The sequence below is a fragment of the Rhodopila globiformis genome, assembly GCF_002937115.1.
Classification (GTDB): domain Bacteria; phylum Pseudomonadota; class Alphaproteobacteria; order Acetobacterales; family Acetobacteraceae; genus Rhodopila; species Rhodopila globiformis.
The window spans coordinates 1-56,497 of the sequence record NZ_NHRY01000072.1; the positions used below are offsets into that span (position 1 = coordinate 1).

Annotated in this window: 52 protein-coding genes and 2 pseudogenes; 17 read left to right on the forward strand and 37 right to left on the reverse strand. The window is 65.7% G+C overall.

Annotated elements, in window-relative coordinates:
- Positions 1-155: 155 nt before the first annotated feature.
- The 4 genes from CCS01_RS07330 (at position 156) to CCS01_RS07345 (ending at position 4,892) form a co-directional block, all read left to right on the forward strand.
- A complete protein-coding gene (locus tag CCS01_RS07330; protein ID WP_275112897.1) occupies positions 156-2,426 on the forward strand; it encodes an ImcF-related family protein in 2,271 nt (756 codons plus the stop codon).
- Positions 2,411-3,013, forward strand: coding sequence for a type VI secretion system-associated protein TagF (gene tagF, locus CCS01_RS07335; protein WP_104518178.1), 603 nt, complete (start codon positions 2,411-2,413; stop codon positions 3,011-3,013). The genes CCS01_RS07330 and tagF overlap by 16 nt, the downstream gene beginning before the upstream one ends.
- A 46-nt stretch (positions 3,014-3,059) precedes the next feature.
- On the forward strand, positions 3,060-3,806 hold the full coding sequence (locus CCS01_RS07340) for a PP2C family protein-serine/threonine phosphatase (RefSeq protein WP_104518179.1): 747 nt from the start codon (positions 3,060-3,062) through the stop codon (positions 3,804-3,806).
- 639 nt (positions 3,807-4,445) lie between these two features.
- Complete coding sequence (locus tag CCS01_RS07345; protein ID WP_104518180.1) at positions 4,446-4,892, forward strand: hypothetical protein; 447 nt, start codon at positions 4,446-4,448, stop codon at positions 4,890-4,892.
- 827 nt (positions 4,893-5,719) lie between these two features.
- On the opposite strand, the gene CCS01_RS07350 is transcribed toward CCS01_RS07345, so the two are convergent.
- Together CCS01_RS07350 and tssH are read right to left on the reverse strand one after the other, a co-directional pair.
- Positions 5,720-6,196, reverse strand: coding sequence for an Hcp family type VI secretion system effector (locus CCS01_RS07350; RefSeq protein WP_104518181.1), 477 nt, complete (start codon positions 6,194-6,196; stop codon positions 5,720-5,722).
- Positions 6,197-6,243: 47 nt separating this feature from the next.
- Positions 6,244-8,879, reverse strand: a pseudogene (gene tssH / locus CCS01_RS07355) (type VI secretion system ATPase TssH).
- A gap of 210 nt (positions 8,880-9,089) precedes the next feature.
- On the opposite strand from tssH, the gene tssC reads away from it, so the two are divergent.
- From tssC to tssF, 6 genes and pseudogenes are all read left to right on the forward strand, one after another.
- Entirely contained in the window at positions 9,090-9,854 is a 765-nt protein-coding gene (gene tssC / locus CCS01_RS07360) for a type VI secretion system contractile sheath large subunit (RefSeq protein WP_275112894.1), read from the forward strand.
- A gap of 502 nt (positions 9,855-10,356) precedes the next feature.
- Positions 10,357-10,929 (forward strand): annotated as a pseudogene (locus tag CCS01_RS35990) (type VI secretion system contractile sheath domain-containing protein); the annotation flags it as partial.
- Positions 10,930-11,026: 97 nt separating this feature from the next.
- Positions 11,027-11,224, forward strand: a complete 198-nt coding sequence (locus CCS01_RS35995; protein WP_408887477.1) for a hypothetical protein — start codon at positions 11,027-11,029, stop codon at positions 11,222-11,224.
- 19 nt (positions 11,225-11,243) lie between these two features.
- A complete protein-coding gene (locus CCS01_RS07370) occupies positions 11,244-12,038 on the forward strand; it encodes a type VI secretion system accessory protein TagJ (RefSeq protein ID WP_104518183.1) in 795 nt (264 codons plus the stop codon).
- The gene (gene tssE, locus CCS01_RS07375) at positions 12,035-12,487 is read left to right on the forward strand and encodes a type VI secretion system baseplate subunit TssE (protein ID WP_104518184.1); all 453 of its coding nucleotides are present in this window, start codon (positions 12,035-12,037) and stop codon (positions 12,485-12,487) included. Before CCS01_RS07370 ends, tssE begins: the two co-directional genes overlap by 4 nt.
- A gap of 517 nt (positions 12,488-13,004) precedes the next feature.
- Positions 13,005-14,861, forward strand: a complete 1,857-nt coding sequence (gene tssF / locus CCS01_RS07380; RefSeq protein ID WP_104518185.1) for a type VI secretion system baseplate subunit TssF — start codon at positions 13,005-13,007, stop codon at positions 14,859-14,861.
- 312 nt (positions 14,862-15,173) lie between these two features.
- On the opposite strand, the gene CCS01_RS07385 is transcribed toward tssF, so the two are convergent.
- Positions 15,174-16,031, reverse strand: a complete 858-nt coding sequence (locus tag CCS01_RS07385; RefSeq protein WP_104518186.1) for an SDR family oxidoreductase — start codon at positions 16,029-16,031, stop codon at positions 15,174-15,176.
- Between the two features lie 57 nt (positions 16,032-16,088).
- Positions 16,089-17,540, reverse strand: a complete 1,452-nt coding sequence (locus CCS01_RS07390) for an aldehyde dehydrogenase family protein (RefSeq protein WP_104518187.1) — start codon at positions 17,538-17,540, stop codon at positions 16,089-16,091.
- A gap of 24 nt (positions 17,541-17,564) precedes the next feature.
- Between CCS01_RS07390 and CCS01_RS07395 the strand changes: the two genes are divergently transcribed.
- Together CCS01_RS07395 and CCS01_RS07400 are read left to right on the forward strand one after the other, a co-directional pair.
- A complete protein-coding gene (locus CCS01_RS07395; RefSeq protein ID WP_146101601.1) occupies positions 17,565-18,401 on the forward strand; it encodes a lysophospholipid acyltransferase family protein in 837 nt (278 codons plus the stop codon).
- A complete protein-coding gene (locus CCS01_RS07400) occupies positions 18,402-19,487 on the forward strand; it encodes a glycosyltransferase (RefSeq protein WP_104518189.1) in 1,086 nt (361 codons plus the stop codon).
- Between the two features lie 3 nt (positions 19,488-19,490).
- Here the strand turns inward: CCS01_RS07400 and CCS01_RS07405 are convergent, their stop codons facing one another.
- The 3 genes from CCS01_RS07405 to crtI are packed head-to-tail and all read right to left on the reverse strand — an operon-like array spanning position 19,491 to position 23,634.
- Positions 19,491-19,898, reverse strand: a complete 408-nt coding sequence (locus tag CCS01_RS07405; RefSeq protein WP_104518190.1) for a DUF2141 domain-containing protein — start codon at positions 19,896-19,898, stop codon at positions 19,491-19,493.
- Positions 19,899-19,918: 20 nt separating this feature from the next.
- The gene (locus CCS01_RS07410; RefSeq protein ID WP_104518191.1) at positions 19,919-21,490 is read right to left on the reverse strand and encodes a phytoene desaturase family protein; all 1,572 of its coding nucleotides are present in this window, start codon (positions 21,488-21,490) and stop codon (positions 19,919-19,921) included.
- Positions 21,487-23,634, reverse strand: coding sequence for a phytoene desaturase family protein (gene crtI / locus CCS01_RS07415; protein WP_338049970.1), 2,148 nt, complete (start codon positions 23,632-23,634; stop codon positions 21,487-21,489). Before crtI ends, CCS01_RS07410 begins: the two co-directional genes overlap by 4 nt.
- Before the next feature lie 249 nt (positions 23,635-23,883).
- Here crtI and CCS01_RS07425 point away from each other — a divergent pair, with 249 nt between their 5' ends.
- The gene (locus CCS01_RS07425; protein ID WP_146101602.1) at positions 23,884-24,135 is read left to right on the forward strand and encodes a hypothetical protein; all 252 of its coding nucleotides are present in this window, start codon (positions 23,884-23,886) and stop codon (positions 24,133-24,135) included.
- On the opposite strand, the gene modD is transcribed toward CCS01_RS07425, so the two are convergent.
- The 26 genes from modD to nifA all read right to left on the reverse strand — a co-directional run bounded on the left by modD (position 24,121) and on the right by nifA (position 47,300).
- Entirely contained in the window at positions 24,121-24,972 is an 852-nt protein-coding gene (gene modD, locus CCS01_RS07430; protein WP_104518195.1) for a ModD protein, read from the reverse strand. The genes CCS01_RS07425 and modD overlap by 15 nt on opposite strands.
- Positions 24,973-24,975: 3 nt before the next feature.
- Complete coding sequence (locus CCS01_RS07435) at positions 24,976-25,260, reverse strand: ferredoxin family protein (protein WP_104518196.1); 285 nt, start codon at positions 25,258-25,260, stop codon at positions 24,976-24,978.
- 12 nt (positions 25,261-25,272) lie between these two features.
- A complete protein-coding gene (locus tag CCS01_RS07440) occupies positions 25,273-26,583 on the reverse strand; it encodes an FAD-dependent monooxygenase (RefSeq protein WP_104518197.1) in 1,311 nt (436 codons plus the stop codon).
- Between the two features lie 5 nt (positions 26,584-26,588).
- Entirely contained in the window at positions 26,589-27,683 is a 1,095-nt protein-coding gene (locus CCS01_RS07445) for an electron transfer flavoprotein subunit alpha/FixB family protein (protein ID WP_104518198.1), read from the reverse strand.
- An 18-nt stretch (positions 27,684-27,701) separates the two neighbouring features.
- A complete protein-coding gene (locus CCS01_RS07450) occupies positions 27,702-28,556 on the reverse strand; it encodes an electron transfer flavoprotein subunit beta/FixA family protein (RefSeq protein ID WP_104518199.1) in 855 nt (284 codons plus the stop codon).
- Between the two features lie 115 nt (positions 28,557-28,671).
- The gene (gene nifW, locus CCS01_RS07455; RefSeq protein ID WP_104518200.1) at positions 28,672-29,007 is read right to left on the reverse strand and encodes a nitrogenase stabilizing/protective protein NifW; all 336 of its coding nucleotides are present in this window, start codon (positions 29,005-29,007) and stop codon (positions 28,672-28,674) included.
- Positions 29,008-29,155: 148 nt separating this feature from the next.
- Positions 29,156-30,352: a cysteine desulfurase NifS gene (gene nifS / locus CCS01_RS07460; RefSeq protein WP_104518201.1), complete on the reverse strand. Its 1,197-nt coding sequence runs from the start codon at positions 30,350-30,352 to the stop codon at positions 29,156-29,158.
- 11 nt (positions 30,353-30,363) lie between these two features.
- On the reverse strand, positions 30,364-31,287 hold the full coding sequence (gene nifU / locus CCS01_RS07465; protein WP_104518202.1) for a Fe-S cluster assembly protein NifU: 924 nt from the start codon (positions 31,285-31,287) through the stop codon (positions 30,364-30,366).
- Between the two features lie 12 nt (positions 31,288-31,299).
- Complete coding sequence (locus CCS01_RS07470; protein ID WP_104518203.1) at positions 31,300-31,623, reverse strand: HesB/IscA family protein; 324 nt, start codon at positions 31,621-31,623, stop codon at positions 31,300-31,302.
- 150 nt (positions 31,624-31,773) lie between these two features.
- Positions 31,774-32,391, reverse strand: coding sequence for a nitrogen fixation protein NifQ (locus CCS01_RS07475; RefSeq protein WP_104518204.1), 618 nt, complete (start codon positions 32,389-32,391; stop codon positions 31,774-31,776).
- A gap of 13 nt (positions 32,392-32,404) precedes the next feature.
- Positions 32,405-32,695 (reverse strand): ferredoxin III, nif-specific, encoded by a 291-nt coding sequence (gene fdxB, locus CCS01_RS07480; protein ID WP_104518205.1) that lies wholly within the window; start codon positions 32,693-32,695, stop codon positions 32,405-32,407.
- The gene (locus CCS01_RS07485) at positions 32,695-32,892 is read right to left on the reverse strand and encodes a CCE_0567 family metalloprotein (RefSeq protein WP_104518206.1); all 198 of its coding nucleotides are present in this window, start codon (positions 32,890-32,892) and stop codon (positions 32,695-32,697) included. The genes fdxB and CCS01_RS07485 overlap by 1 nt, the downstream gene beginning before the upstream one ends.
- A 4-nt stretch (positions 32,893-32,896) precedes the next feature.
- The gene (locus CCS01_RS07490; protein ID WP_275112895.1) at positions 32,897-33,352 is read right to left on the reverse strand and encodes a NifX-associated nitrogen fixation protein; all 456 of its coding nucleotides are present in this window, start codon (positions 33,350-33,352) and stop codon (positions 32,897-32,899) included.
- A gap of 4 nt (positions 33,353-33,356) precedes the next feature.
- Complete coding sequence (nifX, locus tag CCS01_RS07495) at positions 33,357-33,830, reverse strand: nitrogen fixation protein NifX (RefSeq protein ID WP_104518208.1); 474 nt, start codon at positions 33,828-33,830, stop codon at positions 33,357-33,359.
- Positions 33,802-35,190, reverse strand: coding sequence for a nitrogenase iron-molybdenum cofactor biosynthesis protein NifN (gene nifN / locus CCS01_RS07500; RefSeq protein WP_104518209.1), 1,389 nt, complete (start codon positions 35,188-35,190; stop codon positions 33,802-33,804). The genes nifX and nifN overlap by 29 nt, the downstream gene beginning before the upstream one ends.
- Before the next feature lie 7 nt (positions 35,191-35,197).
- A complete protein-coding gene (nifE, locus tag CCS01_RS07505) occupies positions 35,198-36,631 on the reverse strand; it encodes a nitrogenase iron-molybdenum cofactor biosynthesis protein NifE (RefSeq protein WP_104518210.1) in 1,434 nt (477 codons plus the stop codon).
- Positions 36,632-36,691: 60 nt separating this feature from the next.
- The gene (nifK, locus tag CCS01_RS07510; RefSeq protein WP_104518211.1) at positions 36,692-38,224 is read right to left on the reverse strand and encodes a nitrogenase molybdenum-iron protein subunit beta; all 1,533 of its coding nucleotides are present in this window, start codon (positions 38,222-38,224) and stop codon (positions 36,692-36,694) included.
- A gap of 22 nt (positions 38,225-38,246) precedes the next feature.
- Positions 38,247-39,737: a nitrogenase molybdenum-iron protein alpha chain gene (gene nifD / locus CCS01_RS07515; protein ID WP_104518212.1), complete on the reverse strand. Its 1,491-nt coding sequence runs from the start codon at positions 39,735-39,737 to the stop codon at positions 38,247-38,249.
- 63 nt (positions 39,738-39,800) lie between these two features.
- Positions 39,801-40,694, reverse strand: coding sequence for a nitrogenase iron protein (gene nifH / locus CCS01_RS07520; RefSeq protein ID WP_104518213.1), 894 nt, complete (start codon positions 40,692-40,694; stop codon positions 39,801-39,803).
- Between the two features lie 312 nt (positions 40,695-41,006).
- Positions 41,007-41,834, reverse strand: coding sequence for an SIR2 family NAD-dependent protein deacylase (locus CCS01_RS07525; RefSeq protein WP_239992039.1), 828 nt, complete (start codon positions 41,832-41,834; stop codon positions 41,007-41,009).
- A 1-nt stretch (position 41,835) separates the two neighbouring features.
- Positions 41,836-42,048, reverse strand: a complete 213-nt coding sequence (gene nifT / locus CCS01_RS07530) for a putative nitrogen fixation protein NifT (RefSeq protein ID WP_104518215.1) — start codon at positions 42,046-42,048, stop codon at positions 41,836-41,838.
- Positions 42,045-42,329, reverse strand: coding sequence for a nitrogen fixation protein NifZ (locus tag CCS01_RS07535; protein WP_104518216.1), 285 nt, complete (start codon positions 42,327-42,329; stop codon positions 42,045-42,047). Before CCS01_RS07535 ends, nifT begins: the two co-directional genes overlap by 4 nt.
- Positions 42,313-43,080, reverse strand: coding sequence for a 4Fe4S-binding leucine-rich repeat protein (locus CCS01_RS07540; protein WP_104518217.1), 768 nt, complete (start codon positions 43,078-43,080; stop codon positions 42,313-42,315). The genes CCS01_RS07535 and CCS01_RS07540 overlap by 17 nt, the downstream gene beginning before the upstream one ends.
- Positions 43,081-43,086: 6 nt before the next feature.
- Positions 43,087-43,281 carry a 4Fe-4S binding protein gene (locus tag CCS01_RS07545; protein ID WP_104518218.1) on the reverse strand — a complete coding sequence of 65 codons (195 nt, stop codon included), beginning with the start codon at positions 43,279-43,281 and terminating at the stop codon, positions 43,087-43,089.
- A gap of 19 nt (positions 43,282-43,300) precedes the next feature.
- The gene (nifB, locus tag CCS01_RS07550) at positions 43,301-44,773 is read right to left on the reverse strand and encodes a nitrogenase cofactor biosynthesis protein NifB (RefSeq protein ID WP_104518219.1); all 1,473 of its coding nucleotides are present in this window, start codon (positions 44,771-44,773) and stop codon (positions 43,301-43,303) included.
- 823 nt (positions 44,774-45,596) lie between these two features.
- Complete coding sequence (nifA, locus tag CCS01_RS07555; protein ID WP_204848170.1) at positions 45,597-47,300, reverse strand: nif-specific transcriptional activator NifA; 1,704 nt, start codon at positions 47,298-47,300, stop codon at positions 45,597-45,599.
- 336 nt (positions 47,301-47,636) lie between these two features.
- On the opposite strand from nifA, the gene CCS01_RS07560 reads away from it, so the two are divergent.
- From CCS01_RS07560 to CCS01_RS07575, 4 genes are all read left to right on the forward strand, one after another.
- Entirely contained in the window at positions 47,637-48,494 is an 858-nt protein-coding gene (locus CCS01_RS07560; RefSeq protein ID WP_104518220.1) for a hypothetical protein, read from the forward strand.
- The gene (locus CCS01_RS07565) at positions 48,482-48,928 is read left to right on the forward strand and encodes an ArsC/Spx/MgsR family protein (protein WP_104518221.1); all 447 of its coding nucleotides are present in this window, start codon (positions 48,482-48,484) and stop codon (positions 48,926-48,928) included. Before CCS01_RS07560 ends, CCS01_RS07565 begins: the two co-directional genes overlap by 13 nt.
- On the forward strand, positions 48,921-49,817 hold the full coding sequence (locus tag CCS01_RS07570; RefSeq protein ID WP_104518222.1) for a 2Fe-2S iron-sulfur cluster-binding protein: 897 nt from the start codon (positions 48,921-48,923) through the stop codon (positions 49,815-49,817). Before CCS01_RS07565 ends, CCS01_RS07570 begins: the two co-directional genes overlap by 8 nt.
- Before the next feature lie 1,138 nt (positions 49,818-50,955).
- Positions 50,956-51,252, forward strand: a complete 297-nt coding sequence (locus tag CCS01_RS07575) for a beta/gamma crystallin-related protein (protein ID WP_158258271.1) — start codon at positions 50,956-50,958, stop codon at positions 51,250-51,252.
- A 450-nt stretch (positions 51,253-51,702) separates the two neighbouring features.
- On the opposite strand, the gene cutA is transcribed toward CCS01_RS07575, so the two are convergent.
- The 4 genes from cutA to CCS01_RS07595 form a co-directional block, all read right to left on the reverse strand.
- Positions 51,703-52,008, reverse strand: coding sequence for a divalent-cation tolerance protein CutA (cutA, locus tag CCS01_RS07580; protein ID WP_158258272.1), 306 nt, complete (start codon positions 52,006-52,008; stop codon positions 51,703-51,705).
- A 159-nt stretch (positions 52,009-52,167) separates the two neighbouring features.
- The gene (locus CCS01_RS07585; protein ID WP_104518225.1) at positions 52,168-53,265 is read right to left on the reverse strand and encodes an acyltransferase family protein; all 1,098 of its coding nucleotides are present in this window, start codon (positions 53,263-53,265) and stop codon (positions 52,168-52,170) included.
- A 176-nt stretch (positions 53,266-53,441) separates the two neighbouring features.
- A complete protein-coding gene (locus tag CCS01_RS07590; protein WP_104518226.1) occupies positions 53,442-54,983 on the reverse strand; it encodes a methyl-accepting chemotaxis protein in 1,542 nt (513 codons plus the stop codon).
- Between the two features lie 264 nt (positions 54,984-55,247).
- The gene (locus CCS01_RS07595; RefSeq protein ID WP_158258274.1) at positions 55,248-55,724 is read right to left on the reverse strand and encodes a cache domain-containing protein; all 477 of its coding nucleotides are present in this window, start codon (positions 55,722-55,724) and stop codon (positions 55,248-55,250) included.
- Positions 55,725-56,497: the final 773 nt, after the last annotated feature.

Genomic DNA, 56,497 nt, shown 5'->3' on the forward strand with positions numbered 1-56,497 from the left:
CAGGTCCTTGAAATGACTCAAGAACATGACCGTCTCGTCGAATGCCGTACACTCCCTCGCCGCGCCGTCCATCGCCGTTCCCCGTCTAACGAATCGAGGATCGGCATAGATTCAGCGATTTAGCCGTTTGTCACGTACTCATTCACCCGATTGCCCTGGCGTTCGGCGCCTCCCGCCTGGACGCGGCGCCGCTGCTGCGGGGCGTGTATTTCACCTCCGGCACGCAGGAGGGCACGCCGGTCGAACGCCTGACCGCGACAATGGCGCGCAGCTTCGGCATCGACCAGGTGCAGGCGGCGTCGCTCGTGCCGGAGAAGGGGCGCAGCTACTTCCTGACCCGGCTGCTGAAGGACGTGATCTTCGGCGAGGCGACGCTGGTGTCCCGCGATCCCGCGGCGGTGCGGCGCTCGCTGGTGCTGCGCATCGGCGCGGTGGCGGTGGCGGCGCTGGTGGCGCTGCTGGGCACCGGCGCGCTGCTGCAGACCCGCAGCGTCAACAGCGGCGCCGTCGCCCAGGCGAATGCGGCGCTGGCGGCCTATACCGCGGCGGCCAACGCGCAGGCGCTGGACCCGGTGCGCGATGACGACCTGCTGCGCATCCTGCCGCTGCTCGACCAGGCGCGGGCGCTGCCCTACGGCGCCGGTGCGGAGCCCATCGGCGGCGGGTGGTTCCCGGGGCTGTCGCAGGCCGGCAAGCTGGCGGCGGGATCGAGCGTCGTCTATCGTCACGCGCTGGAGAACATCCTGCTGCCGCGGCTGATCACGCGGCTGGAACACCAGATGCGGCAGAACTTCAACCGGCCGGCGTTCCTGTACGAGGCGACGCGGGTCTATCTGGAGCTTGGCTCGCAGGGGCCGCTCGACCCCGACCTGATCAAGGCGTGGATGCACGCCGACTGGCAGGCGGCCTGGCGCGGGCTTGGCGCGGATGACGCGCGGGAACGGCTGGAGCGCCACCTGGCGGCGCTGCTGGACGCGCCGCTGCCGAAGGTGCCGCTGGACGGTGCGCTGGTCGAGGACGCGCAGCGCACCTTCAGCCGCGTGTCGCTGGCCGAGCGGGTGTACGGCACGATCGAGCGCTCGCCGCAGGCGGTGGCGCTGGCGCCGTGGCGGCCGGGCGATGCCGCCGGCGCGTCGGGCGTGCGGGTGTTCCACCGCCGCTCCGGCCGATCGATGAGCGACGGCGTGCCCGGCTTCTTCACCGTGGACGGGTTCTACAAGGTGCTGATGCCGCAACTGCCGGCGGCGACGCGGCGGGCGGCGAGCGAAAGCTGGGTGCTGGGCAAGCAGGTCGAGATCGACCCGAACAGCCCGCAGATGCTGTCGCTGCTGAACGACGTGGTGAAGCTGTACTACGCCGACACCATCCGCACCTGGGACGCGCTGATCGACGATATCGACGTCGCGCCGCTGGGCTCGCTGCAGCAGGCGGTGCAGAGCCTGTATATCCTGTCCTCGCCGGACTCGCCGATGCGCGACCTGCTGGCGGGGATCGTGAAGCAGGTGTCGCTGACGGTGCCGCCGCCGGCGGACAAGGCCAACGGGGCGATGGCGGCGGCGCAGGGCGCGGCGCCGGTCATTGGCGGCGCGGACCCGGCGCAACTGCTGATGGCAGAGGCGTCGCGGGCGCCCGACCCGATCCAGCGCTGGGCGCAGGTGGTGGCCGGCGGCGGCAACACGCTGCGCAGCGGCGGGGCGAAGAAGGGCGCGGCCGAGGCGTTCAACGCGCCCGGCGGGCCGGCTTCGCTGTGCCGGCAGGCGGTGTCGGGGCGGTATCCGTTCAGCCCGGGCTCGGCGAACGACATCCCGCTGGATGATTTCGGCCGGCTGTTCGCGCCGAACGGGCTGCTGGACCAGTTCTTCAGCACGCAGTTGCGGCCGTTCGTCGACACCTCGGGCGCGGTGTGGAAGGCGCAAGCGGTGGCGGGGGTGGCGCCGCCGGTGTCGCCCAGGGACCTGGCGCAGTTCCAGCGGGCGGCGGCGATCCGCGACCTGTTCTTCGGCGCGGGCGGCGACCAGCCGACGGTGCGGTTCGACATCGCGCCGGTGTCGCTGGACAACGGCGCGAAGCAGGTGACGCTGGATTTCGACGGCACGACGCTGGTGGACGGCACGACGCTGGTGTATGCGCATGGCCCGCTGCGGGGGATCTCCGTCACCTGGCCGGGGCCGAACCGGATGAACAGCGCGCGGCTGGTGTTCGATCCGCCGCCCGCCAGCGGCCCGCCGGTGCTGCAGGCGAACGGGCCGTGGGCGCTGTTCCGGCTGTTCGGGCAGGGGCGGCTGCAGCAGGCCGGTTCGTCCGACCGCTACACCCTGACCTTCACCCTGGCCGATCGGCAGGCGGTGTTCGAGATCAGGGCGGGGTCGGTGCTGAATCCGGTCGCGCCGGGCGTGCTGCGGGACTTCCGGTGCCCGGGGCTGTAGCCAGCGGCTTCTACGGCAAGCTGCCGGCGCGCGGCGACTTCGTGCGCGCCGGCCTGCCGCGCGACTTCACCGACCCCTGGGATTTATGGCTGTCCGGCGTGATGGCCGCGAGCCGGGAGGCGGCCGGCGACGCCTGGCTGCCGGCGTTCCTGGAGGCGCCGGTGTGGCGGTTTGTGTTGCCCGCCGGCCTGTGCGGGACGCGCGCCGCGGTCGGGCTGATGCTGCCGAGCGTGGACCGGGTTGGCCGCTATTTCCCGCTGACGTTCGCGGCTTTATTCCAAGGCGGGGCCCCCGCGGGGTTCGAAGGCGGGTCCCCCGCGGGGCTGGAAGGCGGGTCCCTCGCGGGAACCGGCGCGTGGCTGGATCGTTACGAGGATGCGGGGCGGGCGGCGCTGGAGCGGGACCTGGAACCGGACGAGGTCATGGCGATGCTGGACACGCCGGCGCCCGATGGCGCGGGCGTGTCCGTTGGTGTATCGGAATGGTGGACCGAGGGTTCGCCGCGGCTGCAGCCGACGCGCATGGCGTTGCGCTCGCTGCCGGACGCGGCGGCGTATGCCGGAATGCTGGGACTTGCGGTTGCGTAGCAGGTGAAACAAGGAAAGCAGGCGCTCGAGCCGAAGGATTGCCACGATGAGCACACAGCCGTTCCAGTCCTGGGCGATGACGCATCCGGGGGCCAGGCGCCAGTATAACCAGGACACGTTCGTCAATCGCCCGGACCTGGGGCTGTGGGCGGTGGCCGACGGCGCCGGCGGCCACCAGGGTGGCGAGATCGCCGCCGGCCTGCTGCGCGAGGCGCTGGACGAGATCCCGCCGCTGCTGTCAGCCTCGGAGATGCTGGCGCAGGTGCGGCTGAAAGTCGGCGGCACGCATGACGCGCTGCGGGACCTGGCGAACAAGGACCACCAGCCGATTTCGGGGGCCTCGACGATCGTGGTGCTGATCGTGCGCAACGGTCATTTCGCCTGTCTGTGGGCGGGGGATTCGCGGGCCTACCTGCTGCGTGACGGGGTGCTGCGGCAGGTTTCGCACGACCACAGCCTGGTGCAGGAACTGGTCGATGCCGGCGCGCTGCGGCCGGAGGATGCCGAGAGCCACCCGCGCGCCAATGTCATTACCCGGGCGGTCGGCGCGGAGGTGGACGAGCTTTTGCTGGACAAGGTCAGCGATCGGCTTCAGCCGGGGGACCGGTTCCTGCTGTGCAGCGACGGGCTGCACAAGACACTGCGGGAGAGCGACCTGGCCGCCATGCTGGCGGAGTCGACCGGGGTGCCGCCGACGCAGGCGATGATTGCGGCGGCGGTGGCGATGGGTGCGTCGGATAATGTTACGGCGGTGGTGGTGGAGATTGGTGGGGCGGGGCTGTCGGTGTCATAAAAGGGATTCGTGCACAATGTCGAGCAAATCATGCTTGCATACCATGGCAGCAAACCTTCTCGAAATCGGCTTGAGGACTTTTTACAATAATCGCCGAGAGTGACATAAAATTCTTGCAGCCAGAGTCAGATACGCCAACATGATAATTAATTGTTCGGAATGATTTTTCGTTTGCCTTCGTCAAGTCCTGCCCGGAAAGCAGACTTGTCGATTCCAGCGGCAGTTTTGAGGTGGCGTCGCGAAGATATTTCCAAGATACCGGAGCTTACGGCGGTTCAGCCATTGCCAAGGACGATTCTACAGCAGACCCCATGTAAGTTGGGACATCCGCTCATATACGGGAGCGGAGGAATCGATACCGGTATTTATTCGATAAACTTATGAAACTGCGTGCTGCCGCGAATTTTTGCGACAAGCTTTCACACGGTCCGCTGCGCCGGCCATCCACGCCTCAAGGCGCTGATGCAGAGGAAGGCGTGGACGCAGGGCCTTCCCGGTATGACGATAGTGCAATGGCCGCTCGACCCAACATATCTGCGGCCTCTCGTAACGTAACTCCAATGTAGTTGCAAGATCGTCATGGAACTGCTATGTTGCGCTCCGATTCCAACGGAGTTGGATAAATAAGGAAATAGTAAAATGAGCGTATGGCTTTACTTTCCGTTCGGCAACTTTAAAGAAGACGATGTACTGAAGGACGATGTCAAGGACTTCAGAGACGCCGGTGTAAAGTTCCATCGGACTGGCAACAAGCCAAGCTGCCTTGAGCGCGTGGGTGACGGCGATCTTCTCATGATCGGCGGCCACGGTGATGAGGATGATTTCAGCATCTCGATGACGGCGCCGAAAGGAGAACGTTCACTCACAGCGAACGATTCAGCCCAGAAGCTGAAGAAATATGGGCTGAAGCGGACACACCAAAGCATTTTGCTGCTGACCTGCTTTGGTGGCGGGAGTACCAAAAAACACACTCACGCGCCGCGAATAGTCGGTGTCGCCAAGTCTGAGTTAGTTTCAGTGCATAAGAAGGCGGCGGGCAAATGCTTGGCCTCAGTATTGGCAAAGGTATTGGGAAAGGAAGGGTAATACAGCATCCTGGTCGGCGGCTGGCCGGGGTCGTTCATTTCAAATGACCCTGAAACCGGCACTCCGTCCTTCGAATCAAATCCAGACCGAAAGGGCCGCCGTAACACTTACGTAGCTCAGTTGGATCATATTCAGTGGTATGATGCCTCGGGCGCCAACACCATCTGATGGCGTCTTCGGCCAGCATATTGTTGCGCTCAGCGCTGCGCCAGAGGTGGCTGTCGAGCAGGAGTCCGCTGATGGCCGACAATGACACCGGATCAAACGGCCGATGGCCTGCCTAGTGCCACGGCGACGCGCTGCAATTCTGTCAAGGACTCCTCTCGCCAGTCCGGCCGTATCTGGCGGTGACACCTGTTGATTGATCCCGATACTTAAGTAGGTAACCAGAAGCCCTGCGACAAGGTTCTGAGCAAGCAATTGACGCAATGCCCAATTTTAAAGGCTTTTTCGGCATCCCCGGTGCGCACATGTCGCAAGACTTTTGGCTTCCTGGTTAGGACTTGGTAATGAGCAGACGAACCCTGTTTCGAGGTGTTCGTCCGCAGTGAGACTACCGAGCGTTTGCATGGAACAGGTCGCAGGCGAAAACCCAGTATCTCATTGAACTCGTTTACGTGTTGCCGCTCTCGCAACCTTCTGATTACGCTAATCTGCGACCTGCTCCAACGTGCTGCGCGGGCGGCCCAACCCGCCGGTCGGCACCGGCTCGCAAATTGAAATGAGATAGAAATTGCATCTTTCGCAGAAACCCTCGCCACCGTCAGCCGGCGAGGGCTCCAGAGCGCTGCGTAATCCAGTGCGCGGACGGCGCGCAAGCGTGCCGATCAGCTCTTCGCCATCTGCGTCAGATCGTATCCAACAACATCCTGCGACCCGCTGACCCTGGAATCCATGCCCGTGTAGCTGATCTGGATCTTGGTGAAGTTAAGCGACAACGACTCCGACGGCGCATCGCCACCCGAGGACGCGCTGTAGCCGCTCAAACCGACATCCGTCAGGTCATACGCCAGGAAGGTCGCTACACCGTCCTTGGTCGTGGTGGTGAACTTGACCGTCACCTTCGAGCTGAAGTCGCCGCCAAGCGCATCCTGGAACAGCTTGTTCGAGGACATATCCATGACCTTGGTCACGACGATTTCGCTGATGCTCGGCTCGGAGCTTTCACGGGCCGTCGAGCCTCGCGCCGCCGTCCCGACAGCGCGGCCAACGCCGAACTGGAAGGATTGCAACTCGATCCACTTTTCGAAGACCTTGGTCGTCACGGCGCCATCAATGGAGCCGAACTTCATGTAGATAGCCATGCTGCTGCTGCTACTTCCTTCTACGCCGAGCCGAACTCGGACACCGCCTAATCAATATTGTGTTGGAACAAGCCTTCGCTGTCCACCGACATCGTCACGCCGCCGATGGTTTCACCCGCCGCCAGCTTCGCCAGCACCCGCGACGACAGTTCGGGCAGCACCGTCCGCGACAGGATCTTCTCCACGTTGCGCGCGCCAGACGACGTCTCGGTGCAGCGCGAGGCGATTGTATCGACAACCTCGTCGCCCCACTGGAACGCTGCCTGATAGGACTCGTGCACCCGTTTCTTCACCCGTCCAAGTTGCAGCACGACGATCTTGCGAATGATGTCGGGCGACAGCGGGAAATACGGCACCAGCGTCACGCGGCCCAGGAACGCCGGCTTGAAGTACTTCATCAGCTCCGGCATCAGCGCCTCGGCCAGGCCCGCCGCATCCGGCGCCGTCTCGGGATCGGCGAACAGCCGGTTGATCAGTTCCGTCCCGGCGTTCGACGTCATGATCACGACGGTGTTCTTGAAGTCGATGTCGCGGCCTTCGCCGTCCTTCATGTTCCCCATGTCGAACACCTGGAAGAAGATGTCCTGCACCCCGGGATGCGCCTTCTCCATCCATCCAGCAGGATCACCGAATACGGCCGCCGCCGCACCGCCTCGGTCAGGATGCCGCCCTCGCCGTAGCCGACATAGCCGGGCGGGTTGCCCATCAGCAGGCTGACCTTATGTTCTTCCTTGAACTCGGTCATGTTCAGCGTCGTCAGGTTCTGCTCACCGCCATACAGCAGATCGGCCAGAGTCAGCGTCGTCTCGGTCTTGCGGGTGCCGGAGGTGCCGACCATCAGGAAAACGCCGATGGGCTTGCGCGGATCGGTCAGGCCGGCGCGGCTGGTGCGGATCGCCTGCGCCACCGCCTCCAGCGCGTGCGACTGGCCGACGATGCGTTGCTCCATCGTTTCCTTCAGCGCCAGCACGGTGCGGATTTCGTTCGACTGCATGCGCCCGGTGGGGATGCCGGTCCAGCCGGCGACCACCTCGGCCACCGCCTGGCCATCGACCATCGGATGGATCAGCGGCTCCTCGCCGTGCAGCGCCCGCAGCTTCGTATTGGCCTCGGTCAGCTTCGCCCGCAGCGCCTCGGCGGCGGCGGGATCCGTTGCGGCGTCGATCTGCGCGCGGGTTTCGGTCAGGTCCGCCGTCAGGGCCTTTTCCTGCTCCCACCGGTCGCGCAGAACGTTCACCTGGTCGGAGACCGAGTCGCGTTCCGCCTTCAGCGAGTCGCGTCGCGATTCGTGCTTCTCGCCGCCGGCGATCTCGCGCTCCAGGATGCTCAGTTCGGTGTCTATCAGAGCAATCCGCCGTTCCCGGTCCTCGATCGGCGCCGGGATCGCCGCCTGGCTCATGGCGACGCGGGCACAGGCGGTGTCGATCAGGCTGACCGCCTTGTCACGCAATTGTCGTGACGGAATGTAGCGCGTCGACAGCCGCACCGCCTCGCTGACCGCGGCGTCCAGGATGCGGACCTTGTGGTGTTTCTCCAGCGTGCCGACCAGGCCGCGGATCATCGCGACGGCCATCGGCTCGGGCGGTTCCTCGACCTTCACGACCTGGAAGCGCCGAGTCAGCGCGGCGTCCTTCTCGAAGTACTTCTTGTATTCGGCCCAGGTGGTGGCGGCGATGGTGCGCAGTTCGCCGCGCGCCAAAGCGAGCTTCAACAGGTTGGCCGCGTCGCCCTGGCCGGCCGCGCCGCCGGCGCCAATCAGCGTGTGCGCCTCGTCGATGAACACAATGATCGGCTTCGGGCTGGACTTGACCTCGTCGATCACGCCGCGCAGCCGGTTCTCGAACTCGCCCTTCATGCCGGCGCCGGCCTGCAGCAGGCCCAGGTCGAGGCTGCGGATCGTTATGCCTTTCAGCGCCGGCGGCACGTCGCCGGAGGCGAGCCGCATCGCGAAGCCTTCCACCACGGCGGTCTTGCCGACGCCGGCCTCGCCGGTCAGGATCGGGTTGTTCTGCCGCCGCCGCGTCAGGATGTCGATGATCTGGCGGATTTCGGTGTCGCGGCCCAGGATCGGGTCGATCTTGCCGGCCTCGGCCTGCGCCGTCAGGTCGGTGGTATACAGCTCCAGCGCGCCGGAGCCGGCCCGCGGCACGCCGCCCGAATCGACCGCCGCCCCGGCGGATTCGGCCCGCGCGACGGCTTCGGCGGTTTCCGCGCTGTTGGCGGTGATGCCGGCGAAGTCGCGTCTCAGCAGGTCCGGCGGGATCTTCAGCAACTGGCTGGAGGCGTCGCGGGCATGCCGCGCCAGATTCTCATCCGCCACCAGCGCCCACAGCAGGTGGCCCGAGCGGACGGCGGTCTGGCCCTGTTCCAGCGAGGCCAGCAGCCAGGCCTGCTTGACCAGTTCGACCAGCTCCGGCGCCAGCGACGGGGCGCGGCCGTTGCCGGTCTTCATCTTCTCCAGCGCGCGGTTCAAATCGGCGGCGAAGCGTCCGGGCTCGATTTCGTAATGGCGCAGTATCGCCGCCACGTCGCCGTCCGGCCGATCGGCCAGGGTGGCGAGCCAGTGCTCGATCTCGACGTTGTAATGGGTGCGGGAGAGCGTCAGGCCGGCGGCGGCTTCCAGGGCGCGGCGGCACGGCTCGTTCAACCTGGAAACCAACTGCTTGAGGTCTATTCCAGCTATATCTGTTCCCTGCCTGTATCCGGTGCCGGGAGGCGCCGCGGTGGTGAAGCTGCCGAAGTAGTCTTCTCGTATGTTATATTATGTTACAATAAGAATTATTGTTTAGTGTCGGTTCTGTCATCCGCGGCCGGCGCCGCGGGAAGGGGAAAGCAAGCGTGGCCCTGCCTGACGGTTTTGATCTCGTCGCCCTGCTGGCCCCGATCCCCGGGGATGCGCCGCAGGGCCTCGATATCCGCGAGGACTCCGGTGGAGGAGTTCAACTACGAGGAAGCCTCGTTCGACGCCGCCGGCGCCCAGCCGATGGCGCACGACGACTACTGCTGGATGAACGCCGCCTTCGCCATGGGCACGCGGCTGACCGATGCGTTCGCGAAATACGGCTTCTGCACCGCGATCCGCGGCGCCGAGGGCGGCGGCAAGGTGGAGAACCTGCCGACCCACGTCTTCACCTCCGACGACGGCGACATGGACTCGAAGTGCCCGACCGAGCTTGCCATCACCGACCGGCGGGAGTTCGAGTTGTCGAACCTGGGCTTCCTGCCGCTGTGCCACTACAAGAATACCGACTACTCGGTATTCTTCGGCGCGCAGTCGGTGCAGAAGCCGAAGAAGTACGACCGGCCCGAGGCGACGGCGAACGCCGCGATCTCGGCGCGGCTGCCGTACATCATGGCCTCCAGCCGCTTCGCCCACTACCTGAAGGTCATCGCGCGCGACAAGATCGGCAGTTTCCTGGAAGCCGGCGACGTCGAGCGGATGCTGAACCGCTGGATCAACAACTACGTCAACAGCAACGAGAACGCCGGCCAGGAAATGAAGGCCAAGTTCCCGCTGCGCGAGGCGCGCGTCGAGGTGCGGGAAATCCCCGGCCGTCCCGGCTCCTACAACGCCATCGCGCATCTGCGGCCGTGGCTGCAGATGGAGGAACTGACCACCAGCTTGCGCATGGTGGCGCGTATCCCGACGGCTTCGTAGGCCCGTCCGTGGCACGCAGGCGCTGACTCGGGGGGCGGGTGCGGCAGACCGTCCCTTCCGTCATGGCGGCCGCAGGGCCGCTATCCACGCCTTGCGATGCTGATCGCGGCAAAGGCGTGGATGGTGGGCCTGCGCCCACCATGACGTGGAGGGGCCGGTGCGCCGGGTCCGGTCGATCGGTTATTCCGGCTTGGACCCTCGGCACCTGTGCGTCCGTGACACCCCCGGCTGAAGCCCGATGAGCGAAACCGCCAGCACGCTTGTCGTCGCTCCGGCCGGGACCACCGAGCCGCCGGCCGCCGCGGTCCGCACCGGGGTGCTGGCCGGGAAGTTTGTCGGCCGCAACGACCCCGCCCTGGCCGAGGCGTTCGCGGCGTTCCTGAACAGCAATGACGCCGCCGCCGTCGAGCAGTGGTTCGGCACGGACCGCGCCGCGGCGCTGCTGCGCGACCCGCACGCGCTGCGGGGCGCGCTCGACCGCGACATCGCCGCGATCGACGCCATGCTGTCCGAACAGGTCGACGCCATCCTGCATCATCCGCGCCTGATGAAGCTGGAAGGAAGCTGGCGCGGCCTCGCCTGGCTCGTCGGCGGCGCGGACCTCAGCACGCGGCTGAAGATCAAGGTGCTGAACGCCGCCTGGCCGGTGATCTGCCGCGACCTGGAGATCGCCAGCGAGTTCGACCAGAGCCAGTTGTTCCGCAAGATCTACGAGCAGGAATTCGGCTCCCCCGGCGGCGAGCCGTACGGCTTCCTGATGGTCGACCAGGAGATGCGCCACCGCCCGGACGCGACCGCCCGCACCGACGACCTCGGCGCGCTCGCCGCGCTTTCCGGCGTGGTGGCGGCGGCGTTCGCGCCGGTGCTCGTCGGCGCAGCGCCGGCGCTGCTGGAAGTCGACACGTTCCAGGACCTGGCCAATGCGCTCGACGTCACCGCGCCGCTGCGCAACGCGGACCACGCGCGCTGGCGCGGCCTGGCGGCGCGGGCCGACATGCGTTTCGTCGGCGTGGCGCTGCCGCGGATGCTGGCGCGGCCGCCCTGGCAGGATGACGGCAGCCGCGCCGACGGCTTCCACTACACGGAATACGCGCCGACGGCCGAGCAGCGGGTGTGGTGCAGCGCGGCCTATGCCCGCCGACGTGATCCAGCGCGACCTGCAGGCCTGGCTGATGCGCTATGTCAACGGCAACGCCTCGGTCACCGGCGACAGCCGCGCGCGGTTCCCGCTGGTGGGCGGGCGCGTGGATGTGCAGGAAATCCCCGGCAAGCCCGGCAGTTTCGGCTGCACCGTCCGGCTGCAGCCGCACTATCAACTCGACGACGTATCAGCAACGTTCCAGCTCGTGACGGATTTGGGCGAGCGATGAACCAGCGTGGAGAAGCCGTATGAACGATCAGGGAGCCGCGGCGCTGTTGCGCGCCGGGCAACTGGGCGATGCCATCGTGGCGGCGCAGGCAGCGGTGCGCAAGGCGCCGACGGACCTGGATGGCCGCGTCCTGCTGGCGGAACTGCTGGTGGGCTCCGGCAACCTGGAACGCGCCGACACGCTGCTGGACGCCGCGGCAATGGTGGACCCGACCGCCGCCGTGGTCGTCGCCGAATTCCGCCAGTTGCTGCGGGCGGAAACCGCGCGCCGGCAGTTGTTCGCCGACGCAAGGGTGCCGGAGTTCATCGGCGAGCCGACGGACGCGCAGCGGATGCAGCTTGCCGCGCTTGTCGCGCTGCGCGCCGGCGACCTGGACGAGGCTGCCCGCCAGTCGCAGCTCGCCGAGGAGACGCGGCCGCGCGCCGCCGGATTCTCGGGCGGCACCGCGTTCGACGATTTCCGCGACGCCGACGACCTGCTGGCCGGCAGCTTCGAGGTGCTGACCACCACCGGCAAGTATTTCTGGATCCCGACCGAGCGGGTGGTCAGCGCCGAGTTCCAGCCGCCGAAGCGCCAGCGCGACCTGGTCTGGCGGCGGGTGTGGATGTCGGTGCAGGATGGCCTGGACGGCGTCGTTTATATCCCCGTCACCTACGCCGCCGACGAGCCGCTGACCGACCTGCATCGCCTGGGGCGGGAAACCGACTGGCGCGAGCAGGGCAAGCTGGTGCGCGGCGTCGGCCAGCGCATGTTCCTGGCCGGTGACGACGGGGTCGAGGTGATGACGCTGGGCACGCTGCGGTTCGGCGCATGAGCCGACGCTTCGGCGCAAGCCGGAAGGCGGCGACGATCCGGTTTGCCGCGCCGCTGCTGGATCGCCTGGTCGACCTCGCGCCCGACCAGAGCCGCGACCCGCCCGCCTCGGCGAGCGATACCCAGATCGCGCTGCGCAATTCGGTGCGGCGCGATCCGGAGGCGCTGCTGAATGCCCGCCGCTGCTGGCGCTCGTGGCCGGAGCCGCTGAAGGAACTGGCGGTTTCGCCGATTGGCTACGGCATGCCGGACTTCACCGCCGGCACCTTCAACAATCCCGCCATGCGCGAGGACCTGCGGCTGGAGATCGAGGAAACGATCCGCCGCTTCGAGCCGCGCTTCCTGAAGGTGGACGTGGCGCTGGCGCAGGCGGAGACATCGCTGGAGCCGAGACGCTGCGCCTGCGGATCAACGCCGTGCTGCATGCCGAGCCGGCGCCGGAGCCGATGACGTTCGATACCGTCGTCGATCCGTCGAACGACGAGGTGATCGTCGTTGCGCGCGATGTCGATTGAGGAGGTCCGGAGCGGGGTGGGGCGGTCGATTCGGACCCGTCGCGATTGCAGGCCGCCCGAATCCCTTCTCTGCGCACTCTGCGCCCCGCTCTGCGATCTCTGCGTCGAAAAATGCGGTGCCGCAACAAAGAGCGGCGTTGCCAGTGAGCCGGCCAACCCGAAACGCTGGTGGCGCCCCGACCATCGCGCTTCGACGCAGAGATCGCAGAGCAGAGCGCAGAGCACGCAGACAAGATTTTGTTGCGACCTGCGGTCGCGGTGGGCTGGCACGCGCCGCCGTGCTCGGTTCACCAGGGGCTGGGCGGATGAAAGCCGGTTAGCTCTCGGCAAAGATGGCGCGTGCGCTTGCGATCGACTTGAAGGTCCTTCCATGAGGCAGGGACGACGGCCATCCGGTGCTCGACCGGGCCGTTTCCACCACACTTTTCCCATTCCCCCCAAGGCATCGGCACGTGTCTGACGCACTGCTCCCCTATTACGACCGTGAATTGAACGCGATCAAGCGGCTGGCCGGCGAGTTCGCCGAGACCCATCCCAAGATCGCCGGCCGCCTGCGCGTCTCGGCCGACGGCGTGGACGACCCGCACGTCCAGCGCCTGCTGGAGGGCGTCGCCTTCCTGGCGGCGCGCGTCCACCACCGCCTGGACGACGAATTCCCCGAACTGACCGACGCGCTGCTCGGCCTGCTGTATCCGCACTACCTCGCGCCGGTTCCCTCCTGCCTGGTGGCGCAACTGCAGTGCCAGGCCGATCTGCAGACGCCGACCTACCTCGCCCCGGGCCTCGCTTTCGATACCGAGCCGGTGCATGGCGAGCCGTTGCGCTACCGTTCCACCGCGCCGGTGACGCTGTGGCCCATCACGATCGAGGCGGTGCGCCTGTCCGGGCAGCCGATCGTCGCGCCGCCCAATCCCGCCGCCGCCGGGGCCGCGGCGGTGCTGCGCATCACCCTGGCCTGCATGGTGCCGGAAGTCACCTTCACCCAGCTTGGCGTCGACAGCGTGCGCTTCTTCCTGCGTGGCCCGGCCAACCAGACGCTGCCGCTTTATGAACTGCTCGGCGCGCATGTCGTGTCCGTGGCGTACGCCGATTCGACGGTCGATCCAAACCCGGTGATCGTCCCGCCCAGGGCGGTCAAGCCGGCCGGCTTCGCGCCGGAGGAGGCGCTGCTGCCGTGGTCCGCCCGCGGCTTCTCCGGCTTCCGGCTGATGACCGAATACTTCGCCTTCCCGGAGAAATTCCTGTTCCTGGATTTCACCGCGATCGACAAGAAGACCCTCGTCTCGGCCGGCAACAAGCTGGAGATCTTCGTCTATCTCGACCACCCTGCCCCCGACCTGGAACGCATGATCGGCGAGCAGTCGCTGGCCCTGGGCTGCACCCCGCTGGTCAACCTGTTCCCGCAGCGCTGCGAGCCGATCCCGCTGACCCACACCGGCGTCGAATACCGCGTGGTTCCCGCCGCCCGCCGCCCGCGCGCGATGGAGGTCTGGAGCGTCGAGCGGGTGCGCGAAACCCTGGCCGACGGCACGCAGCGCCCCTGGCATCCGTTCTATCGCCTCGCCGCCACCGGTGCCGACGCCGGAGTCCCGAAAGGCTTCTACCAGGTGACCCGCCGCGAGGCCGTGCCCGGCGTGCCCGGGACGGACGTCTTCCTGGCGCCGCACGACCCGGATTTCGACCCGCAAGGGCCGGCCAACACGGTGCTGTCGGTCGATGCGCTATGCCTCAACCGGGATCTGCCGACCGACCTGCCGTTCGGCGGTGGGCATCCGTACCTGCGGCTGGTGGCGGGGGTCGCCGCGGTGGCGGGGATCACCGCCATGACGCCGGCCACCGGCACGCTGCGCCTGCCGCTGCGCGACGCGCGGTTCTGGCGGTTGGTCTCGCACCTGTCGCTGGGGCACCTGTCGGTCATCGGCGGCGCCGACGGGGCGGCGGCGCTGAAGGAAGTGCTGCGGCTGTATGACTTTCGCGACACCGCCGACACCCGCGCGGCGATCAACGCGCTGACCGGGATCACCTCGGACTCCGGCGTGGCACGGGCGCCGGCGCCAGAGCATCCGCGGCCCGGGCTGACCTCCGGCCGCGTGCCGCCGGCGTTCTGCCGCGGCGTGGACATCGGGCTGGAGATGGATCCGCGCGCCTGGCAGGTCAGCGGCCTGTACCTGCTGGCATCGGTGCTGGAGCGGTTCTTCGCCCTGAACGCGACGATCAACAGCTTCACCCGCACCCGGGTGACGCTGCGCGGCAACAGCGAGACCGTCGCCGCCTGGCCGGCCCGCAGCGGCACGCGGGAACTGGGATGAGCGCCGAGCTGGCCGTCCCGGCGCCTGCCTGCCCGGTGGGCGCTGGCCTGGGGAGATACGGGGCGGGATGCAGCGTGGGATACAGGGTGGGATACAGCGCGCGGCCGTTGCCACCTCGTCATGCCGGGCGCAGGCCCGGCATCCACGCCGTCCTTGCCGTCCTTCGGTATCAGCACCGCAAGGCGTGGATGGCGGCCCTGCGGTCGCCATGACGATGGAGCGGTGCGCCGCGTCCGGCCGCCTAAGTTAGCGCCTATGGCCAGAGCCGCGCCATTTTGCCGGACTATGGATTCCGCAGGCGCGGCGTGCTTCCTACAACATGGGTCGGCCGCCGGTGACGGGGATCAGGGCGCCGTTCATGTAGCTGGCTTCGTCCGATGCCAGCAGGACATAGGCCGGGGCAAGCTCGGCCGGCTGGCCGGCCCGGCCGAGCGGCGTGTTCTCGCCGAAGCTCTCGATGCGTTCCTCGGGCATCGTTGACGGGATCAGCGGCGTCCAGATTGGCCCGGGCGCGACACAGTTCACCCGGATGCCCTGCTCGGCCACCAGTTGCGCCAGGCCGGCGGTGAAATTCGCGATCGCGCCCTTTGTCGTTGCGTAGGCGAGCAGCGATGGCGAGGGATTTTTCGCGTTGATCGACGTGGTGTTGACGATTGCCGCGCCGGCCTTCATGTGGCGCAGCGCCGCCTTGCTGAGGTAGAACTGGGAATAGATATTTGTCCGGAATGTCCGGTCCCATTCCTCGGCGCTGATTTCCTCGATGCTTTTGTGGGTCCGCTGCATCGCGGCGTTGTTGACCAGCACGTCGAGATGGCCGAATTCCTTGACCGCGCGCGCGACCAGCGATTCGCAGTGGGCTTCCTCGGCCACGTCGCCCGGGACGGTCACCGCCTTGCGCCCGGCCTTTTCCACCCAGCGCGCGGTTTCCCTGGCGTCCTCGTGCTCGTCAAGATAGGCGATCAGCACGTCCGCGCCTTCGCGGGCAAACGCGATGGCGACGGCGCGGCCGATGCCGGAGTCTGAGCCCGTAATGATCGCCGCCTTGCCATGCAGCCGCCCGCTGCCGCGATAGGTTTCCTCGCCGTGGTCGGGCTTCGGCGCCATGTCCGCCGTATGGCCCGGCGGTGCCTGTTTCTGTCCGGGCTGCGGCGGATTTGGACGTTCTGCCATGCTGGCCTCCTTGCTGTGGGGCCTTGAACAGGGCTGCCGTGGGCACGTTCCCGATGTTCACGATATGCTGCGGCGGTGTGGAGAACCATCGCGATTCGCTGCCCACAGGCTACGAAACGAGCGCCGTCCGTGCAGCAACCGGATCAGCAGGGCATAGCGCGACGCTTCCTGTGGCCGCAGGGCGGCGAGGTGCGGACGGAACCGGCCGCGGCGCGTGCTGATGGTCTTCAGCGCCGTCATTTCCAGTAGGCCCTCGGCGCCGCGGGTGACCCCGAAGCCGCTTTCGCCGCGTCCGCCGAACGGCAAGCGTGGATCCGCTGTCGGAACAATAAGGTCGTTGATCACGATCGATCCGGCATTGACCCGCGTTGCCAACTGGTAAGCGTCGGCCGGCGGCCCGAAAATCGACGCGCCGAGCGCGTAGGGACAGGCCGAGGCGGCGTCCAGCGCGTGCTCGGTATCCGGCACCGCAATGATCGCCAGCACCGGCGCGAACACGTCCTCGCGCAGCAGGCGCATATCGGCCTGCGCGTCGGCAACGACGATGGGCGGGACACGGTCCGCCGCCGGCCAGGCGAGCACCCGCGCGCCGGCGGCGGCGGCTTCCTGCAGCAGGGCCTGCAACTGGTTCCGGATGCGTTCCGGCACCGCGGCGGGGCTGATGCCGCCGATGCGCGACAGCAGGGCCTGTTCCAGCGCCGGCGCCAACGTTCCGGGCACGAACACACGCCGTGGCGCGATACAGGTGGCGCCGCCGTTCAGCCGCAGGCCATAAGCCAGGCATGACGCCACAAGATCCAGGTCAGCGCCGGGCAGGACGAAAACGGCATCGTTGCCGGACAGTTCCATTGTCGTTGGCGTCAGCCGCGGCGCCGCCGCCTGCAGCACGAGCCGCCCGGTCCGGGCCGAGCCGGTGAGCACGATTTTGTCGAAGCCGGCGCGGGTGGCGGCGGCGGCGGTTTCCGTCGATTCATCCAGCACGGTCAGCAGGCCGTCGGGCAGGCCGGCCTCGGCCAGCAGCGCGGCGAAGCGTCGCAACGGCTCGGCGCATCCGGGGGCCGGCTTGGCGCAGACGGCGTTTCCGGCTGTCAGCGCCTGCAGGATGTGCGCGCCCGGCAGGAACAGCGGGTAGTTGGAGGGGGACAGGATCAGCACGACTCCCAGCGGTTCCCGCCGCACCTCGGCCCGCACGCCGGGCAGCCAGAGCGGACGGCCGCCGCGCAACGTCCGTGGCGCCAGCAGGGCGGCGGCGTTTCGTTCCAGGAAGCGCGCGGCGTCGGCCAGTGGTAACACCTCGGTGACCAGCGTTTCCACCGCCGGGCGGCGATGCAGCAGGGTGGCCGCGAGGTCCTCGCAATCCCGCGCGATCAGGTGGCGGGCGCGGCGGATGATGCGCAGGCGATCCTTGATGGGACGTTCGGACCATGACGGCCGCAGGCGCCGTGCCTGCCGCAGCGTCTCGACAACAAGTTCGTTGGTGTCCCTTAAAACCGCCGCGTCGCTGCCCATGTCCGGACCTATGATGCTTCCGTGGTGACCGACAACACAATGCTATCGGACGACAAGACACAGTTGCCGGAGGACCCGCTGGCGCTGCACGCGCCGCGCCTGTTCCGGGCGTTCGGGTGGTACCTGCGCTGGTTCTTCTGGCGCAACTTTCATGCCGTGCGCATCGCCCGCTGCGACATCCCCGACGTCCCGGCCGATTGGCCGCTGATCATCTATGCGAACCATCCGTCGTGGTGGGATCCGGCGCTTTTCATGCTGTTGGCGAACACGTTATTGCAGGACCGCACCGGCTTCGGCCCGATGGAGGCCGAGGCCCTGCAACGGTACAAGCTGTTCCGCCGCTTCGGCGTCTATGGCATCGACACGGCCTCGCGCCAGGGGGCCGCGCGCTTCATGGCCGTCAGCCTGCGCATCCTGTCCAGGCCCGGAACGGCGCTGTGGATCACCGCCGAGGGACACTTCAGCGACTCGCGGGTGCGGCCGGTGCGGTTGCGCCCCGGGCTTGCGCACCTGGCGCGCCGCGTGCCGAACGCCGTGATTGTTCCGTTGGCAATCGAATATACCTTCTGGAACGAACGGAAGCCCGAGGCATTGGTGCGGTTCGGGCGCCCTGTCACGGTCGGTGATGCGCGCGGGCACAGCGTCGCCATGTGGAACGAACTGCTGGAGCAGCGCCTGACCGAAACGATGGCCGCGCTGGCCGAGGATGCCATCAGCCGCGATCCGGGCCGGTTCCGCGAAGTGGTGCGCGGCCGCGCCGGCGTCGGCGGGATCTACGACATCTGGCGCCGGCTGGCGGCGCTGGCGCGCCTGCGACGGGCGCAGCTTGCGCACGAGCCGCGGCGGGACGGCAGGCCGTAGATGCTGGCGATCATCGCCTTGCTGCTGGCGGCCGGGCCGTTGTTGCTGGCGCTGAGCAATTTCCGCTTCTACGTGGCGCCGCCGGTGGCAGCCGGGTGGCAGGCGGTCTCGGTGTTGATCCCTGCCCGGAACGAGGAAGCGACCATCGGCGCGGCCTGCGCGGCGGTGCTGGCGAACCGGGGCGTCACGCTGGAGCTGATCGTGCTGGACGATCATTCCACCGACCGCACGCGCGAGATCCTTGCCGGGATCGACGACCCTCGGCTGAAGGTCGCCAGCGCGCCGCCGCTGCCGCCGGGATGGTCGGGCAAGCAGCACGCCTGCGCGCATCTGGCGACGCTGGCGCGCCACGATTTGATGGTCTTCGTCGATGCCGATGTCCGGCTGGCACCGGATGCGTTGTCGCGGATGGCCGGGTTCATGCAGCGGAACGATGTCGGCCTGGCAAGCGGCTTTCCCCGGCAGATCGTTCGCACATGGTCCGAGGTGTTGCTGCTGCCGCTGATTCATTTCCTGCTGCTGGGCTTCCTGCCCATGGCGCTGATGCGGCGATCGGTCAATCCGGCGTTCGGCGCGGGCTGCGGACAGTTGTTCATCGCCCGGCGTGCGGCCTATCTGCGGGCTGGCGGGCATGCGGCAATCCGGGCATCGTTGCACGATGGCATCAAGTTGCCGCGGGCGTTCCGTGCCGCCGGCATCCCGACCGGGTTGTTCGACGCCACCGATATTGCCGCGTGCCGCATGTACACCAACGCCCATAGCCTTTGGGAGGGCCTGACCAAGAACGCGACCGAGGGTATGGCGACGATCAAGGCGTTGCCGATCTGGACAGGGATTTTGGCGGGCGGGCAGATCCTGCCGCCGATCGTTCTGGTAATGGAACCGGGTGTTGCGAGCGCGGGCGCGGTTGCGGCCTCGATCGGGCTTCGCCTTTTGCTGGCACGGCGGCTGCGCCAGTCCATCGTCAGCGCGCTGCTGCATCCGGTTGGCGTGGCGGCGTTGCTGGTGGTGCAGTGGGCGGCGCTTGTCCGCCATGCGCTGGGCGTTCCCGCGACGTGGCGCGGGCGCGCTTATACGGTGCAGTGAGGATCAAGGCTTCGGGTAGCGCAGCGGCACCGTTACGGTCACGCGATTCTCGCCCACCCTGAACGCGGCTTCGGTGAACTTCGGCGGGCCGAAGCGCATTTTTGCGTCGCGGCTGAAACCAAGACCCTGCTTCGGCATGCCGAACAGCGTGTAGTCCAGCCGCCTGATATTGGTTTCATCGTGATAGACCGCGGCGGCCCAGATGCCGGCCGGCACGCCCGGGACGCGGATGATGACGGAACCGGCACGGGCGGGCGCCTCGCCGTGATAGGCACAGGCGCCATTGGGGAAGTTGGCCTTGTCGCAGATGGCGACGAGGATGTTGCCGCGAGCGTTGCGGATGCCGGTTACGGCGACGTCGATATCCGCAGCCATGGCAGGCATGGTCGAGGTCAGGATTACACCGCACATCAAAGCCCACCATCCGAACGTCACGCGGTAACCTGATCCGTCGGCTGCGGGGCGGTTGTCAAGTCGTTGTCCAGGCTGTCGGCGGCGATCCAGCCCGACATCAGCACCATCGGCATGCCCGGGCCCGGGTGCGCCGCGCCGCCGGCGAGGTAGAGGCCCTTCAGGTCGCGCGAGCGGTTGCCCGGCTTGAAGGCGCCGAAGAACCGGCCGTGGCTGGCCAGGCCGTAGATGGCGCCGTCGAGGACCTGGTATCGTTCGTGAATATCGGCCGGCGTCAGTGCCGCCTCGAACACGATGTGCTTTTCCAGGTCGCGCATGCCGGCGCAGCGGCCGAGCTTGTCGAAAATGACGCGCCGATACTCGGGCAGCATCCGCCGCCAGTCGTGGTGCGGGCGCAGATACGGCGTGTGTACCAGCACATAGATCGCATCGCCGCCGGGCGGGGCGACGGACGGATCGGTGCGCGCCGGGGCGGCGATATAGCAGGTGGGATCAGGCGCCGGTTCGCCCTTGCGATAGATCCAATCGAATTCTTCTTTCGGGTCCGCGGAAAAGACGAAGTCATGATGGGCCAGTTGCTCGTACGTCCGGTCGAGCCCGAGATACAGCACGACGCCGGAGCAGGCGGGTTCGGATTTCCATCGCCGCCCGAACGTCGCGGCGGGTGTGCCGCCGACGAGTTCCCGGTAGGTGCGGATGGAGTCCATATTCGAAACGACCGCGGCGAGGCGGATGGTTTCACCGGTGTCGGTCTCCACCCCGCTGACCCGCCCGTGGTCGGACAGGATGCGGCGGATGCCGGTGCGCGGACGCAGGTCGACGCCCAGTTCGCCGGCCAGCGTTTGCAGCGCCTGTGGCACGGCGCGCGTGCCGCCCATGGGATACCAGACGCCGCCGTTGGTCTGCATGTGCGCGATTCCGCACAGCACGGCCGGGGAATTGTACGGCGAGGAACCGACGTATTGGACGAAATGATCGAGCATCTGGGCGACGCGCCCGTCGCGCACCCGTCGCCGGATTGTTCCCGCGACCGTGGCGCCTATGCGCAGGCTGAGGACGTCGCGCAGGGTGGTCAGGTCGAAATTCTTCTTCAGGTCGAGCGTATCGCCGATATCCTCGACCGAGCGCCAGAAGAAGAATTTCTCGGAAACCTCGTGCAGTTTTTCAGCCAGTTGCATGAAGTCGCCAAACCCGCGCTGTGATCCGGGGGCGAACGCGGCTATGTTGCTGGCCATCCGCTGGACATTCTCGTGCAGGTCCAGGCGGGAGCCGTCGTCAAAGAAGCAGCGCCATTGCGGATCGAGCCGGCGCAGGTCGAGGACCTGATGCATGTCCTGCCCTGCCTCGGCGAAAATGCGTTCCAGCACGCGCGGCAGCGTCAGGATTGTCGGCCCCATATCGAAACGGAATCCCTTCTGCTCCAGCACTGCGGCTTTGCCGCCGAGCCAGGGATTCTTTTCGAACAGGATGACGCCGTGGCCGCGGGCGGCGAGCGTGCAGGCGGCAGCCAGGCCGCCCAGGCCGCCGCCGATGACGCCGACCGGCAATCCCGCTGCGCGCGCCGGCCGATCGGCGGGCCGGTTTGTGGTCATACGACCTCCTTGAGCGCTGGCTGATACGGATCGGCCGGCAGGCTGGTGTCGGTGGCGCGGCCGGCTGTCAGGCCGAGATCCTGGGTGATCAGCTTGCTGGTGATACGGGCCGATTCAAAGATGACCGGCAAGCCGCTGCCCGGATGGGTGCCGCCGCCGACGAGGTAGACGCCATCAAGATCCTCGAAACGATTCCGCGGCCGCATATGCAGCATCTGGCCGAGGTTGTGGGCGAGGTTGAAGGTCGCGCCGGTGTAGACGTTGAGATCATGCTCCCAGTTTGTTGGGGTCAGGATCTTCTCGAACCGGATGCGCCGCTCGACATCCCTGATGCCGATGCGTTGAAGTCGTTCCAGCGCCAGCCTGCGGAACGAATCCCGGTTGGCGTCCCAGTCGATGCCTGCGCCGATGCGCCGGGCGACCGGCACGAGGACATACAGCGTCGAATGGCCGGGTGGTGCCAGGTCGGGATCGGTCACGCAAGCGTTCTGCACGTAGAACGACGGATTTGCCGGCGGCGCAAGGCCCTGCTCGATCTCGGTGAAGTTGTGGCGGTAGTCCCTGGAGAGATAGATGGTATGATGGTCCAGGTCGGGAACGTCGCCTTCCAGCCCGAGATACATCATGAAGGTGGAGCAGGAGAATTTCCGGGTGGCGATGCGCCGATCGGGCCAGCGGCGCCGTATGCTGTCGGGAACGAGCGTCGTCATTGCCTGGGCGAAATCGGCATTGACGACGACGGCATCGAAACGTTCTGTCCCCCGTGCCGAGCGGATGCCCACGGCGCGGCGGCCGTCGAACAGGATCTCCTGCACGGGGGCGCCCAGCCGCAGGTCCACGCCGGCATCCTCCGCCACCCGTGCCATGGCTGTCATGACCGCGCCGCAGCCACCGCGGGGATGCCAGACGCCGAATTCATATTCGATGAACGCCAGGATGCTGAACAGGCTGGGACAGCGGAACGGCGACATGCCGAGATACTTGCTTTGAAACGAAAACGCCAGCCGCACGCGCTCGTCCTTGAAGTAGCGCGCCAGGTAACGATCCAGGCTCTGGTGCGGACGCAGGCCCGGCAGCGCTTTCAACACGCCGGGGCGCAGGAGATCGAGCGCGCTGTTCATCGGCGACTCCAGCGCCGGCCGGAAGGCCGCGAGCTTGGCGCGGTTGTCCGCCATGAAGCGCGACACGGCGGCGGCATCGTCCGGCGAGAAGCGTGCGATCTCGCGCGCCATGTCGGCGGCGTCCGAAGTCGCCCTGATTTCGCCGCCTTCCTCGAAAACCAGCCGATACTGCGGGTCGATGCGTATCAGGTCTAAATGATCCTCCAGCCGTCGGCCGCACGCAACGAAAATCTCCGCGAGGATACGTGGGTACAGAAAAAAGGTCGGCCCGGTGTCAAATCGGAACATTCCCGCCTGCGAGCGGGCTTTGATCGTCGCGGATCGGCCACCGATGTGATCGAGGCGTTCGAAGATGGTGACCGAAGCGTCAGTCTGGGCCAGCAACATGGCTGCGGCGAGTCCGCCCGGCCCGGCTCCAACAATGGCGATCCGGGGCCGCGATGATCGGCTGGTCATGGACATGGCCTGGTGCGGTACGTAAGCGGTTCGTTGTTGGATGCGGTCATTTTGAACTCCCCTGGCGCTTAAAGGGGGTGTCCCGGCGATATGGCAACCCTGGGGGTAAGTACACAATCGCGACAACCTCGGGCGGCTTGACGGAACTTGGGAGACCGGGCGGGTGGATGGGCAGTGCGGGGCCGCGGGCTGCCGCCGGGACGGACGCTCCGGCGGCGGCCGATCGGCTGTCGGGGAGCCGAGGATCCGCTGGAGGCACCCGGAATGGACTGAATCGAGAACGAGTCGTGGCCGTTCTGCCGAAAAGCGGGTTCCCTCGCTGAAGCGTGAGCAAGCGCCGACGAACCCGCAGGGGCCTGTGACGTCTTCTTCAGGGCGAGCCACGAAGCAGCGACGACACGAGTCCAACGACCGTGGCTGGCTTATACAGGAGTTTTGGCAACACGAAGTGATATGGCATCCATGCCTTACGAACTGAGAATGAATGGCCGCCCGGCCGGACGGTTCGAAACCCCCGACGAGGCGGAGCAGCAGGCCAGGACGTTGATCAGACAGAATGCCGACCACGTCGTGGAGATCATCGACCTGGCCACCGGCCAGCCTTACGCTCCGGCCGCCAGTGGCGGGGATCGGGAAGCATTGGCCAGGAAGATTGGCTTCTGAAGTGGTCAACCGCAATTGAAGCGAAGCGGACGTTGTGCGTGTTGCCGTGGCGATGAGGCGCCAGAGGGGTTGCAGAAGCGAACCACCTCATTGCACTACGCTGCCGCAACGAACGATCCGTGAATTCGATCCAGTCCATGTTGCGAGGAATGTATGAGAAACGACCCGGTTCACGGAAGAGGAGTCCTGAAGGCTACCCTGCGCGAGGTGGAACCTGGTCTTTTCAAGGCCGACTATCCGGGTGAAAGCAACCCGGAACAAGCTGATGTCGAGGCGCTGCCCGACTCGCACCTGGGCGACGACGCCGCCGGCGTCAAAAGCTGGGTCGAGGAAATGGCGGCCGGCCTGGGGTATGACCGCGTCGAATGGGTGCCGCCGGAAGCGACGGCGTCAGAAAGACGCTGACCGCGACAGCGTGACCTGCACATCCCGCGGCGGCGCGACGTACGGCGCGGATGTGGCAAGCACGTCCGCCCCGGCAATGGCGTAGGCCGCGGCGTTCGTTGCATTCACGCCACCTGCCGCGACGATCAGCGGCCGGCCGGGCAGGCCGGCGATTGCCCTGACGACCTGAGACACCAACTCCGGGGAGAATTTTTCCAGTTGCAGAACATCCGCGCCGGCCTGAGCATAAGCCAGCGCGGCATCGGGCGTGCTGACCTCAACGGCGATTTTTCGTTCCGGAGCCGCAGCGCGCAGTCTCGCGACAACGACGGCTTCGTCCACATCGGCTATGAAAACCCTGTGTTCGGCAAAGAGCAGAACCGTATCCGACAGGCCGGTGCGATGCATCGTGCCGCCGCCCGCATGCACTGCCTTGATCGACAGGCCGCGCGTGAATGGCGCGGCTTTACGTGTGCAGGCCACGACGATATCAGGCCTCTGAGCGCGCGCCGCGTCAACAATGGCGCGGACGCCGGTTGCGATGCCGGATGCCCACTCGACCAATGTCTGAGCGGCCTTCCATCCGGCATGCAGGCTGGCCGCGGGCCCATGCGCCGCCAGCAACGGCGTTCCCGGTTCGGCCCACTGCCCGCTGCCGGCGGCAAGTTCCACCTGCGCGCCGAGGCGAGCCAGCAACCGGCCTGCTTCCTCGATTGCACAGACGATCATGGCGTGGCGTGTCGTGAAGCGCATCACGCCGGGTTCGCCGCCAATTCCCAGCGCAGTGGTCGTCAGATCGCCGAAGCCTGAGTCCTCGGCAATCAAACGATCGATATCAGCATCCGGCACATAAATCATCGCTCAACCGAACTTAAACAGAACGCCGTAGCCGCCGCGCGGATAATTCCACTCGATTTCGCCGGTTTCCGCACAGACGACTCGGCAGGTGCCGCACTCCATACACCCATCGGCAACAATTTCAACCTTGCCCTGCTCGTTTTCGCTGTAGCAGCCGGCGGGGCAGGTGGTCACCAGGGACTTCAGCGCCTCGGAGGGAACAGCGTGTTCCCTGACCTTGATGTGCGGCCGCCCGGCATCGACCATGTAGCGGTTCTGGTACAGCTTTTCTTCGATACGGTTGCTCATTGTCGACTCCTGTCAGCGCCAAGCGCGCGCGAGCCGCCAGCCGTCGGCCAGCATGCCGGTCAGGCCGCGTTGCGTTCGCAGGCGCTGGATGATTTCGGTTTCCTTGGCCTTCTTCGCCTTGCCGTCCACGCGCAGCCACGTCTGCGCGGCCGTGCTCATGATGCGCGGATACAGGTTGAGCAGGTGCCGGTTGTTGTGCAGCAGTGCCGGAATCTTCCGGTATTTGCGCATATCCTTCAGGACGAAGCTGTCCTCCAGGCGCTTGCGGTATTCGGCCAGGTTGGCGGCCGTGCACGGCTCGCGCCGGCGCTTCAGCCAGACGATGGTTTCGCCGGCAACGCGTCCCGACGTCATCGCCAGGTTCGATCCTTCGCGGTGCACCGCGTTGACCAGATGGGCCGCGTCACCCACCACCAGCCAGCCGTTGCCCTGGGTTTCCGGCATCGCGCGGAAGCCGCCTTCGGGGATCAGGTGGGCGACGTATTCCTTGACCTCCGATCCGGCGATCAGCGGCGCGATCGAGGGATGCTGCTTGAAGGAGTCGAGCAGGTTATAGGGCGTCATCCCGCTCTTCCTGATATCGTCGACAATGCAACCAATGCCGATCGAAATGGATTCGCGGTTGGTATAGAGGAAGCCGGTGCCGGTCATGCCTTTGGTGACGGTGCCCATTGCCTCGATCACCACGCCGCCGTCGCCCTTCAGGTTGAAGCGGCTTTCGATCACTTCCTGCGGCAGGAAGTGCATTTCCTTCACTGCCAGCGCAACGTTTTCTGGCTTCAGCTCATCGCGCAGGGCCGCGCGCTGGCCAACCAGGCCGTTGACGCCTTCTGCCAGGACAACGACATCGGCCAGCAGCGGGCCGCCTTGGCGATCGGTCCGCACGCCGATGACGTTGCCCTTGGTGTCCTTCACCAGTTCCGTAACAGTGGTTTCGCACAGCACGATGGCGCCGGCTTCACGCACCTTGGAACTGAACCAGCGGTCGAACTGGGCGCGGATGATGGTGTAGCGGTTCGGCTTTTCCTCATTGAAGTCTTCAGACCGGTAGTGCATCCCGGTATGGGATGAATCATCTATCACCCAGATGCGCTGCTCGATGACGTGACGCTCTAGTGGCGCATCTTCGCGAAAATCCGGAATGATCCGCTCCAGCGCGTCGGCGTACAGGATCGCGCCCTGAACGTTCTTCGAGCCGGGGTATTCTCCGCGCTCGATCTGCAGAACCTTAAGGCCGCCCTTTGCCATGGTATAGGCCGCGGCGTTGCCGGACGGGCCGGCGCCAACGACAATTGCGTCAAAACGTTCCTGAATTGCGGCCATGGTTGTTAACTCGCCAAACGGTTGACAGACAGGCGCTTGCGAAATGCTGTGGTCAAAGCAGGTAAAAACTCGATTGCATTTGTGACCACTCCGAAATGCGCGAAGTCGAAGATCGGCGCATTCTTATCGGTGTTTATGGCGATGATCGTATCGGCACCTTCAACGCCCACGCGGTGCTGAATGGCGCCGGAGATGCCCGCCGCAATATAGATCTTTGGCCGAATCGTCTTTCCGGTCTGGCCGATCTGCCGCTCGGCTTCCATCCAGCCTTTCTGCACCAGTGGCCTGGATCCGCCCCATTCGCCACCCAGAACTTCGGCAAGCGCGCGGACAAGCTGCAGATTCTCCGGCGACCGCAGGCCAAGGCCGCCGGCGACAACGATGTCTGCATAGGCAAGCTGTACCTTGTTGCTGTTCCGGTCGGGCAGGAACCGCAGGACCTTGGTAATGATATCAAACTCCTGCAGATTGGCCGCGTGCTCGATGACGCGGCCCTGGCGCCCCTTCGTCCGGCCGGGCATCGCCATCACGCGCGGCCGCACGGTCGCCATCTGCGGGCGGAAATTCAGCGTGTGGATCGTGCACAGCAGGGACCCGCCAAAAGTCGGCCGGGTTGCAGCCAGCGAGCCTTCGTCGTCGATCGCGAGCTCGGTGCAATCCGCAGTCAAGCCGGTCAACAGGGTCGTCGCCACGGCGCCTGCCAGGTCTCGGCCGAGAACCGTCGCACCCAGCAGGATGATTTCCGGCTTGTAGTTGTTGACCAGGTCAGTCATCACCCTGGTATACGGATCGTTCCGGTAGTGTTCGAGCGTCGGATCCGCGACGACGTAAACCAGATCAGCGCCATATTCCCAGGCTTCGACCACGGCGTCCTGCATGGCGGCGCGATTTCCGCCTAACACGGCGCCGATGAGTTCCACCCCGAGCTTGTCGGCCAGTTTGCGCCCTTCGCCCAGGAGTTCCAGCGAAACAGGATGAATTTCGCCGTGCTCATACTCAATGAACACCCAGACGTGCTTGTAGCTCTTGAACCGCTCGGGCAGTTCCTTTTTCATTCCGGCGCGGCTGGCGGCCGCGGGGGGTGTTGGTGCGGTGCTCATGACAGTCCGCCCTTCCTTTCAGTAAGCTGCGGCCGTGCGCAGCAATGCGGCTTCAAGAGCCGGCTGCACAGCGTAAAGCCGGGCGATTACGTCCTCGGCGATCGTTCCCATATCGCGATCTCCGACCTCGATCTGAACCGCCTTCGTTGCGCGGGGCTTGGGCGCGAACACCCGCTTCACCACTGTCGGCGAACCACGCAGGCCGCAGTTGCTCACGTCGGTGATGCCGGCCGTCTGGGCGTTCCAGACCACCAGTTCTGCCCGCGCGCCGCGCAGCACGTCGGCGATGGTTCCACGGCGAACTTCATTGGTGCCTTCCAGCATCGTAATCAATGCGGGAATGGCAGTCTTCAGCTCCTGCACGCCACCTTCTGCCCGGCGCAGCACGGTAATGGTCTTGTTTTCCAGATCGACTTCCTGGACCGCGGCAACGTAGGTCAGCTGCTGCAAGGCCAGGCGACGGGCGATGCCTGGGCCAACCTGCGCGGTATCGCCGTCGATCGTCTGCTTGCCGGTAAACACGATTTCCGGAATGCCCCAGGTCTCGCCGATCTTGCGCACGGCCTGGGCCAGGGCGTAGCTGGTGGCCAGGGTATCCGACCCTGCAAAGAAACGATCTGTCAACAGGACGCCGCGGTCGGCACCGATACCCAGAGCCTTGCGCAGGCTTTCCTCGGCCATGGGCGGACCCATGGTCAGCACGGTCACCTCTCCGCCCAGCCAATCGCGCAGGCGCAGGGCCTCCTCCAGCGCGAACAGGTCGTACGGATTGATGATGGTCGGCACCCCTTGGCGCATGATCGTATTGGTCACCGGGTGCACGCGGATCTGCGCGCTGTCCGGAACCTGCTTGATGCAAACGACGATATGCATGGCCACTCCTTATCTTTGCCGCTTCTATGGCAAACAGCGTGCCAACGCGGAAATGCCGGCTTTCCGCAGGTTTATGCCGCAGGCCGATACAATGTCCTGTCGCGAAACGGACATGTCAGGCAGCTTCGTCACTATCGGCTATGTCGGAAATGGAAACGAAGCCGAGACCCTTGGGCTTGACGGCGTCCTTCAGGACCTTGAACACGCGTTCATTCAGTGGCGAGGATGCTTCGAAATCGGCATAGGCACGGGCCAGCATTGCCCGGCAGGCTTCCTCGGCGTCGTCGTTGGTCATTGCCGCCCGGCTTTCCTGGGACAGATACTGCCCCATGCGGCGCAGGATGTGCAGGCGCGCGACCTGCAGCACGGCCGGATCGTAGGGAACCTTGAGCAGATCGAAGAATTCTTCCGCGGCTGACAGGCCGCGCATGCGGTCGAGCAGGTGACTCATGATCGGGTCTCTTTGTCGCAATCAGAACATGTCGTGTCCGCCGAGGCGAAAATGTGCGGCTGCGAATGCAGCCGGGTTTCCCGCAGCGTCGCCCGTGACCCGGACCGTCGTTCCGTCTGCGCGGGCATCGCTGTGGTGCACTTTTCACTCAGGCATAGGTCGGGGCAAAGGTGGCCTTTTCGCTGGACTTCCAGAACGGCGACAAAGACCGCAGCTTCTCTACGATTTCCGGCATTACTGCCAGGACCTGATCAACATCCTCATCGGCATTGTCGCGGGAAAGCGAAAACCGGATGGCGCCATGCGCCGCCGTGTACGGAACCTTCATGGCGCGCAGAACATGCGACGGCTCCAGCGATCCGGACGTGCAGGCCGAGCCCGATGAGCAGGCGATGCCTTCCTTATTCAGCAACAGCAGAATGCCTTCACCTTCAATGAATTCGAAGGCGATATTGCTTGTGTTGGGCAGACGGTTCTCGGCATCGCCCGTCACAAAGGCATTGCCGATGCGCTGGAGCAAACCTTTCTCCAGGCGGTCGCGCAGTGCGGCGACGCGAGTCTGTTCCTCGTGCATATGTTCCAGAGCAAGCTCCGCGGCGACACCGAGGCCGACGATGCCTGGCACATTTTCGGTGCTGGCGCGACGGCCTCGTTCCTGATGCCCGCCGCGCAGCAGCGGGCGCAGCCGCACGCCACGACGGACATAGAGCGCGCCGATGCCCTTCGGCGCATGCAGCTTGTGTCCGGAAAGCGACAGCATGTCGATTTCCGACGTCTTCAGATCCATCGGCACCTTGCCGACAGCCTGTACGGCGTCGGTGTGGAACAGCGCCCCCGCGTCATGCGCCAAATCCGCGAGCTGCTCGACCGGAAAGATCGTACCGGTTTCGTTATTGGCCCACATGATCGAGGCGATTGCGGTCTTCGGGCCAAGCGCCTTGCGATAGGCCTCAATGTCAAGGCGCCCGCGGCTGTCAACCGGTGTGTAATGAACCTTTATGCCGCGGTTCTTCTGCAGCCATTGGCACAGCGCCAGGACAGCCGGATGCTCGACCGTTGATGTTACGATCTCGTCACGTCCGGGCTGGGTTTCCAGAGCGGACAGCAAGACGGTGTTGTCGGCTTCCGTACCGCTGCCGGTATAGACGATTTCGTGGTCGAATTCAGCACCGAGCAATGTCTGCAACTGTTGGCGGGCGCGTTTCAGGGCCGCTCCGACTTCCGAGCCGAAGGCATGCATGGAGGAGGCGTTGCCGAACTGCTCGGTGAAGAACGGCGTCATGGCGCTGACGACCCGGGGATCAACGCGGGTGGTGGCGTTGTTGTCAAGATAGACGGGACGCATCGCAAGCTCCTCTAATGGCCGGTCGGAACGGGTATGACGCGCAGCGGGCGGCCGATTTTTGCGGCGAGGCGTTCCTGGATGCCGCCGATGGTTACAGTGGCGGCCTGGCAGCCGACGCAGGCGCCGGACAGCCGGACCAGCACGCGGTCGCCGTCGACGTCGACCAGTTCGCAGTCACCGCCGTCGGCCTTCAGGTAGGGGCGAAGTTCCTCGATGGCGCCTTCAATCAGCCTGATACGTTGCAGCAGCGTCATTTCTTTCTTTGGCGCGGCCAACGGCGAGGATTTCACGCGGTCCCGGCGTTGTGGCAGTGCCGCCCGGGCCGGATCGAACGCCAAAGCCGCATCAAGTTCGCCAGCTTCGACCATCTGGGCGTTGACCTTGACCAGCACCGCCTCGACGCTTTCAACGCAGGTGCCGCAGCTTCCCACGGCCTTGGTGAACTGGGTAACCTGCTCCATTGTCGTCAGCTTGTTGACACGGATAGCGCGTTCCACCATGCCTTCATCGGCGCCGAAACATTTGCACAGAAGCGCGCCTTCTTCATGGTCATCGTGCCAGGTATCGCCTTTGAAATTGGCAATGGCAGCGCGCAGGGCTTCGTAGCCCATGACGGAACAGTGCATCTTTTCAGGCGGCAACCCGCCGAGAAAATCAGCAATATCCTGGTTGGTCAGTTCAAGCGCCTCGGTGATCGTTTTTCCGACGATCAGCTCGGTCAGGGCTGAGGATGAAGCGATCGCCGACCCGCAGCCGAAGGTCTGGAATTTCGCTTCCCGAATTACTTCGGTTTCAGGATCAACCTTCAGCATCAGCCGTAGCGCATCGCCGCAAGCGATTGCGCCGACATCGCCAACGGCGTTGGCATCCTCGAGAACGCCGGCGTTCTTCGGGTTGTAAAAATACTCTTTGACCTTGTCGCTGTAGTCCCACATGACACGGTCTCCTTAGTGGCACGATTTGGAGCAGGAGCACTTCGGCCCGACATTGGGATTGTCGAACGTGAACCCCGAGGCTTCGGGACCAGCGACAAAATCCACGGTCGTACCTCTCAGGTGCGGTTCGCTTTCGGGGTCGATGTAGACGCGAATGTTGCTCTGTTCGACAACGAAATCCGTCGGCGCGGGTTGACGTACCAGGCCCATGGAATATTTCACGCCGGCGCATCCGCCGACCTGGACCATGATGCGAAGTCCCTGCACGTTGCCACCCTGGGCGTCAGACATCGCGGTCCGTACGGCGTTGATAGCGTTGTCAGTCAGGCTGATCATCGGAACCCCGTCTTGCTGATGGTGCGATACCCAGCAAACGGTGTGCCAATGCCAGAGCACTGAGATGCTTGTACTTTCCATGAAGAAAGTCGGGGCTGCGACGTGTCGCAACCCCGACAAAGCAGGTTGACAAACAAAGCAGGTTGACAATCAGATGCGGAGATCGGCCTGGCGACGCGTTTGGGCGAGAAGGCTTTCGCCGCCTTCCTCGCCGAAGCAGTGATCGAAGTCGTCACATTCGGCGCAGCTTGGGGCTGAGCAAAGCATGAAACCTTCGTCGCGACAGATGGTGCGGTAAAAAAACTTCTTCCATTTCATATCGCTACGGTTCTTCGACGCCAGAGGCTCGAAATGGCGCAGCAGCAGCCAGCCAAGTTCCTGGCGATTGCGCAGCCCGAGGTCCTGCCACAGATGATTAGGCCGCAGGCACCGGCGTGCGATCATGTCGGCAAGCCGACATTGAAATTCGCTGCCGTGTGTCGCGTTCCGCCGCAGCAGTTCCCGCAGGCAGGCCTCGTCCTCGGTCGGTGCAGACGCGGTTTCGCTTTCCCAGCGTGCGAACACGGTGGCTGCGTGGGGAAACGTTTCCCTTGCGAGCACAACAAGGTTTTTGCCGTCAAGGCCGATCGTGTCGGTCGGGCGAAGCCGGCCGGTTTCGGCTTCCCAGAGCGAGAGTGCGATAATCGAGGCTGTTACGTGCGTATCGAACCCGTCGCATCCCAGGTTCGGGATCGCCGTCAGCCAGGCATAGACTTCCGCGGGTTGCATGGCGTGGAATCCGTCAGGCTGGTCCATGGCTCTGGGCGTTGGTCGGGCAGACGCGGGCGCAGGCGCCGCAGCCGATGCAGCCGCCGGCGTCCCGCATGATCATGACCTTGCGCTCGATCTCATCGGCATCATCATCATCCGCGCCGATGTCAACGAATTCGCCGTCTTCGTCGATGCCGGCCAGGGTCATGACGTTGCGGCTGCAGACCTTATAGCAGCGGCCACAGCCGATGCAGACCTTGGCGTCGATGCCGAGGAGATATTGCGGCTCCCAGGGTCGGCCGTCGCGGGTAAGTTGGGTCATCAGGATTCCAGTTTCTTCAGTTCCGCCTTCTTGGCGGCCAGTGCGGTGAATGCCTCGAACGTCTTGGCAGCGACTTCGGGGATTTTCTCCCAGTCCTTGGGGAGTTCCTCCGAGAGGTCGTGCAGATCCATCTTGGCCGAGGTCGCCCGGGCGGAGAGTTTCTTCAACTCGGCCTTCAGGGTTTCGATGTCGCTCATGACCTCAGGCCCGCGCCAGTTCGGGGTGGGCTTCAATCATGGTGGCCGCCTGGCTGGCGACCTTCATGCCTTCGGCGGCCAGGGCAGCGAGATCCTCGAAGCCGAAACGATGCACGTCGCGTAAGGTCCTGGACAGGACGACCAGGTTTCCAGCAATCAGCACGACGCGGCCGAAGCCTTCGTGGCTCATTTTCATCATCGGCGAGGCGACAACGCCGGTCAGTCGTTCTACCGCCAGGCCGACGGCCTGATAATACTTTTCCACGCGGTCGAGAGTTTCGGGATCAGGGTCGCCGATGATGGGAATCTGGCGCCGTTCCGATTTCGTGACGATATAGTCTTTCAGCAGGGTCGCGTCCGACTTGCGGTCCCACGCACCGAACTGGTCCTCGGCCCGGAGCCGCCCGACCAGGCATTGCAGGAATGGCGTGGTCATCGGATCTTCAAGTATCTCTGCCACGATCCTACTCCTCGTCCAGGAAGTCCATCGAGCGCTCGTTCTGCGCGCTCATGACCTTGCGTAGCCAGGGCGGTGGGTTGCCGGTCATCATCGATTGCACGCGGCCGACGATGTTTTCGATTGTTTCTGGCTTTGGCAGCTTCACCGGATGGATGTGCGCGTTGACCACCCGGGCCGCGGCCGGGCCGCCGATGGCCAGGACGAACAGCAGGTGGCATCCGGTGAGCGCTTCCACCTTGGGGCCGATCTTGTCGTCGCCATCGCGCTGGTGGGCGCCGGACTCGTTGGAAACGTCAGTAAAGCTGACGGCTTCGACAAACCGAGATTCGGTAGGCGTTACATCATAGATTGCGAACCGGCGGGCCGAGCCGAAATGGGCGTTCAGGCTCTTCATGTCCTCGGTGGCGATGGCGATGCGCAGCCGCTTGCCAGCGACCGGTTCCGCCTGTTCAACAAGTTGCAGACGTTGCGCCAGCATGGCGGGTCTCCTCGACGATGGACTTGGCGTGGGCGAACTCGTCCGGCGTGTGCTCGTGCAGCTCGCCAAGGACGATGTTCGCGACTTCGAAGATCAGGTTGCGGGTGCCGCGATAGCCGGCGGTGCAGCGATGCGTGTGGCCCAGGCGGTCGAAGACCGGATAGCCGATACGCAGCAACGGGACGCCCAGACGTTCGCTGGCCTGGCGGCCGTGGCAGTGGGTGACCAGCAGTTCGGCGTCAGAGGCAGCGGCGCTGTCCTCCATGTCCTGCAGGTCGCCGACAACGACGCGGGCCGCCGGGACGTCGGCCAGCACTGGCGAATTCGCTGTCGATGCGACAGCCGTTACGATATCCGCGCCCATCGACGCGAAGAATCCCGCCAGGCCCGTCAGCAGGTCCGGGTCCGCGGCGATCGCCACGCGCTTGCCGCCGAAATAGAAGTGGCCGTCCAGCATGGCGTCGAGCAACTGGCTGCGCTGCCGGCGCAGGCGGGATGGGGCAGGGCGGCCGGAAATCTCTGTCAACAACGCGACAAATTCGTCCGACGGCCCCAGCCCGGTCAGGGTCGGAAGCACGGTGCACGGGACGCCGGTCTTCGCGGCCAGCAATTCTGCTGGAGCGCGCATATGTTCGCCAATCGCGACGGTGTGGAGCGCCCGCCCCATGCGCGCGATGGCTTCGACCGAGGTGCCGCCATAGGTGGTCGGGATGTAGTCGCCGGGGACCGTGCCGTCGAGCGATCCGGAAATGTCGGGCAGAACGACCGGGACAAGACCGAAGGATTCCACCGTCTCGACGATCCATTCGATGTCGGCCGCAGTCTGGTGCACACCCGGAAGGATATTGACCTGCTGGTAAAGTGGCACCGCGGCGACGGGTGGTTCCACAAGGCTGTCGATGATGGCGGTGACGGCCTTCGACCAGCCGTCTTCCAGCGCGCCGTCGAAATCTGGGGTTTTCGCCAGGACGATGCGGACATCCTTCAGTTCCGGACGCCGCTCCAGGATCAGTTTCAGGTCGCCGGCGATATCCTCGCCGCGGGTTTCCACCAGCGCGGTCGTGGCGACGCCGATGAACCTCGGCTTCATCCGCTTCGTCAGGTTCAGCAACGCTTCTTCCAGATTCTCCGCGCCGCCCATGATCGTTGCAACTTCATCGATCGCGGTGGTTTGCAGCGGGATCGCCTCCCTGGCGTGGCGCACTGTCAGCACCAGCGCGAAAGAGGTGCAGCCCTGCGCGCCATGCAGCAGCGGCACGGAGCCGGCGATGCCGAGATAGGCCAGTGCCGCGCCCAGCGGGGCGGAACATTTCAGCGGGTTGGTGGTGAGGCTTTTGCGGGTGTGGATGATTTCGGCCATGACGCCCTCAGCACGCGGATTCGAGCAGGGCGGTGCGTTCCGCCTCGCGGTCGGTGACTTCCCAGGGGGCAGGGCGCCGCAATTCCTGCCAGACCGGGTTGGTCAGGGAGCGGTGCAGTTCAGCAACGAGCGTCACCATCCCGTCGTATCCCGCGTAGGCAACGTGGCGTTCCTGGTTGATGTCGAGCCAGGGCGTCTTCGCCTTCAGCGCAGTGAACTGGCTGCGTCCGCCGGACAGCATGATGTCGGCGTCGCCGCGCTTCAGCATCGCGTACATCTCGCGCGGCGGAATGGTGTTTACCATGTGGGCGTCAGTGCCCATCAGCACCTTGATCCGGTCTTTGTCCTCATCAGTGGATTTGCGGACGGAGGTACGGACGATCTCCATGCCGATTTCCTGCAAGGCTGCAACGATTGACCAGGATTTCACCCCGCCGGTGTAAAGCAGCACCTTCTTGCCTTGCAGCGCGGCGCGGTAAGGCTCGATGCGGGCCCAGGCGCGGGCTTCCTCGGTCGCGATCAGCGCCTCGGTGCGGTCGATCAACGATGCGTCGACACCGCGCCTGACCAGGATCCGCGCGATCATGCGCAGGGATTCAGACGTGTCGCCTATCCCGTAGAACGAGCCTTCGAAATACGGAACACCATATTTTTCCTGCATCTTGCGCGCGACGTTGATCAGCGCGGTCGAGCAGACCATCATGTTGAGGCCGACACGATGGCACGACGCGACATCGCGGTACTTCGCGTCGCCGGTGATGCAGGCATGGACGCGGATGCCAAGCCGATCCAGCAACGGGCGGACCTGCCAGAATTCGCCGGACAGGTTGTATTCGCCCAGGACGTTGATGTCGGCGCCGGTGACGACCTCCGGCTCGATCGTTCCGATCACGTGCTCGAACAGCGCCTCACCGCCGAGCTTGTTGCCCAGGTTCTTCGATCCCGCGAACCCAGGCGCGTTGATGGGAATGCAGGGCGTGCCCAGCTTCTCGGTCGCGTGCTTGCAGACGGCGTCGATATCGTCGCCGATGATCGCCGGGACACAGGTGGCATAGACGAACACCGCGGGCGGGTTGTGCCGGGCGATCGCTTCCCTGATGGCGCGATACAGCCGCTTCTCGCCGTTGCCCATGACGATGTCCATTTCGGACATGTCGGTGGTGAAGCCGGTGCGAAACAACCTGGAACCCGAACTGGCCGAATGCCGGCCGTCCCAGCCGTTGCCAGCACAGGCGAGGGGACCGTGCACCAGATGCACCACATCGGTCAGCGGCTGCAGCGCGATCATTGCGCCGTCGAAGGCACAGCCGCCGGCGGCGGCGCCGGGAACCAGCGGCTTGGAACAGCCCTTTTTGCGCTCCGTCGCGTCCTTCGCCTGGTTCTTGTCGCAGCTCGGTTCGTTGAACACGTCGGCAATGCGGGCTTTCAGGGCTTCGCTCATGGAGACACTCCCGGCACAGGCAGGAAACGGCGGGCAGCACAGGCCACCCGCCGCCGTGGTTCAGCGGGTCAGGTCGAAGGAGATGTCGGCTCCGGTTTCGCCCGTGTCGCTGTCGAGCTTGTCGAAGATCTTGTCCAGTATCGCAACAAGCACCCGCAGGCCGCCCTGATAGCCCCAGGTCGGGAAGCGGTGGTGGTGGTGGCGGTCGAAGATCGGGAAGCTCAGCCGGATCAGCGGCGTGTTACAGTCCTTCTCCAGGTACTTGCCGTAGGACGAGCCAATCAGGAAATCCACAGGCTCCGTCGCGATGATCGAGCGCAGGTGCCACAGGTCCTTGCCGGCCCACACCTGGCAGTTCGCACCATATGGCGAGGAAGCGAACAGTTCCTGCATCTGCTCCGCCCAGGCCTTGGTGCCGGCCGTCGCCAGGCAGTGACGCGGCTCGCCGCCCGTCTCCATGATGAACTTCGCCATGCCATAGACGAAGTCCGGATCGCCGAAGATCGCGTAGCTCTTGCCGTGCAGCCAGGACTGGCTGTCCGCCATCGCATCGATCAGGCGCCCGCGCTCCTTCTCCAGCGCATCCGGGATCGGCTTGCCGCTGAGCTCGGAGAGCTTCATCAGCAGCTCGTCGGTCGCCGCAACGCCCATCGGGTAGTGCAGGCTGGCGGACGCCTGGCCGAAGGATTCAGCGTATTCCAGCGTCTTTTGCGTGCAGTATTCCTGTAGCGACAGTGTCGCCTTGGCGTTGACCGCCGCCGCCGTGTCCTCCAGCGTGGTGCCGCCGTCGTACATCCGGAACTCGCCGTCCGACGGGGTGTCGAACGTATCCGAAACGTCTGACAGCAGGGTGTAGTCCACGCCCATCATGTCCAGGATCCGCTTCAGCTCGCGATTGTTGCCAACAGCGAAGCCGTCGAAGCCCGGAATGATGTTGATCTTCTCGCCGGGCGTCGCGGTCTTGCCCTTCCAGAAGTTCTCCAGGATGCCCTTCATCATGTTGTCGTAGCCAACGACATGGCTGCCGACAAAGGCCGGGGTGTGCGCGTAGGGAACGTCGAAGTCCTCCGGCACCGAACCCTTCTGCCTGGCGGTGGAGATGAACGCCTGCAGGTCGTCGCCAATGACTTCCGCCATGCAGGTGGTCGAAACGGCGATCATCTTCGGGCTGTACAGCTTGTAGGCGTTGGCCAGGCCGTCGATCATGTTCTGCAGGCCGCCAAACACCGCCGCGTCTTCCGTCATCGAGGAAGAAACGACCGACGACGGCTCCTTGAAGTGCCGCGACAGGTGGCTGCGGTAATAGGCGACGCAGCCCTGGCTGCCATGCACGAAGCTCAGGGTCCTTTCGAACCCGGCGGCGGCGAACACGGCGCCGAGCGGCTGGCAGGCCTTGACCGGATTGATGGTCAGGGCTTCACGCGCCAGGTTCTTCTCGCGGTATTCCCAGCTCTTGGTCCACTCGGCAACCTTCGCGGTTTCCTCGGCGCAAGGCATGCCGTCCATGGCACGCTTGCGGGCGAACATTTCCTGATACTCCGGCTCCTTGAAAAGCGGGGCGTGATCCAGGATTTTTTCTGCACTCTGTGGCATCGAAATGATCCTTTACCGCGGCCTAGGCCGCCTTCTTCCACGGCGCCTTGAACAGGCCCCAGACGGGGTTGTTGATCGCCAGGTCCATGTCGCGGGCAAAAATCGCGAACCCGTCGTAGCCGTGGTACGGGCCGGAATAGTCCCAGGAGTGCATCTGCCGGAACGGAATGCCCAGCTTCTGCGTCGGATACTTCTCCTTCACGCCGGAGCCGACCAGGTCGGGGCGGATGCCTTCGATGAACTTCTCCAGCTCGTAGCCGGTCACGTCGTCATAGATCAGCGTGCCGTCTTTGACGTAATGACCGGTGCGCTGATAGTCGTCGCCGTGGGCAAACTCATAGCCGGTCGCGGCGATTTCCATGCCCAGATCGTGATAGGCGTCAACCACGTGGCGGGGGCGCAGGCCGCCGACGTACAGCATCACCTTCTTGCCCTGCAGGCGCGGCTTGTACTTTGCCAGGATTGCATCGACCAGCGGCTGATACTTGGCAATCACCTTCTCGGCGTTCTGCTGGATCGTTTCGTCGAAGTGCGCGGCGATATTGCGCAGGCTGTCGGCGATCTGGCTCGGGCCGAAGAAGTTGTATTCCATCCACGGCACGCCGTACTTCTCTTCCATGTGCCGGCAGATGTAGTTCATCGACCGGTAGCAGTGGATCAGGTTCAGCTTGGCCTTCGGCGCGCGCTCCATTTCTGTCAGCGTTGCGTCACCGGACCAGTTGCCGACAACCCGCAGGCCGATTTCCTCCAGCAGGATACGGCTGGCCCAGGCGTCGCCGCCGATGTTGTAGTCGCCGATGACGTTGACGTCGTACGGGCCGGGCTGCAGCTCGATGTCGTTCTTGTCCAGCACCCAGTCACGGATCGCGTCGTTGGCGATGTGGTGGCCCAGCGACTGCGACACGCCGCGGAATCCCTCGCAGCGGACCGGCACCATGGTCTTGCCGGTCTCCTTGTGTTTCTTCCGAGCAACGGCCTCGATGTCGTCGCCGATCAGGCCGATGGGACATTCGGACTGGATGGAGATGCCCTTCGCCAGCGGGAACAGCTCGTTGATCTCGTCGATCAGCTTCTCGAGCTTCTTGTCGCCGCCGAAGACGATGTCCTTTTCCTGGAAGTCGGAGGTGAACTGCATCGTCACGAAACTGTCCACGCCGGTGTGGCCGGTGTAGTAGTTCCGGCGCTGTGACCAGGAATAATGGCCGCACCCGACCGGGCCGTGGCTGATATGGACCATGTCCTTCACCGGGCCCCACACCACGCCCTTCGATCCGGCGTAGGCACAGCCGCGGATGGTCATCACACCCGGAATGGACTTGATGTTCGACTTGACGTCGCAGTCGGTCACCGGACGCTCGGCCTCGGCTTCCGGGGCATCGGCCGGCTTTGCCACCGACAGGTGCTTCTGGCGCCGCTTGCGCGATTTGTCGGGATACTGCGCGAGAACGTCGGCGATCAGCTGTTGGTGTAATGCACCGTCGTTCTGATACTCTGTTTCGTCATCGTAAGTCATCTCGGCTCTCCTGATCGCCGGAAGAAACTTGGCCGCCGCACGGTTTTCGCGGCGGCCCGAGGATTAGCCAGCTACTGCCGCCTTGGCTTCTTTTGCCTGCAGCTCGGCCAGCGCCTGCTCGTCACTCTTCATGATGCCGAAGTCGAGCAGCATCTGCTCCAGTTCTTCCATGGTGATCGGCGTCGGGATCGTGCCCTTGCCGGCGTTGGCATGAATCTTTCTGGCCAGCGTGCGGTATTCGTTGGCCTGGGCGGAGTCCGGCGCGTACTGGATCACCGTCATCTTGCGCAGTTCGGCATGCTGAACGATGTTGTTGCGCGGCACGAAGTGGATCAGCTGGGTGTTGATTCGCTTCGCCAGCGCCTCGGCCAACTCATACTCGCGGTCGGTCTGGCGCTCGTTGCAGATCAGCCCGCCCAGGCGGACGCCGCCGGAGTGCGCGTACTTCAGAATGCCCTTGGCGATGTTGTTGGCAGCATACAGCGCCATCATCTCGCCCGACATGACGATGTAGATTTCCTGCGCCTTGTTCTCGCGAATTGGCATCGCGAACCCGCCACAGACAACGTCGCCGAGCACGTCATAGGAGACATAGTCGACGTCGTCATAGGCGCCGTTTTCCTCAAGGAAGTTGATGGCGGTGATGACGCCGCGGCCGGCGCAGCCAACCCCCGGCTCCGGACCGCCCGATTCAGCGCACTTGATGTCGCGATAGCCGACCTTCAGCACATCCTCGAGTTCGAGGTCCTCGACCGATCCGGCTTCGGCAGCGAGGCTGAGCACCGTGTCCTGCATTTTGGTGTTGAGGATCAGACGGGTCGAGTCGGCCTTCGGGTCGCAGCCGACGATCAGAATCTTCTGGTCGAGTTCGACCAGGGCCGCGAGCGTGTTCTGTGAGGTGGTGGATTTCCCGATGCCGCCCTTGCCGTAGAAGGCGATCTGGCGAAGCTTGCCCATATGGTTGTTCCCTTTGCGATGATCGATGCCGGGAACCGACCCGACACCCCTGACGAACGCAGAAGGGTGACAGCAAGCACCGTGCCAAGTGAAAAACCCGCGGAAATCCAGGCGTTTTTCAGGTTGGACGTCGTGACATTCGTGTACGGAGTGCGACAACGGGCCAACACTCGTTGTCGGGCGGGTCAAAACCCGCCGTGTGCACATGAGAAATCCCCGGCCGTCCACCGTCGAAACGCAGATGGCCGGGACAAGCCCGGCCATGACGAGGAAGCAATGGTCCCGGCCGCGATGCAGCAACCGGAGACGGTTTTACAGACGTTCAGCCAGCTCCGCCGCAAAGCCCGCCAGGTCGCGGCGGACAACGCTGGCATCCAGTTCCAGCAGGAACCGCTCCTCGTTACGCGACAGCTCGCCGTCGATTACCACGACATGCCCGCCGCCCGAGCGCTTGGCGATCTGCCTCGCGTAGGTGCGCAACGACTGATCGTGGAAGCGACAGCCAAGGAACAGGAATCCGCTACCGGCGCGCCGGGTTTTCACCGTGTCGGGAATCGGCGTCTGAATGTCGATCTCTGTCAGCACCTCGACATAGTCGGCATCCGAGATCAGGAAATTCGAAAACGGCGTGACGCAGCCATGCGGCTTGTAGATCAGCGTGCGCCATCCATCCGCCATCGCCGGCGCGCATTCCGTCCCGGTGCAATCATACGCGCGGTACCAGCGGTTTTCTCCGGGCGCGGCGCGAGACGCCGCCTGGATCTCGCCCCAGTCGGACCGCCCGGCAAAGGCCGAGCGCAGCGCCGCGTCGTACCACGTGTCCACCACCATCGCCGGCGCCAGGCGGGCGATCGCCTGGTGCAGCGGCGTCGGCGGCACCGGATGCGCGAAGGCGTCCGCCATCATGCGGTCCAGCGTCACGCGGTGCCTGAAGCTTTCGATATACTGCGCCGCCGCCCAGCAATTGCCGCGGGCGCGGCGGGGCAGGGCGACCCGCGATCCCAGCCACGCCGCCAAAGCTTCGTGCGAGGTCGGAACGGTGGTCTCCGACAACGCGGTGACCCCCGGCCCCAGGAACGGCAGCAGCGTGCCGCTCTTCAGCCGCTCGGCAATGCCGGCGGTTACGTCGGCGAAATCCACGCTAGTCCTCTTCACCGCGCTTGCGGGCATTCACGGTGATCGGCAGGCGCGGCGCCGGGTCCATCGCCGGCAGGTCCAGCACCCAGCCATTCCGAAGCTTCACCCAGCCGCCCCACAGCGTTTCATGTTCCTTTTCGACAATGGCTTCCTCAAGGTCCTTCTTCGCCACATAGGCGGACAGGACATTGCCGGACTGGCGGATCATAACCTTCATGATGTTGCTTCCCTGGCTGCAAACAGGCCGAGTTCCCGGCCACGCATGCCGACGACCGAGCCACGGTCGATAAACTCGACGGCGTAGATGTAGTAGCGTTGCAGATACGTGCCGATGTCGCGGACATAGCCGACATCGCCCTTCTTCACGACGATCTCGCCGATTTCCCGCCCGGCCATGGTGCCGTCGTTGCGGACCTGGTAGCGGGCGTAAACCTTCGCGCCCGGCCGGAACAGCGGCGGTTTGTAAACCTCGATCTCTTCCTCACGTCCCAGGCTCATGCGTTTCTTCCTCTTGATCAACAGAAGCCAGGCGCGCGGCGACCAGTTCGCGGATGACGGACTCCGGGTCATCCCGGAACGCGTCCAGCGAATCGACGTCGATACGCTCGGCGACGGTGAAACGAACCCGCATGTCGGGATCGCGGGCAAGCAGGTGCAGTTGCGCCGGCGGCAGGCGCTCGGCGACTTCCAGCCGCACCATCGGCTCGGGATCGCCGGCCATGGCGGGCAGGGCGGACAGGATCATGCGGCGCGCGACGATGCGGCGCACCTCGGAATCGACGTCGTTGGCCAGCACGACCAGCAGTTCCGGCGGCAGGCGGCGCGCCACCACCATGCGCACCCAGCCGTCCGGGTCGCGCGCCATGTCCAGCTGCGGCTGGCCTTTCAGGCGGCTGGCCAGCGCGACGCGCACACGCCGATCCGGGTCGGCAATCATCGCCAGGGCGCGGGGCAACGGCAGGCGCAGGGCGGCCGAGGCACGCGGTTCCGGTTCCGGATCGTTCGCCAGGCGCTGCAAACGAAAGACGCTGCAATACCGGCCCGCCAGGGCGCGCACCTCGAAATACGGATGCTCCAGGCAGTCGTCCGCCAGTGCCCAGTTATCGATGAAGAAACGTTCGATGCGCCGGGCGACGCGGTCATTGACGCAGGATTTCCCGGGTGCGCAGACCGCCTGTCCCGCGTGGGGGCAGGCGGCGCAAACGATGGGTTGCCCGGTCCAGTCCAGCGCTTCCGCCGACTCGGACACGTGGCATCAGGCCGGAACGCAGGTGCCGTCCACCGGGCAGACCGAGGCGCACTGCGGCTTCGCATGGTGGCCCTCGCACTCGTTGCACAGCGCGGCGTCGATGACGTAGGTGCCGCGCTTGGTGGAAATCGCGCCGTTCGGGCACTCGAACTCGCAGGCGCCGCAGGCAGTGCACTGGGAACCGATGATCTTGTAGGCCATGTCACTATCTCCTTGGGGTTCAGGCAGTCAGACGCACGGCGGCGGGATGGGCCGCGGCGTACCAGGCGGCGATACCCGCCTCGATCCATTCGTAAGCGTAATCGTGTGAAGCAACGATTCCGGCGGTGGCCAGGCTGTCCTTCGGGCAGTCGCCGATTTTCGCGCACAGTACGGCCGCCACGCTCTCCAGCGCGGCCAGCACGCCGTCCAGCGTCGCGTCCTCGCCCCAGCCGCCCTGGCAGTATTGCTCCACCTTGCGGTGGCCGGCGAAGCTGATGCCGGCCGGCGAGACCTCGTAGACCTGGAATTCCGTGGCGTGGCCGAAATGCTGGTTGATGCGGCCGCCGCCTTTCGTTGCAACCGCAACCAGGACCTTCTCGTCGGCCCCGGCGGCGGCAACGGTTTCCGCGGCCTGCGCCTTCTGGGCGACATGCTCGCCGCGCACGTCGGCCACCACGGCGCGGTAGGCGGCGCGCTTCGACGGGTCGTAGTCCACGCTTTCCGGCAGCTTGTCCATGTTGAAGTCCTGGCCGCGGTCCTCGCCCAGCAGGCCGACGGCGTCGGCGCGGCACTGGCGGCAGTGGCGCATGAGTTTGGTACCGCCGGAAACCTGGTCCTGCAGCGCCTTCAGTTCCGCCGCCGTGGGTCCGCGCTGGCCGGCCAGGCCGAAATGCGTGCCGTGCGCGGGGTCGGAGATCAGCGGCATGATGTTGTGCAGGAAGGCGCCCTTGGCCTTGACCACCCGGTTCACCTCGACCAGGTGCCGGTCGTTGATCCCGGGGATCATGACGGAGTTGACCTTCACCAGAATCCCGCGCGCGACCAGCATCTCCAGGCCCAGCATCTGGCGTTCATGCAGGATCCGGCTGGCTTCGACGCCGAACCAGCGCTGGTGGTCGTGGAAGATCCAGGGATAGATCCGCGCGCCGATTTCCGGATCGACCATGTTGATGGTGATCGTCACGTGGTCGATATTCATCGCGGCGATCTCGTCCACATGGTCGGGCAACGCCAAACCGTTGGTGGACAGGCACAGCTTGATGTCCGGGATCTGCCACGTAACTGCGTCGAATGTCGCCTTTGTCTTGTTCCAGTCGTAGCAGGCGTCGCCCGGTCCGGCAATGCCCAGCACCGACAGTTGCGGCACCTCGTTGGCGACGGCGACGACCTTGCGCACCGCCTGCTCCGGCGTCAGCTTTTCCGAAACCACGCCCGGCCGGCTTTCGTTGGAACAATCGTATTTGCGGTTGCAGTAGTTGCACTGGATGTTGCAGGCCGGCGCCACCGCCACATGCATGCGGGCAAAGTAATGATGCGCTTCTTCCGAGTAACAGGGATGGTCCTTGACCTTCGCCCAGACCGCGGGGTCCATGTCCGCCGGCCCGTCGGAGGACCCGCAGCTTGACGCAGCGCAGCCACCGGCAAGCTCGGCGCGCATGGCCTCGACGCCGATCGGCTGCTTCAGGCTGTCAAGTGGGATGATCTGCGCCATGGTCTGCTCCTTCCGCCGGCGGGGGACGGAGGGGGCACAGCAAATGGCGTGCCAGACCAGGTTTACCGCCAATACAGGCACCTGTCCGGGAACGCGGCGGCTCGCGCGCGTGGGAAGTCGTACATCGATGTCGCAACGCCGACGGAGAACGTTCGACTTTGGCACGGTCATGACACGGGATTGTCGGGGTGCTGCGTGGGCCGTTCTCTCTCCGTCACGGCCGGATGCCGGCCCCGGCTGTCCGCGCTTCAACGGCTCGGGGCGGATGGCCGGGGCACGTCCGACCACAACGATAAGGGGACGACCTTGCTCCGGCCTCGTCCTGGTACGCCTGGGGCAGTCCCTGGCCCCGTCCGGTGCGCCGGGATGCCGCGGCGCCGGGGCTGCTGCCTCATGACGCTGTGGTCATCCCCGCGGGCGGAGGCGGGACGCCACGAGGGCCCTCGGACGCCGGAGCGGAGTCCGGCGCGTACTGAACCCGGAACACGGTCGAGAACAGGAAATCGAACGCGTCCTGCGGCGCTTCGACGGAGGCAGGCTCGTGCTGCGATGGTGTTGGCGATGGGGTGGCCGGTTCGTGGGCGTTGGTCACGGGAGGGAGCCTTCAGGATGGGACCGCGCTCGTGCCGCAGCGAGGCCAGCCCGCGTATGACATAGATCATTGAGTGTCCGGTGCGACCAGGAACGTTTGTGTGATTCGGTCGGCGCGTCCACCCGTGCCACCGGTGCGAATACCAGTTGGTATCCGGGGCAGGCCCTGAAAAACCCCGTCCGATCATTCCCGGCGATCGCATGCCGCCGCCACCGTATGGCGACTGCCGCCTCAGAACTTCTTGATCGGGATGTTGTGCTTGCGCAGCGCGTAGCCGATCTGGCGCGGGGTCAGGTTCAGGATGCGCGCCGCCTTGGCCTGCACCCAGCCGGAGCGTTCCATCGCCTCCAACAGCTGCTCATACTCGGTCTTCCCGCCGCCCTGCGACGCCTTGCAGGTCGCGGCCGAGGCGCAGGTCGCTGGGTCGTTCAGCACCGGCAGGGACGGCGCCGGCGGCGGGACGGGCTGGGCCGCGGCGTGCGGCGCATGTGGCGTCCGCGGCGCATGGTGCTTCCACAGCACCGCCGACAGGCAGCCGTCGTTGTGGCAGGCGAAGTCGCGGTCGGTGATGCGGTCGCCGTGGGTCAGGGTGGCGGTGCGGCGGATGCAGTTCTCCAGCTCGCGGACATTGCCCGGGAAATAGCAGGACTGCAGCACCGACACCGCCGACGGCGCCAAAGCGATGCGCGTCTTGTTGTCGGCATTGAAGCGCCGCAGGAATTCCTGCGCCAGCAGCGGAATGTCGCCCGGCCGATCGCGCAGCGGCGGCAGGAAGATCGGCACCACCGCCAGGCGGTAGTACAGGTCCGCCCGGAAGGTGCCCTTGGAGACCGCGTCCTCCAGGTTGCGGTTGGTGGCGCTGACCATGCGCACGTCGACCTTCAGCGTGCGCGTGCCGCCGACACGCTCGAACTCGCCCTCCTGGAGGACGCGCAGCAGCTTGGCCTGGAACGCGGCGGAGATCTCGCCGATTTCGTCCAGGAACAGGGTGCCGCCGTCGGCCAGCTCGAACCGGCCCTTGCGCTGCGCCACGGCGCCGGTGAACGAGCCTTTCTCGTGCCCGAACAGTTCGGACTCGAGCACGCTCTCCGGCAGGGCGGCGCAGTTCAGCTTGATGAACGGCTTGTCGTGCCGCGGCGAGGCCTCGTGCAGCGCCTGCGCGAACAGTTCCTTGCCGGTGCCGGATTCGCCGCGCAGCAGCACGGGCGCGTTGCTGCGGGCCACCATGCGCACCTTGTCCAGCACGTCGCGCACCGGCCCGCTCTCGCCGATGATGGGGGAGCCGGCGGCGCGGCGGCCGTCCGGCGGCAGCAGGGCCTCGCGTTCCTTTTCCATGCGGCGCTGGTCTTCCAACAGGCGCTCGCGGTCGCGGATCACCATGCGGTGCAGCCGCACGGTCTGGCCAATCAGGTTCGCCGCCATCTTCAGGAAGCGCACTTCCTCGTCGGTGCGAACGTCGCCGAGGCGCATCCAGGCGCGGTCGATCACCATCACCCCGATGGCGTGGCCGCGGTCGCGGATCGGCACGCCGATGAAGGCGTAGTTGTTGCCGCCCTCGCCCCAAAGGCTGGTGTCCCAGTCGCCGAAGCTCTTGTCCCGGGCGACGTTCTCGATCACCACCGGCATCTCGGTGACCATCATCTGGCCGATGGCCTTTTCCGGTATGGCAGAGAAATATTGCCGCGCCATGGCGGTGCTGTGCGAGGCCGAAAAGACCTCCTCCAGCTCGCCGTCGGCGTCGATCAGGGCGATGACGCCGTTGCCCATGTCGAGGAAGCTGTGCAGCACATACATCGTGCCCGACAGCACGTCCTGCAGGCTGCCGGGCCCGCACAGCAGCTTGGAAATCTCGTAGATGCCCAGCAGCGCGAGATCGGCGCGGGCGGATAGCCTTTCATGTGCCGTAATGGCGGCGGTGTCTTGCATGAGCACCATCTGATCCATCCCCCGCTGTGTCGGGCTTCCGACACGGCGAACCTGAAAGTGTTAAGATACGGACGTAACGCGCCCTGGCAATGCCGGAACGCAGTGCAGCATGGTTGGGCCGGAATTCCAACAGGTTTTGTTTGAATCCTTACATGGATGACGCCTGGCATGATGGCACATGGTGCCGCCGTCCGGCCCGTCAAGCCGTTTCCCGGTGATGGCCCGAAGCTTGCTAGGCAAGCAATGCACCAGTCGAATAAGACCAGCTTGATAGTACCAGTTGAATGGCACCAGGCAAACGGCCCTGCCGCCGGCAGACAGGCGGAACGAGACGGAGACCGGACGATGAACGACCTTGGGCAGACCGTGCCGTGCCTCAGGCCAAAGCCGGTCCTTGTGCTCGGCACGGATGACGTCGCCTCCGCCGTCGGCCACGCCCTGGCCGGCGCCGGCATCGCGGCGCTGCTGGCGCGCGACTCGGACCTGCCGGCCCTGCGCCGCGGCATGTCGTTCGACGACGCGCTGGAGCACGGGTCCGCCTGGATCGACGGCGTCACGGCCTATGCGGTGGACGGTCCGCTCGACCTGGCGCCGGATATCCGGCTGGGCGTCACCGCACTGCCGGTGCGCGAGCTGCTGGATCCGACGCTGGTCGCCGGGGTGATCGACGCCCGCATGCGGCGGCGGCCGAACAGCCCGGACCTGCGCGGCGCGCTGTGCTTCGCCATCGGCCTGGGGCCGGGCTTCACCGCCGGCGGTTGCGTCGACGTCGCCGTCGAGACGGAACCCGACGTCGTCGGCCGGATCGTGACGCAGGGCGGCACCAGGCCCGCGCCGGGCCACGCCTCGATCCTGGGCGGCGTCGGCGCGGAGCGGTTCGGCCATGCGCCCCGCTCGGGCGTCTGGTGGACCTTTCGTGACATCGGCGAGACGGTCGCGGCCGGCGCGGTCATCGGCCTGTGCGACGGCATGCAGGTCGCGGCGCCGCTGGATGGACGCCTGCGCGGGCTGGTGCGCCGCGGCAGCGCGGTGCGCGCCGGCATGCGCCTGCTGGAGATCGACCCGCGGCTCGAGGTCAGCCAGTGCCATGGCCTGTGCCCACGCGCCGCCGGCATCGCCGCCGCGACGCTGGCCGCGCTGCACATGGTCTGGCAGCCGCAACGGCTGGCGCTGCCGCAGGAGCTGACCCGATGGCTCATGTAACGTTCTGGGGCAAGCCCGGCTGCGCCGGCAACGCGCGGCAGATCGCGGTGCTGCGCGCCTCCGGTCACGTGCTGGACGTGCGCAACCTGCTGGCCGAAGCCTGGACGCCGGCGCGGCTGCGCCCGTTCTTCGGCGATACGCCCGTCAGCGCCTGGTTCAACCAGTCCTCGCCACGGATCAAGCGGGGCGAGGTGCGGCCGGAGACGATGACGGAAGCCGAGGCGCTGGCGGCGATGATGGCGGATCCGCTGCTGATCCGGCGGCCGTTACTGGAGAGCGACAAGATCACCATGGCAGGGTTCGACCGCGACCTGGTGGCCGCCTGGATTGGCCTGGCCGGCGGCCCGACATCGGTGGGCGAGGGCTGCCCTCGCGCCGACATGCCTCCATGCCAACCACCACCCGAGACAGAACAGGAGCGTATCAGTGACTAACGTGACGTTTTCCTCCCCTTCGATGGCACGCGACGTGACCGTGTATGCCGTCGCGGGCGACCGGGGAACCATCCTGGGCGTGGCGAAGGCCCACAAGATTCCGATTCCGTTCGACTGCCAGGACGGCGAGTGCGGGTCGTGCCTGGTGGAGGTGAAGACCCTCGACCCGACCAGGAAAACCACCATTGCGCTGACCGAAAAGGAGAAGGAAGGCCTACGGCAACTCGGCAAGATCACCCGAGAGGAAATCCACGACGCCGAGGTCAACGACATCGCGCCGCGCCACCGCCTGGCCTGTCAGTGTTTCGTCCGCAACGAGGACATCCTGGTGAGCTTCCAGGGCGACGAGACCCTGCCGGCGCAGGCGCCGCATCTGTCCACCGCGGCGAAAATCTACAAGGGCGGCCTGAAGCCGGCTTCGGTGGACGAGTTCCTCAGCCTGGCGATCAAGGTGGAGGAGGACGCGGCAATTCATTTCGACGAACTGGCCAAGGCGATGGCGGCGGTCGGCAACGACGCGGTGGCGAAGCTGTTCGCGCAGCTGGCCGGATTCTCGCGCCTGCACCTGGCCGAGGCGCAGAAGCGGGCGGCGGCGGTCGATGCGCATGTGCAGCTTCCGCCCGACTACGTCTGGCCCGACCATGTGACGCCGGAGCGCACCGACCTGTGGGTCGGCGATCCCGCGATGTCGCGGCTGGATGCGCTGCGGGCCGCGCTGCGCGGGGAGAAGCGCGGCTATGAGTTCTATTACTCCATGGCCGGCACCGCGACCGATCCCGACATCGTTGCGGCGGCAAAGGAATTCGTCCACGAGGAAGCCGAGCACGTGAAGGTGCTGGAAGCCTGGATCACCCGTGAGGAGTGGGACCTGCGGCATCAGGCGGCCTGATCGGGCGAGGGCCGCGGGAAAGGCGGCCTGGTTGAGACGCCGTCCGGATCATCGTCCGGGCGGCGCCCCCTGGTTCCGGCATCGCCGCCCGGAACGGTTGCGCGCCGTTGAGCTGACAGGGAGTAGTGTCAGTCCGCATAGCCATGAGAGCTGTTCGGCTGAGTTGAGCCTGAAGTTCGGGAGCGGTGTGTCGTCTGGTTGGAAATTGGCGTCGCAGGGTGTTTTTGGATGAGTGAGCGGGGGCTTTTGTTCCGGCACGGCCGCGGCCCGGGATTGTGCTCCCCCGGCGAGGACAGTGTGGTTGATGGCGTATTTTTGTTCGCACAGAGACGAACGGAGCACCGCTGAGGGCCTCTGAGGATCAGGGGGACAGCGCGTGGGTTGGTGCGGGTGTTGCCGTTGTGGCAGGCCCGTTCCCCGATCCGGCCATGCGCTTGCCGCCGGCGCGGCCGATCAAACCGACGGCATGGACCGGCTATGCCGGCGGCGCCCGGATTATCGGTCGCTTCCGAATGAGGAATGCAGTCAAACATGCCCTGGGAGTGGCTCTTGCCGGGTTCCGGGGTGGTCGGGTCAGGCGTTCCACGGCCCCGAAATCCAACCGGAACCGTGTTGAAAAGGTCCACGACACTGCCCTGTCGGATGACGTGCGCCCCCGCTGCGGCAACAGCCCCGCTGCATTTGCGTTCATCTGCGGTTCCATTTCTCCTTCGGAGCAGCACGCACGCGTTGGAACATCCCTCCCGCCGCCACGCTGATTCAGGAACCGCAGATGAACGCAGATGAACGCAGATGGGCCGGTGGTGAACAGGACCTTCGAACGTGCTGTCGGCCACGCGCCGATCGTTGCCAGGGCGCTCGGTTGCGGTTTTCGAGAGTCCTGCCGGGTTCCGGATGGGCGGTGAAGCGTCCCACCACCCCTGAATCCAACAAGAGCCCTGGAGGTTACCGACATTCAAGACAATACCTGATTCGATTATTTGCCAGTTCTTTCCAATCATTTTCGAACAGGAGGGGCGGCATGAAACGTCCGTGTGCTGTGTGAAGTAGATCATACGTCGCCGGGCTTCCGGGTGGTATGGAGCCGTGCTCCCGGACAAGTCGGGGGCAATGCAGAAATCACTGATGGGAGATGAATATGGCTGAACTGATAATGTTCGTGGATGCCGATTTCGGAGGGCTGCATACGCATGTTTTCGATAGCACGGCAGATTTTACCAAGCTCGCGCTCGGCGGCGTAGGCACCAACGTAAACGGCACCTGGAATGATGTCTTGTCCAGCTTTGTCATCGTGAGCGGACACTGGGCCTTCTTCAAGGACATCAACTTCCAGTTCCAGCAAGGGGAAGTTCTCGGCCCTGGCCGTTACTCCTTTGTTCAGAACTTCGGCATCGACAACGACGCGGTCTCGTCGGTGCGGCTGGTTTCGTCGTAATCCGGTCTACAGAACGAGTCCCACCGAAGCACGGACAGGCAGGCAGAGGACGGGTCAATCCCTCGCAATCCGCCAGCGGCAGCTGAAAGGCTGAGCGGCGCAGGGGGCGCACGTTCGGTGCCATGCACATCGAAGCCGGGATCAGCGGCACCGTGCCGTTCGCCGAACGGGCTGCAGACAGCACGCTTTGTGCTGGAGCAACACGCCGGCAGGTTGGGACGCCGCTCCAGGAGGGGCGATCCGCCCTGATCGTCATGGCGGCGAAGAGCTGCCATCCACGCCTGCGATGCTGACACCAGCAGGAGGCGTGGATGGCCAGCCGGAGCGTGTGACCGGCCCCTTCCCAGGCGGCCCCTTCCCAGGCGGCCCCTTCCCGGGCGGTCCTGTCCCGGGTACCAGCCGGAACAACCGAGCCTGCCGGGATGACCGGACGCGCGGCCCAGCCGGCCGTCAGGCGCCGAGCAGCCACTGAAGATACCGCGGATTGCCGTCGACGATGCCGAGCTTGATGAGCTCGGGCAACTCGTAGTCGTGGCGGTCCAGAATGAACGTCCGGAGCCTGGGGAACAGGTCGGAGCGCCCTTTGATGAGAAGCAGGAACTCGCGCTCCTTCTGGACCTCGCCTTGCCACCGGTACACACTGGACACCTCGGCAGTCTGCACGCACGCAGCGAGTTCCGCCACGATGAGCTGCTCCGCGAGCGCCTCGGCCCGCTCCCGTCCGGCAACGGTGGTCATCGCCATCGCGGTCTCCATGCTTACGCTCCCCTTCATGTGACAACTGCGGACGCCTCACCATACCGCCATCGCCGTTGGTTCCGAAACGATAAGCCGCGGCCGGGCAAGCCCGAAGGCGGCGCGAGGTCGTCTCTCTGTCGTCATGGCCCGGCGAGCCACGGCCATCGGCCCCCGCCGCTATCGCGCCATCCCTCGGGCAGCCCAGGTATAGGCCACCGAATGCCCCCAGCGCAGCGCCGGCAGCTCGAGATACCGGTGCAGCCACCCCGACACGCCGATCGGCAACAGGATCGCCAGCGGAATCCAGGCCAGCGTGAACAGCACGGCATTGCCGCCTGCCAGCGGGCTCAGCATCAGGCCGACCAGCTTGTGGATCGGCTCGTTGACCAGGTACACGCAATAGGAGATCGCCCCGAGGTACGCCAGCGTCGGGCTCCGCAGCAGCCGGTTCGCCTGGTGGAAGCCGGGGAACCGCTCGTGCGTCTCGATCAGCAGGCACAGCGTCCACGCCAGCGGCGGCAGGACCTTGCCGATTGGCGACTGTGTTGCGCAGACCGCCAGGGTCAGCCCCAGGACGACGCCGTAGCGCCGCAGCGCGCCCGGTTGCTGCTGCACCAGCGCCTCGCTGGCCACGCCCAGGGCGAACAGGTGCGCCTTGTTGGGCAGGAAGGCGCGGCTGAACTGCCAGGCGTCCGGCGCCAGGCGCCAGGCGACGCCGGCCAGCGCCAGCGCCAGCAGGACCCGCACCAGGCGGCGATCATCCGCCGCCACCAGCACAGCCAGCAGGTAGAACTGCCACTCGGTCGCCAGGCTCCAGGCCGAGCCCAGGAAGCTCACCCAGACATCCGGCAGCACGCCGTTCGGGAACAGCCCATGTGTCATCGTCAGGTGCGCCGCGATCTCGGCCGCCCAGGTCGATGGCCAGGCGCCGCTGCAGATCGAGCGCGCCGCGCCCGTCGGGCCGATCCAGGGCATGTGGTTGAAGCCGCACGGCCAGGCCTGCAACACCACCGCGAAGGCGAACACCGGCAGGAACACCGGGAAGATCCGCGCCACCCGCGCGATCAGGAACGGCCGCGCCTGGCAGTGGAACCGCTGCAGCGACGCCGCGATCACCAGGCCGCTGAGGATGAAGAACAGATCCACCGCGGCGCCGCCGTGCGACACGACGCTCTCTGCCCAGCCGGGCAAGACCGCGAAGGGCGCCATGTGACCGAGCAACACATACACGGCCAGGAGCCCCCGCACTCCATCGAGGCAAAATAGCCGTTTCATGCCGCGACGGTACGCCTCCAATTATTAACAAAGTATGAAGACCGTCCGTCGCTTCGTCCGGGGCAGCAATGATCGGCCGGCAGGGCTTGGCGCGGCGCGTCGCCGGCGGCGGCGGCCGATCGGCATGCCGCGCGACCGGCAGCCGTGCGGCATGCCGGCCCGGCCAGCCGCCGGGTTCAGGCAGCCTGTGTCCACGAGTTTCCGGATGCGATCGCATCCACCGCGGCCTCGGCCCGCGACAGGGTCGCCTCGTCCTGCCGGAACGCGATCGCCACGAGATCCGCGCCACACCGGACCGCCCGGCCGGCGACCGGACCGCCCGATCCGGGTAGCGCGACCTGCACCTCGACCCCGGTTTCGGCGATGAAGGTGCAGCGCAGCGCGATGCCGCACCGGGAGAGGTTGTCGATCACCGCCGGGATGCGCCGCGCCGGCCCGGCGATCAGCGTCGCCGGCGCGTTCCGGCCCGGAACCCGCTCATAGCGCCACTGATCGGCGTTGTCCTGCGTCATCGCCCTGAGGAAATGATCGACCTCGGCGCGCAGGGTGTCGGCAACCGCCCCCAGCTCGTCCGACGACGCCAGCACGTCCCGGCTCATCGCCCCGGTCGCGTCGGCGATCTTCGCCAGCTCGGTCATGTCCGCCGCGGTGCGGTCGCCGGCAAGAGCCACGCTATGGACATTGGCCGAGATCTCCCGGGTCGCCGCGTTCTGCTGCTCGATCGCCGCGGCGATGGCGGCCGAAACGGTGTCCATATCGCCGATGGCGGCGCACACCTCGTCCATGGAGGCAACGGTCTGCCGGGTCGCGGTGCGGATCGAGGAGACGCTGTCGATGATGTCCGCCGTGGCCCGTGCCGTCTGGGTGGCCAGCGCCTTCCCCTCGCCGGCGACCACGGCGAAGCTTTTCCCGGTTTCGCCGGCGCGCGCCGCCTCGATCGTGGCGTTCAGCGCCAGCAGGTTGGTCTGTCCGGCGATGGCCGAGATCACGCCGCCGACGGCGCCGATGCGTTCCGCCATCTCCGCCAGCTGGACGAATTTCGCGTTGCTGTCGGATGCCCGCCGCACGGCGTCCTGCGTCGCCGCGGTCGCGTGCGCCACCTGGCGTGCGATCTCGCCCACGCTGGCGGACAGCTCGGCCGTGGCCGCCGCCATCGTCGACAGGTCGCGCGATGACGTGGCCGCGCTGTCCACGGTGCGGGCGGCGCTGGCGCGGGTCTGCTCGGTGGCGTCGGTCATTTCCCGCGCCGTCTCGGACATCGTCCGCGCCGCCCCGGCCAGGCGGCCCAGCACGCCGGAGATGACCGCAGCGAAATCGGCGGTGAAGCGTTTCATCGCCGCATGCCGCCGGTCTTTCGCCGCGCGTTCCTCGGCCGCCTTCTGCTCGAGCTGCACCCGGGCCATCGAATTGGCCTTCAGCACCTCGAGCGCCCGCGCCAGGGTGCCAAGCTCGTCGGCACGGTCGTGGCCGGGGATCGGACTGTCGAACTCGCCCCGGGACAGCCAATCGGTGGCCAGTACCAGGTTCTGCACCGGCCGTGCCACGCTGCGCCCGAGCCGCCAGATCACCAGCCCGGCCAGCGTCATCGCGATGTGGAGGCGGGCCGTATCCAGGTCGTCGGCATAGACCCCGGTGACGATGGTCCAGCCCCAGGGGTGGAAGCCCTGGACATAAGCGAGCTTGCGCAGCGGCGTGTGCCCGCCCGCCCGGGGCCACAACTACAGCAGACCGCAGGTTATTAAGCAGACGGCCAAACGCACGCCATTTGAGCATGGCGCGGTCGCGATAACATGCTGAATTCTATAAGGATTCTTTGCGCCGAGTGGCAGGCGTTTGACCGTCTCCCTAGTAGTTGGGACGCAGACGGCCCGTCTTCATCGTCATGGCCCGGCTTGTCCGGGCCACCTATTCCAGCACGTGTGCCGCGACAGGTGGCCCGGACAAGCCGGGCCATGACGAGCGAGGTGCGCCGTCGCCGTGTCTCAACCAACCTGCGGTCTGCTGTAGTCGACGACACCGCTGCCCCGGGCATGGACAAGGTTGGCGATGGCAAGGATGAACAGCTTGCCGGTGGTGTCCTTGAGGCTGCTGACGTCCTTGCCGATCAGCTCCGGATTGGCCGGCGTCATCACCATCCGGTTCTGCCTGTCGAGGATGTAGATATACTCCGCGCCGGAATAGCGCATGGCGCTGATGGCCGTCATGGCCGCCTGCTGCGCCTCCTGGCGGGTCATCTGGCCGGCCTGTTCCGCCTTGTCGTACGCCGTTGCCACGCCGGCCGCGCTTTCCACCATGGAGCGCAGGGTCGTCACCCGGGCGTCCTCGAGCCGGCCGCTTTCCACGGTGTAGATCAGGGTCAGCAGGGCGGCGACGGCCAGCACGGCGGAGGCGGTTGCCAAGTGCAGGCTGTGGCTGATCGAGCGGATGGCGGGCATGAGGCGTGGGCGTGCGGATGTCATTCTAACCTCGGAATCACATGCCTTGCTGATTAGGCGGCAATGGATTAACATTTAGTTAATTTCGATGCCGTCCCATCAGGTTTGGCGCCGGCCGCCAGGAATGCTGACCGTATGCGGCATGCCGGAAGAGCCGCCGGCTTATCGTCCTGCCACGATCAGCAAGGTCTGGCGGGCTGGATCGTTGACGAGCGGCATCGGCATCGCCCGGAACCGTCCGCGCACGCGCCGCAGACGGCCCCCATTCCCTCCTATAGGCGCTAACTTCGTGGCTTGGCGGCCCGGAGCCTGTGCCCGGGCTTGTCCCGGATAGCCGCCATGACGACGGGACAGTGCGCCGCGTCCGGCCGCCTAATGCCAACCCGCCTAAAGAATCACCCATCCCGACTGCGAAGATGTAGCCAATATCACAGGCTTACTGTGCGATGGATGGAGCCATTTTTCGGCGGGATGGTATAAGTTAGCGCCTATGCCATTCCCTCCAACCCTGGAGGACCGGGGCGAGCCGAAAGGCCGAGGGCCGTCCGCCCCGTCCAACAGGGGCGGCATTTCCGGTCGGCGGCACTGGCGGGATGCGCGACACGCTCATGCCTGTTGGCGTTGCTTGTTGGTCATGCCCGCGACGCGCCCGCGGGGACGCTGCGGCAGGCTGACCGGGAAGAGACATCAACGGCGTATGCGGTGCGTCCCGGGCTCCAAAGTATCGTGGCGCCTGCGCGGCGCAGTCTCTATACCGCCGGAGCAACCCATTCCCTGCGAACGCGGCGAGCGGCTTT

What these genes read in the sequence shown, in the direction of transcription:
- CCS01_RS07340 (WP_104518179.1), top strand. Translation starts at nt 3,060, where the DNA reads ATGAGCACACAGCCGTTCCAGTCCTGGGCGATGACGCATCCGGGGGCC.
- CCS01_RS07345 (WP_104518180.1), top strand. Translation starts at nt 4,446, where the DNA reads ATGAGCGTATGGCTTTACTTTCCGTTCGGCAACTTTAAAGAAGACGAT.
- CCS01_RS07350 (WP_104518181.1), bottom strand. Translation starts at nt 6,196, where the DNA reads ATGGCTATCTACATGAAGTTCGGCTCCATTGATGGCGCCGTGACGACC.
- tssC (WP_275112894.1), top strand. Translation starts at nt 9,090, where the DNA reads ATGCGCCGCAGGGCCTCGATATCCGCGAGGACTCCGGTGGAGGAGTTC.
- CCS01_RS35995 (WP_408887477.1), top strand. Translation starts at nt 11,027, where the DNA reads ATGCGCTATGTCAACGGCAACGCCTCGGTCACCGGCGACAGCCGCGCG.
- CCS01_RS07370 (WP_104518183.1), top strand. Translation starts at nt 11,244, where the DNA reads ATGAACGATCAGGGAGCCGCGGCGCTGTTGCGCGCCGGGCAACTGGGC.
- tssE (WP_104518184.1), top strand. Translation starts at nt 12,035, where the DNA reads ATGAGCCGACGCTTCGGCGCAAGCCGGAAGGCGGCGACGATCCGGTTT.
- CCS01_RS07385 (WP_104518186.1), bottom strand. Translation starts at nt 16,031, where the DNA reads ATGGCAGAACGTCCAAATCCGCCGCAGCCCGGACAGAAACAGGCACCG.
- CCS01_RS07390 (WP_104518187.1), bottom strand. Translation starts at nt 17,540, where the DNA reads ATGGGCAGCGACGCGGCGGTTTTAAGGGACACCAACGAACTTGTTGTC.
- CCS01_RS07400 (WP_104518189.1), top strand. Translation starts at nt 18,402, where the DNA reads ATGCTGGCGATCATCGCCTTGCTGCTGGCGGCCGGGCCGTTGTTGCTG.
- CCS01_RS07405 (WP_104518190.1), bottom strand. Translation starts at nt 19,898, where the DNA reads ATGTGCGGTGTAATCCTGACCTCGACCATGCCTGCCATGGCTGCGGAT.
- CCS01_RS07410 (WP_104518191.1), bottom strand. Translation starts at nt 21,490, where the DNA reads ATGACCACAAACCGGCCCGCCGATCGGCCGGCGCGCGCAGCGGGATTG.
- CCS01_RS07425 (WP_146101602.1), top strand. Translation starts at nt 23,884, where the DNA reads ATGAGAAACGACCCGGTTCACGGAAGAGGAGTCCTGAAGGCTACCCTG.
- modD (WP_104518195.1), bottom strand. Translation starts at nt 24,972, where the DNA reads ATGATTTATGTGCCGGATGCTGATATCGATCGTTTGATTGCCGAGGAC.
- CCS01_RS07435 (WP_104518196.1), bottom strand. Translation starts at nt 25,260, where the DNA reads ATGAGCAACCGTATCGAAGAAAAGCTGTACCAGAACCGCTACATGGTC.
- CCS01_RS07440 (WP_104518197.1), bottom strand. Translation starts at nt 26,583, where the DNA reads ATGGCCGCAATTCAGGAACGTTTTGACGCAATTGTCGTTGGCGCCGGC.
- CCS01_RS07445 (WP_104518198.1), bottom strand. Translation starts at nt 27,683, where the DNA reads ATGAGCACCGCACCAACACCCCCCGCGGCCGCCAGCCGCGCCGGAATG.
- CCS01_RS07450 (WP_104518199.1), bottom strand. Translation starts at nt 28,556, where the DNA reads ATGCATATCGTCGTTTGCATCAAGCAGGTTCCGGACAGCGCGCAGATC.
- nifW (WP_104518200.1), bottom strand. Translation starts at nt 29,007, where the DNA reads ATGAGTCACCTGCTCGACCGCATGCGCGGCCTGTCAGCCGCGGAAGAA.
- nifS (WP_104518201.1), bottom strand. Translation starts at nt 30,352, where the DNA reads ATGCGTCCCGTCTATCTTGACAACAACGCCACCACCCGCGTTGATCCC.
- nifU (WP_104518202.1), bottom strand. Translation starts at nt 31,287, where the DNA reads ATGTGGGACTACAGCGACAAGGTCAAAGAGTATTTTTACAACCCGAAG.
- CCS01_RS07470 (WP_104518203.1), bottom strand. Translation starts at nt 31,623, where the DNA reads ATGATCAGCCTGACTGACAACGCTATCAACGCCGTACGGACCGCGATG.
- CCS01_RS07475 (WP_104518204.1), bottom strand. Translation starts at nt 32,391, where the DNA reads ATGCAACCCGCGGAAGTCTATGCCTGGCTGACGGCGATCCCGAACCTG.
- fdxB (WP_104518205.1), bottom strand. Translation starts at nt 32,695, where the DNA reads ATGACCCAACTTACCCGCGACGGCCGACCCTGGGAGCCGCAATATCTC.
- CCS01_RS07485 (WP_104518206.1), bottom strand. Translation starts at nt 32,892, where the DNA reads ATGAGCGACATCGAAACCCTGAAGGCCGAGTTGAAGAAACTCTCCGCC.
- nifX (WP_104518208.1), bottom strand. Translation starts at nt 33,830, where the DNA reads ATGCTGGCGCAACGTCTGCAACTTGTTGAACAGGCGGAACCGGTCGCT.
- nifN (WP_104518209.1), bottom strand. Translation starts at nt 35,190, where the DNA reads ATGGCCGAAATCATCCACACCCGCAAAAGCCTCACCACCAACCCGCTG.
- nifE (WP_104518210.1), bottom strand. Translation starts at nt 36,631, where the DNA reads ATGAGCGAAGCCCTGAAAGCCCGCATTGCCGACGTGTTCAACGAACCG.
- nifK (WP_104518211.1), bottom strand. Translation starts at nt 38,224, where the DNA reads ATGCCACAGAGTGCAGAAAAAATCCTGGATCACGCCCCGCTTTTCAAG.
- nifD (WP_104518212.1), bottom strand. Translation starts at nt 39,737, where the DNA reads ATGACTTACGATGACGAAACAGAGTATCAGAACGACGGTGCATTACAC.
- nifH (WP_104518213.1), bottom strand. Translation starts at nt 40,694, where the DNA reads ATGGGCAAGCTTCGCCAGATCGCCTTCTACGGCAAGGGCGGCATCGGG.
- nifT (WP_104518215.1), bottom strand. Translation starts at nt 42,048, where the DNA reads ATGAAGGTTATGATCCGCCAGTCCGGCAATGTCCTGTCCGCCTATGTG.
- CCS01_RS07535 (WP_104518216.1), bottom strand. Translation starts at nt 42,329, where the DNA reads ATGAGCCTGGGACGTGAGGAAGAGATCGAGGTTTACAAACCGCCGCTG.
- CCS01_RS07545 (WP_104518218.1), bottom strand. Translation starts at nt 43,281, where the DNA reads ATGGCCTACAAGATCATCGGTTCCCAGTGCACTGCCTGCGGCGCCTGC.
- nifB (WP_104518219.1), bottom strand. Translation starts at nt 44,773, where the DNA reads ATGGCGCAGATCATCCCACTTGACAGCCTGAAGCAGCCGATCGGCGTC.
- nifA (WP_204848170.1), bottom strand. Translation starts at nt 47,300, where the DNA reads ATGGTGCTCATGCAAGACACCGCCGCCATTACGGCACATGAAAGGCTA.
- CCS01_RS07560 (WP_104518220.1), top strand. Translation starts at nt 47,637, where the DNA reads ATGAACGACCTTGGGCAGACCGTGCCGTGCCTCAGGCCAAAGCCGGTC.
- CCS01_RS07565 (WP_104518221.1), top strand. Translation starts at nt 48,482, where the DNA reads ATGGCTCATGTAACGTTCTGGGGCAAGCCCGGCTGCGCCGGCAACGCG.
- CCS01_RS07575 (WP_158258271.1), top strand. Translation starts at nt 50,956, where the DNA reads ATGGCTGAACTGATAATGTTCGTGGATGCCGATTTCGGAGGGCTGCAT.
- cutA (WP_158258272.1), bottom strand. Translation starts at nt 52,008, where the DNA reads ATGGAGACCGCGATGGCGATGACCACCGTTGCCGGACGGGAGCGGGCC.
- CCS01_RS07585 (WP_104518225.1), bottom strand. Translation starts at nt 53,265, where the DNA reads ATGAAACGGCTATTTTGCCTCGATGGAGTGCGGGGGCTCCTGGCCGTG.
- CCS01_RS07595 (WP_158258274.1), bottom strand. Translation starts at nt 55,724, where the DNA reads ATGACATCCGCACGCCCACGCCTCATGCCCGCCATCCGCTCGATCAGC.